Source organism: Luteibacter sp. P1_D3, from assembly GCF_056406135.1.
In genome coordinates, this window is record NZ_JBFUAT010000039.1 from 1 (window position 1) to 40,513 (window position 40,513).

Here is a 40,513-nt window from a genome sequence, read left to right on the forward strand (position 1 = left end):
TCCTTGCCATCCTTGTCTTTGTCCTTGGCGTCCTTGGCGTCGCTGTCGTCGCTGTCGCCGTCCTTCTTGGCCTCGTCCTTGCCTTCGGCTTCGCCCTCATCGCCCGGCTTGCCGTCTTTACGGTCGTCGTCACGCTCGCCGCGCGGCGATTCGTCCCCATACTTGTGCAGGTACTTGTAGCGATACTTGAAAGGCAACGGCGCGGTGCCGGCTTCACCTTCGTCGCGTGGCTCGTCGTTTTCTGTGGTCATCGCGGGGAGTCCTTGCCGGCGTTGCCAGCCGGAAGAGCAGGAGCATCGTCGGCGTAGTAACCGCCGCCGAGTGCGTGGATAAGGGAGAGGTTCGCCGAGAGCATCTGGCTGGTGAGTTGCAGGCGCGCATCGCGCTGCTGGTCAAGCTGCATATCGGCGTTGAGCCAGGTACGGTCGTCGATAAGGCCCTTGGATCGGCGATCCGCCGCCTTGGTCCGTTGTGCCGCGCTCGCCTCGTACTGCCTGTCGACCTGCACGCGCTGATCGTCCAGCATCTGCAAGGTGGTGACACCCTGGGYGATCTGCCCGGCAGCCTGTACGACAGCGCCGTCGTACTGGGCTACCGCGCTGTCCAGCTGGGCCTGCGCGCTCTCGAACTGGGCACGCAGGCGGCCGCCGCTGAAGAGGGGCAATTGGATCGACGGGCCAATGTTGCCAAGCGAAAGGTCCGTGCGCGTGCCAGAACCGAGGTCGGGGTAAGTGCGAAGGAAGGCGCCCAGCGCCATCAGACTCACATCGGGGTAATAGGCCTTGCGTGCCTGATCGATGTTTTTCGACGAGGCCTCGATCTGCCAGCGCGCCGCGGTGATGTCGGGGCGGCGCGCCAGGAGGCCGAGCCGCGCGTCGGCGGGCAGGCTCGCGTCGGGCGTCGGCAAGGCTGATGGCGTCAGCGTGCCGAGATCCCTGGGCGAGACGCCGGCCAGGGCCGCCAACTGGACGACATCCAGGCTCGACGCACCCTCCAGCTGGGCGACGGCACGTCGCTGCTGCGCAAGCTGGCCGTCGGCCTGGTCGAGGTTGGTCGGATCGTCCAGCCCGCCGTGGACACGAAGCTCGACCAGTTCGCGGTAATCGGCCGAGCTGTGGGCGGCATGTTGCGCCACCGCCAGCCGGGCCTGCTGTGCCTGCCAGTCGTAGTACGTGTTGACCACGTTGTACTGCAACGACGTCGCGGCCGACGCACGCTCGGCCTCGGCGGCGCGTGCCTGTCCGACGGCGGCGGACACGGCATCCTTCTGCTTGCCCCACAGATCGATGTCCCAGGTGGCCAGAGCGCCAGCCGCACCGCTGTTGCTCCAGCTGCTGCCAGGATTGAGCTGGAATCGTTGCGCGCTGCCCGCCGCGCCGGGGACCTCACCCTTGACCGCCACATCGCTGTAACCGTGGTTTCCGCTGACGAGGCCACGCACCTGAGGGTTCAGCTCGGCCCTGGCGGAATCGACGGCACGCATGGCGGCGCGATAGCGGGCCTCCGCCTGCTCCATATCCGGCGAGCCACGCATCGCGAGGTCGACGATGTGATCCAGCTGCGGATCGCTGTAGCGCTTCCACCACTCCGGTTGCGGCCAGCCGGCTTGCGTCGTTGGCAAGCCGGCGATCGGTACGTCTTCGCGCGGAGCGAAGGAAGGTGGCCGCACGGCCGGCGCGCAAGCGCCCATAAGCAGGGCGGCACCGAGAACCGCAAGACGGCGTCCGTCACGTCGACGACGGAACCGGGGGGATGAAGACGCCATGGCATTCCGAATGAGGATTTCTTACGACAGGGAAAAATATCAGTGCAGCGCGTGCGCACCGCGTGATGGCGCCTGCCAGCGGCTAAGCTATGCCCCGCCCCCCCGTCCGGAATGCTTAGCCAGTGAACGACCTGATCAGCGCCATCCTCCTCGGCATCGTCGAAGGGATCACCGAATTCCTGCCCATCTCCAGCACCGGCCACCTGCTCATCGCGGAACGCTGGCTAGGCGCACGGTCGGATCTGTTCAACGTGGCGATCCAGGCCGGCGCGATCCTCGCGGTGACCTTCATTTACTGGCGAACACTCTGGAGCATGGTCCAGAACTGGCGCCGCCCGGAAACCCGCGACTACGTCATGAAGTTGGCGGTCGCCTTCCTGATAACGGCTGCGCTCGGCCTGGTCGTGACGAAACTCGGATTCAAGCTGCCGGAGACGATCACGCCGATCGCCTGGGCACTGATCGCCGGCGGCATCTGGATGATCGTGGCCGAGAAGGTCGCGATGAACCGGCCCGATCAGGTCGCCATCTCGTGGCGCGTGGCCATCCTCGTCGGCCTGGCGCAAATTATTGCGGGCATCTTCCCGGGTACGTCGCGTTCCGCCTCGACCATTTTCGTGGCCATGCTCGCGGGTACCAGCAATCGCGCGGCCGCCACCGAGTTTGCCTTCCTGGTCGGCATTCCGACCATGTACGCGGCCACGGGCTACGAGCTGCTGAAGACCTTCAAGCACGGCGGTGCGGCGGGTGAAGACTGGACCGGTCTCGCCGTTGCTTTCGTCGTCTCCACGATCGTCGCGTTCGTCGCGGTGAAGTGGTTGCTCGGCTATATCCGTTCGCACAAGTTCACAGCGTTCGCCGTGTATCGCATCATCCTCGGTATCGCCCTGCTGCTCCTGCTTCCCGCAGGCGGCTGAGTCACCGACGATGACCACCCGCTATCGGCTGCTCGATCTTACGATCGACCTGTCTCGCCAGCGGGTCGAACGCGGTGACGTCGTGCTCGACGTCACCGGTCTCAGCTTCCAGCTGCTGGCCTGTCTCGTTGAACGCGGCGATCGGGTCGTCGGCTTCGACGAGCTGATGGCGGTCGTCTGGGCGCCTGCCTTGGTGAACGAGGAAACCGTGACCCAGCGCGTGCGCCTGCTTCGCCAGGCGATCGGCGACGACGCGCGACAGCCCCGCTACATACGCACGGTGCGTGGGCGTGGGTACCAACTGGGCGCACTGCCTGAAAGCATGGCGGCGGACGCCGGGCGACGACGGCATTCGGTCTGGCCGGCACTGGCCGCGGTCGGCGTGCTGGCGGCGGTGGCGCTGGGCGCTGGCTTTCTCGGCCATGAGCAAAAGCCGGTGCCTACCGCCCAGCAGGAGTTGCTGCAGCGCGCGCACTGGTACGCAGCCATGGGCCAGCGCGACAACAACGAACGCGCCCTGGCGCTTTACGACCGGGCCTTGCACGAAGCACCCGACGATGCCGATGCACTGACTGGCGCGAGCCGCACGCGGTCGGCGCGCACCTGTCTTTACAACACCGGTGCGGATGACGCCCGCGATGCCTTGCGGCTGGCAAGCCGTGCGACCGCGTTGCGACCCGACCTTGCCGTCGCGTGGTCCGCGCTCGGCTACGCCCACGATTGCCTTGGTGACATTTCAGGAGCGATTGCCGGCTATGAACATGCCGTGCAGCTCGACCCCGCCGACGACGCCAGCCGCTCGTCGGCTGCTTATCTGTATCAGGAGCAGGGCCGCCTCGCCGATGCCCTGCGTTCCAATCTCGACATGCGCCGCGACCCGGGACGCGTGCGCTTCCGCGATGTGCAGGTCGCGCGCGAGTACGAGCTGCTCGGCTTCAGTGCCGAAGCGGAAGTCCGCTTTCGACGCGTTTTCGAACTGACGCCCGACAGTGTCTTCTCGAACATCGCCTGGCCCGCCTTTCTTTTCGCGCACGGCCGCTTCGACGAAGCACGCGCGGCGGTGGCGCAGGCACGAACACGCGGCACCCCGCGAGCCGAACTCGCCCAGCTCGATGGCGAGCTCGCCCTTCGGCGTAACGATCGCGTCGCTGCCGCCAACGCGTTCGCTGAGGCCCATGCGCTACGCCCGGATTCGCGACTGGCGACGACGCTTACCACGGTGTACGGCGCCACTCCGGCAAGCACAGCGTGGCTCACGCAGCGGATCGCCGACACGCGCGCCAGCCTTATCGACGATCCCTGGCCGGCGAGCCGCATGGAGCTTGCGGTACTGCTAGAGGCCATTGGCGACAAACGGGGAGCACTTGCCGCCCTATCCGACGCCGTCGACAAGGGCTGGCGCGACGCTGGCTACCTCCGCGCCTCGCCGTTGTTTGCCGCCATCGCGAGCGACCCCGCGTTCGATGCCGTGCTGGCAGCGATCGATCGTCGCGTGGCAGCGGAGCGGGAACGTGTTCTTTCCGCCCCATGGTGTCCGCCGGAGTTGAAGGTACGGCAGCCCACCGACGCCGAGCGTCAGCGAGACAGGGACTTGAGGATGTAATCGCGGAAGATGGCTTGCGATTGCGGATGGGCGAAACTCTTGTTGTAGGCCTTGCTGGTGATCACGGTCACCAGGCCACGCTCGTGCAGCACGAAGACGTAGTTGCCGCCGTTACCGCTCATCGCCCACACCTTCGTGTCGACGCCATCGATCGGGAAGCGGAATTGCCACCACAGGTAACCGTAATCGGCGTCATCGCGGGCCTGGGCGTGCGGGCTCAGCATCGCCGCTACCCAGGCCTTCGGCAACACCTGCTGGCCGTGCCACCGGCCGCCATCGGCAATCAGCGAGCCGATCTTCGCGAGGTCGCGCGATCGGTACCGCGTACCGCCACCGCCCATGCCGACGCCCTCGCTCGAGGTGTTCCATGTCACCTGGGTGATCCCCAGGGGTTGCTCCAGTACCTCGCGGGCGAATCGGGCCAACGGCATCTTCGTCGCCCGCTCGACCACCGCTCCGGCAAGAAAGGCACCCGCCGTGCAATACGAGAACGTGCGGCCATACGGTGAGTCCTTGGGCCGGGCCACCCACGGCGCGTAACCGCGAATCGGGATGTTCAGGGCGAAGTCCAGCCACCGCTCGGAGACGTACATGCGCTCCTCGTTGCCCGCGGAGAACTGATTATCGTCGTCGCATTCGAGGATGGAACTCATGGTGATGAGGTCCTCCAGGGTGATCGCCGCCCGGCGCGGGTCCGGGTGATCCACCGGGATCTCCGGGAAGAACGCATAGACGGGTGCCTTCACATCGCGGATCGCGCCGCGCTGGATAGCGGCGCCAACGAGCATGGCCGTGAGGCTCTTGCTGGCCGACCGGACATCGTTGAGCAGGTCGGCCGAGCCGTCGTTGAAGTAGTGCTCGTAGACGAGGCGGCCATGGTCGACCACGAGCACGCTGGTGATCTGCTTGAAGCTGCCGTCGGCCACCTTGTCATCGAGACTGCCGAGCGTGGCGGTGTCCCAGCCGAGCTGGGCCGCGTCGGCGACGGGCCAGCCATCGGTGGTGGCGCGGGGCGGCTGGTACGAAGTCGCCGCCACCGGCAGGGCGACGACGAGGATCAGGGCAACGAGGGCAAGGCGCATGTCGAGGGCTCCATGGGAAGAGCCCCGAGTGGACCTTCAGGCGCCCTGAAGTGCCTGAAGTCCGGGTGAAGTTTTATGAAGCCGGGTTACGCCACCGCCGCGATGGGCGCCGGGCCGAGCTTGCGAATCCGGTCCAGCTCGGCCATCTGCGCCTGCACGATCTGGCACTGCGGCGTGCTGGTGCGCTGGAACAGCTCGCTGGTCCACTCGATGAAGGCCTGTACGCGGGCCGATAGATGACGCTTCTGCGGGTAGACGATCCAGAGGTTGGAGCCGGTCGAGATCGTGTCGGTCATGATGATCTCGAGCAGGCCCTTGTCCAGCGCGCTCGCGGCGAGGCAATGCGGCGCCTGGATGACACCCAGTCCAGCGATGGCGGCCTGGATCACCGACTCGCCGTCATTGATCATCATGTGTGCATCGACATCGACGGACACGCGGCCACTCGGGGAGTCGAACTGCCACTGCGACGGCTTGCCGGTGCTCGGGTGGACGAAATTCACCGTGCGGTGCGTCTTGAGGTCTTCGATGGTGGTCGGCACGCCATGGCGCGCGAGATAGGCGGGCGAAGCACAGAGGACGTTGCTGAAATGGCCGATCTTGCGGGCGATCAGGCTGGAATCGGCCAGTTCACCCATGCGGATGGCGCAATCGAAACCTTCCTCGTTCAGGTCGAACGGGAAGTCGCACATCGTCAGTTCGAGGCGGATATCGGGAAACTTCGCCTCGAATTCGGCGAGGTTCGGAATGATCGCCGCGCGCCCCACGGCGGACGACGCCGCCACCCTCAACTTGCCTGCGGGCTTGGTTTTCGCGTAGCCCAGGGCCTCGGTGGCCTCGGTGAGATCGGCGAGGATCTCCTTGCAACGTGCGTAGAACGCGGAGCCATCGTCGGTCAAACGCAATGATCGTGTCGAACGGAAAAACAGTCTCGCCCCCAGGCTTTCCTCGAGGCGGGAAATCGCCCGACTGACACCCGACGGCGTCATCTCTAGATGCTGCGCCGCGGAAGAAAAGCTCTTGGCCTCAACCACGCGGACAAAAACGCTGATAGCGGAAAAGTCTTCCATCGCCGACTCCGGGGATCTTCATTCGTGACTGTGAATCACAGGCGCGATGATTGTAGACCCATTTAAGCCTTGACGAGCAAGACCTAGATTACGCCCCCTGAGACGGACCGGCTTGATCTCAACCAAGGTTGAGGTTGCATCCTGCGCCGCCGCACGACTTTCCCGCCTACTCATCAAGCTCTCAGGACCTCGTCATGAAGAAGAAACTCCTATTCGGTTCGTCCGCACTCGCTGTCGCGATCGCCTCGGCGCTCGTCCTCGGTGCCGGCGGCTCGCCGACCCACGCCGCCGAACCGGCCGCCGCCAAGCCGGCTCCCGAGGTCACCGTGGCGCAGGTCCTGCTGCGCCCCGTCTCGGATGCCAATGCCTTCACCGGCCGCATCCAGGCCGTGGACACGATCCAGATCAAGCCCCGTGTCAGCGGTTACGTCGACACCGTGCATTTCCGTGAGGGCGCGACGGTAAAGAAGGGCGATCTGCTCTTCACCATCGATCCCCGCCCCTATCGCGCCGAGAGCGATCGTCTTGCCGCCAACCTCGCCCAGGCCAAGGCCGAGGCGAAGAACGCCGACGCCAATGCCGCGCGCGGCAGCAAGCTCGTCCAGCAGCACGCCGTCTCGCAGGAAGAAGCCGATCGCCTCGATACCGCCGCGGCCAGCGCCAAGGCGCAGGTGGCCTCGGTGCAGGCGGCGCTGGATAACGCCCGCCTCAATCTCTCCTTCACCGAAGTCCGCGCGCCGGTCGACGGCAAGGTCAGCAACGCGCAGATCACCGCGGGCAACCTGGTGACCCCGACCGACACGCTGACCAGCGTCGTCACCGTCGATCCGATGTACGTCTACTTCGATGTGGACGAGCAGACCTTCCTCAAGCTCGACCGCCTGCGCCGTGCGAATGGGCATGCACCGGACGTCGAGATGGGCCTGGCCGACGAACAGGGCTACCCGCATGTCGGCAAGATCGACTTCGTCGACAACCAGATCCGCGCCGGTGCGGGGACAATCCGTCTGCGCGCCGTGTTCCCGAACACCGACGGCGCCTATACCGCCGGCCTGTTCGCGCGCGTGGAACTGCGTAGCGGCAACACCCAGCCGCGCGCGCTGATCGACGATAAGGCTGTCGGCACCGACCTCGGCAACAAGTTCGTCTATGTCGTCGGCAAGGACAAGAAGGTCGAGTACCGCCGCGTCTCCACCGGTGCCCTGGTGGATGGCCTGCGCGTGGTCGACTCCGGCCTCAGCGCCGAGGACGTCGTCGTCGTAAACGGCCTGCAGCGCGTGCGCCCCGGCGTAGAAGTAAATGCAAAGCGCGTGGCGATGGCCTCGCTGGTGCCGGAGAGCGCGCGTAACGTCGCCGCCGCCCGTCCTGCGGGCGTCGACAGCGTGGCGCAGAACCAGGACTGATCCTCATGAAAATCGCGCAATATTTCGTTGAACGCCCCATCCTGGCGGGCGTGCTGTCGGTGCTGTTCCTGATCGCGGGCGGTATCGCCGTGTTCAAGCTGCCGATCAGCGAATACCCGGAGGTCGTCCCCCCGACCGTCGTGGTGAAGGCGAGCTATCCCGGCGCCAACCCGAAGGTCATCGCCGAAACCGTCGCCACGCCGCTCGAAGAGCAGATCAACGGCGTGGAAGGCATGCTCTACACCTCCTCGCAGTCGACCAGCGACGGCCAGATGACCCTCACGGTCACCTTCGCCCTCGGGACCGACCTCGACAACGCCCAGGTTCAGACGCAGAACCGTGTTTCGCAGGCACTGCCGCGCTTGCCTGAAGAAGTGCAGCGTCTCGGCGTCACGACGACCAAGAGCTCGCCCGACCTGACCATGGTCGTGCATCTTACCTCGCCGGATAGCCGTTACGACATGCTCTACCTGTCGAACTACGCCCGTACACGCATCAAGGATCAGCTCGCCCGTCTCGACGGCGTGGGTGACGTCCAGCTGTTCGGCGCCGGTGAATACAGCATGCGCGTGTGGATGAACCCGGAGAAGCTGGCGATCCGCAACCTGACCACGGGTGACGTGATCAAGGCGGTCCGCGAGCAGAACATCGAAGTCGCCGCCGGTGCGCTCAACGCGCCCCCGGGGCCGAACTCGAACGCCTTCCAGGTCAACATCAACACGCAGGGCCGCCTCGTCACCGAGGATGACTTCCTCAACATCATCGTGCGCAGCGACCCGACAGGTTCGGTCACCCACCTGCGCGACGTCGCACGCGTGGAACTGGGCTCGAACAACTACGCCCTGCGTAGCCTGCTGAACAACCGCGAAGCCGTGGCGATCCCGATCTTCCAGCGTCCCGGTTCGAACGCCATTGCGATTTCGGATGAAGTGCGCGCCGAGATGGCCACGCTGAAGAAGGACTTCCCGCAAGGCGTCGACTACACCATCGTCTACGATCCGACCGTGTTCGTTCGCGGCTCGATCGAAGCCGTGGTGCATACGCTGTTCGAGGCGATCATCCTCGTCGTGCTCGTCGTGATCCTGTTCCTGCAGACCTGGCGCGCGTCGATCATCCCGCTCGTCGCCGTACCGGTATCGTTGATCGGTACGTTCGCCGTGATGTATCTGGTCGGCTTCTCGCTCAACGCGTTGTCGCTGTTCGGACTGGTGCTGGCGATCGGTATCGTCGTCGACGATGCGATCGTGGTCGTGGAGAACGTCGAGCGACACATCGAGCACGGGCTCGATCCGAAGATGGCCACGCGCCAGGCCATGACCGAAGTCACCGGACCCATCGTCGCGACGGCACTCGTGCTGTGCGCCGTGTTTGTCCCCGCCGCGTTCATCAGCGGCCTGACCGGCCAGTTCTATCGCCAGTTCGCCCTGACCATCGCCATCTCGACGGTGATCTCCGCATTCAACTCGCTGACGCTCAGCCCCGCGCTCGCTGCCTTGCTGTTGAAGGGCCGCGACGAGCCGAAGGACAAGCTCACGGTCATGATGGACCGCGGCCTCGGCTGGATCTTCCGTCCGTTCAACCGTACGTTCGAGCGCGCTTCGAACGGTTATGTCGGTGGCGTCAAGAAGATCCTCCGTTTCGCAGTGGTGATGCTGGTGCTCTACGCCGGTCTCGTCGGCCTCGGTGTACTCGGCTTCGCCCGGACCCCGACCGGCTTCGTGCCGCCACAGGACAAGCAGTACCTCGTCGCCTTCGCGCAGCTGCCGGATGCGGCATCGCTCGATCGCACCGAAACCGTGATCCGCGAAATGGGTGACATCGCCCTGAAGGATCCGGGTGCCGCGAGTGCCGTGCAGTTCCCCGGCCTGTCGATCAACGGCTTCACCAACAGCACCAACTCGGGCATCGTCTTCGTGACGCTGAAGCCGTTCGAGGAACGTCGCGACAAGGACCTCTCGGCCGACGCCATCGTCGCGCGCCTCAATGCCAAGTTCGCCTCGATCCAGGGTGCCTACATCGCGATCTTCCCGCCGCCGCCGGTCAACGGCCTCGGCACGATCGGCGGCTTCCGCGTCCAGCTCGAAGATCGTGGCGACCTCGGTTTCGACGAGCTCTACAAGCAGACCCAGGGCATCATCGGAGCCAGCCAGAAGACGCCGGAACTCGCGCATCTGTTCAGCAGCTTCCAGGTGAACGTGCCGCAGTTCGACGCCGATATCGATCGTGAGAAGGCGAAGTCCGAAGGCATCGACCTGGGCGACGTGTTCCAGACCATGCAGGCGTACCTCGGTTCGCTCTACGTGAACGACTTCAACCGCTTCGGCCGCACCTATCAGGTGAACGTGTCCGCCGAGCCGTCGTTTCGCCACGAACCGTCCGATGTCGTGGGCCTCAAGACCCGCAATGCCGCCGGCGACCTGGTGCCGCTGGGCTCGTTCCTGACGATGCGCCAGACCAACGGTCCGGATCGCGTGCAGCATTACAACGGCTATCCCACTGCCGAGATCAACGGCGGCGCGGCTCCGGGTTACAGCACGGGCCAGGCGCAGGATGCGATGGAGAAGCTGCTCAGCACGAGCCTGCCGAACGGCATGAGCTACGAGTGGACCGAGCTGACCTACCAGCAGATCCTCGCCGGCAACACCGCGGTACTGGTGTTCCCGCTGTCGGTGCTGCTCGTGTTCCTGGTGCTTGCCTCGCTGTACGAGAGCCTTAGCCTGCCGCTGGCCGTCATCCTGATCGTGCCGATGGTGCTGCTGTCTGCCATTGCCGGTGTCATCGTGACTGGCGGGGACAACAACATCTTCACCCAGATCGGTTTGATCGTGCTGGTGGGCCTTGCCTGCAAGAACGCCATCCTGATCGTCGAGTTCGCTCGCGAAGCGGAAATCGAAGGCATGAACCGTGTGGACGCCGTGCTCGAAGCGGCCCGCCTGCGACTGCGTCCGATCCTGATGACCTCGTTCGCCTTCATCATGGGCGTGGTGCCGCTGGTGACCTCGCACGGTGCAGGTGCCGAGATGCGTCATGCGATGGGCGTGGCGGTGTTTGCCGGCATGCTCGGCGTCACCTTCTTCGGCCTGATCTTCACCCCGCTCTTCTATGTGCTGATCCGCGGCTGGAACGAGCGCCAGGCAGCGAACCGTGCGGCACGCCGCGAACGTCGCCTGCTCGAACACGCGGCCCGGGAGTCGTGATCATGAAAATCGTATTCCGTACTACGGCACTTTTCGCGGCCCTCGTCCTCGCCGGTTGTGCGAGCGTGGGGCCCGACTACCACGCACCGAAGGAAGCACCGGTCACGCTGCAAGGCGTCGACCCGGCGCAGCAGACCAACGAAGCGTTCCAGGCGCAGTGGTGGAAGCAGTTCGGTGACCCGACGCTGGACAGCCTGATCGTCCGCGCGGCGAAGGGCAGCCCGGACCTGAGGATCGCAGTTGCCCGCCTGAAGCAGGCGCGCGCCGCCCTCGGCACCGCGAAGTCACAGCAGATTCCGGATGTCGAGACCGGCGTGGATTATTCGCGTGCACGGGAACAGCAGCCAGGCTTCACCGACCAGCGCCAGACGATCACGTCGTATCAGGCAGGCTTCGACGCCTCGTGGGAACTCGACCTGTTCGGCGGCATCCGTCGTTCGGTCGAGGCCGCGCGTGCCGATGCCGGCGCCGGCGAGGCGTCGCTGCAGGATGCGCAGGTCACCTTGTTTGCCGAGGTCGCTCGCAACTACTTTGACCTGCGCGGCACGCAGCTGCGTATCGACGTGGCCAAGCGCGACATCACCAACCAGCAGGACTCGCTGAAGGTGATCAATGCGCGCGTGGAGGTCGGCACCGGGGCGGAGCAGGATCTCGCCTCCGCGAAGGCTCGCCTTGCCTCGGTCGAGGCGCAGTTGCCGGTGCTCGAAACCCAAGCCCAGGCCGACCAGTTCCGCATCGCGGTGCTGCTTGGCGAGCGCCCGGGCGAGCTCGACATCGACCTCTCGCCGGCCACGTTCAAGCCGATCGACGTCAGCCTCGCCATCGGTGGTGCCGACGAAGTGCTGCAACGCCGTCCGGACATCCGCATCGCCGAGCGCGAGCTCGCCGCCGCCAATGCACGTATCGGTGTGGCCAAGGCCGACTACTTCCCGCATATCACCCTGGGTGGTTTCGTCGGTTTCCTTGCCGGTCGCAGCAATGACTTTGGCGGTGCGGATTCGCGGGCATGGCAACTCGCCCCGAGCATCTCCTGGTCGGGCCTGAACGTACAGCGCGTGGCGTCCGGCGTGAGAGGCGCGCGGGCGCGCGCCGAGGAAGCCCAGGCGAATTACGACCGTACCGTGCTCAGCGCACTGGAAGATGTCGATAACTCGCTCGTCGGCTTCAACCAGCAGCGCATTCGCGTCGAGAAGCTCGTGGTGCAGGCGAAGGAAAGCCGGCGCGCCGCCGAACTGGCCAAGCTTCGCTACGACGCTGGCCGCACCGACTACCTCGAACTGCTCGATGCGGAACGTACCCAGCTCTCGGCCGAAGACCAGCTCGCGGAAGCCGAGGCCGGTATCAATACACGTGCCGTGTCGCTGTACAAAGCGCTCGGTGGTGGCTGGCAGGCCTGCGGAAACAACGCGTGTAGCGAGGTTGCGAAAGCCCCATGAGCGCCGCGAAGGTTCATCGCCTGCCCGTGCAGACGAAGCGATCGAACCCGACCGCCGTTGAACCGCCGCTCAGCCAGCGTATCGCGCTGGTGAGCGGCGCTAATCGGGGTATCGGACTTGAGGTCTCCAAGCAACTCGCATCGCTCGGTGTCACCGTGTTCATGGGCATGCGTCAGCCGGGGAAGGGCGAGAAGGCCCTGAAGGCCGTGCGTGACATGGGGGGCGACGCCTACGCGATAAAGCTCGATGTCACGCGCACCGCGGACATCGAGGCTGCCATCGCCAATATCGACGGTCGTTTCGGGCGGCTCGACATCCTCGTGAACAACGCGGGGGGCTACTTCGACCACGACGCGCGCGTCTCCAAGCCGGACCTCGAAGCGATTCGAGGTGCGTTCGATACCAACCTGCTCGGCGCGTGGTGTCTGACGGCGGCCGCCCTGCCGTTGATGCGTCGCCATGGCTATGGCCGTGTCGTCAATGTTTCAAGCGAGTGCGCGGTAAGCAATATGTGTGGCGAAACCGCACCGGCGTACCGCATATCGAAGGCAGCGCTCAATGCCTATACGCAGGTCGCCGCGCGCGAGCTTGAAGGCAGCGGGATCCTCGTGAACGCCGTTTGTCCGGGCTGGACGGCCACGGCGCTCGGCGGCAGTGGTGGACGACCCGTGGCCGAAGGCGCCGAAGGTATCGTCTGGGCTGCGCTTCTCTCCGAGCGTGAGGCTGCCAACGGCGGCTTTTTTCGAGATCGGTTGAAGCTTTCCTGGTAGATATGACACTGGCTACGACCATTTTGCGCATGTGCGCAAAATGGTCCACCGGGCGTCATTGACGGCCTTGTCCTGCATCATCCCTCGTCGGCCTTCATTCGCTTCGCCTTCTCTCGCTCAAGCTGCGGGATGCTCTTCTGAGGTACCGGCAATGCCTCGGGCATGGTTCCGCCGAGCTCACGTATCGTTGCACGCACACGCTGACCGACGGCGTGGTGCATCTTGTTTGCCTGTGCCTTCGTACCTACGAGCTCCTTGCGAAGCTTCTCCTCTGTCTGCGTAGACCGGAACAGGTTGGCAGCCAATTCGATACTGCCCATGTGGTCAAGTATCTCTGCGTGCCTGCACCGCAAAGTAGATTTGTCCCCTGCGCAACAACCGTCTTCGCGTGACCCCCGTTCTGGACAATCAGATAGCACGCGTAGCGTCGAGCCGATCGATCCCGCCAGAGACATGCCTTGGTAGACAGCGCGACGTTCGCGAGTAAAAGCAGGACAGACGATCGGCACGGCGAGACACGTCGCCGCAAGCGCCTCGGTGACTGACTGGATACTCCGCTGCGTGGTGGAGTCGAACCTGCGGCAGTGATGAGTTTCACGCAGTCCAGCATCGGAACTGCGAGCAAGGCGCCGGAGTTGATGGCGGTGCTGAGAAGCGATTATGGGCGCGGATTCGGCAGCCGAAACGTCAACTTCTTAATTCGGATCAGCACCGACCCAAGTCAGACCTTAATTTTTCCGCGCCGACGACGATATTTTCGTGTAAACCGGGATCACGCGACACCCGAACCGAGGAGACAAGGAAGTGAATCCATACGACACCTTGGCATCATCACTTAGAAGCTTGGTCTTAGCACGCCACGATATAGACGACTGCATCGTGAAACGAACCGAACGTATCGATCGAACAGAATACAGTGTGTTCTACGTTTCACGATTCCTCGTCGTACAGAGCGAACTAGATCGACTCGCTGCTGCGACTGTCGATCCCTCGATTCGATTGACGTTCACACAGATCTCATCATTACCCACGGGTAGCGCGAGCCACGTGGACGCCATCTTGTCGCACATTCCTCACGTCGACTCCGTCACTGCGAAAGAATGGGAGTCCGTTCTTCATGGGATAACTGGTCAGATCTGCAGCGTCGCCTTGGAAGAAGTGACTGAAAAACCTCGCACGGGAAAAATCACGTATCGCGACAATGCCAGTCACACATTAGTCCATGAGGCCGCCGACAATGTATCGGTCAGCCATCGTCCGGCTATCACCGAGGCGGAGCCAAAGAACGACGCTGACGGGTACATGATGCCATCCTCGATCGGTGACCTGATAAGGAAGTCCGTTGCATCCTTTCCGAGACAAACGTGTGTTTTTACCCAGCAAGATGGAACACGATCGACACAAACATATGCCGAGCTTTATGCAACAGCACTCCGGACTGTCGGCCTCGTCCGATCCAAGGAAGTACACGCTGGCGATACGGTGATCATACTCAACGACGACATTGAAAACTTCGTAGTAGCGATATGGGCGTGCTTTCTCGGAGGGTATGTGGCACTGCCGCTGCCTGCCCTTGGGACAACCGATGACGCCGAGGCTGCAACTCGGCGTTTTATATCGATCCGGTCATCACTGGATCGCGTTGCTGTCCTGGGATCGAGAGTCGCGTGTTGTCGCGTTCAACAAGTTGCGGATGTGGGAGAAAGTGAGACGGTCTTAATCCACCAGGAGGATGCCGATTCTTCAAGATCCGTCGATCCCTATGATTCCGGAGAGGACCCTGTCGCCCTGATGTTGACGACTTCGGGTAGTACCGGCACACCAAAAATTGTCACACTTCGACATAGCGCGATCATTGCAGAGGTATGTGGATGCATCCTGCGCTTTGGCACTTCAGAAAGAGACGTGTTCTTTCACTGGATGCCTATGGAGCATGGTGCAAGCATCGCGATGATGCATGTTCAGGCTCTCTATTCCGGGGCCAAGCAGGTTCTCGTGCCGACGCAGCGGATACTCGCTGATCCCCTCCTTTGGTTGGACGAGATGAGTCAGCTCAAAGCGAGCGTTACCTGGGCGCCGCAATTTGCCTATTCGATGCTATTGGACCGCCTGGAACAGCCCGTCCAACGGAAGATCCGATCCTGGGATCTACAATGCATGAGGCTCATGTTCAATGGCGGTGAGGCTATCGTACCGAGAAGTATGACTCGCGTGCTCGCGAGGCTTCAGGATTTCGGTCTTCCCCCAGACGCCATGTGCCCAGCCTGGGGAATGTCGGAGACGGCCTCGGGGATCATCTTCATGCCATTTCAAGTCACGGATTACGCGGAGAGCGACGTATTCGCCTGCGTGGGCAGGCCAATTGCGGGGACTCGCTGCAGGATCGTCGATGATAACGACATTGTCGTAAGCGAGAGCAAGCCGGGGCACCTTCAGGTAAAAGGTCCAACGGTAACGAGCGGCTATCTGTACAACGCAATAGCCAACGGTGAAAGTTTCACGCTGGATGGCTGGTTCAGAACCGGCGACCTGGGGTTCATCACAGGCGGATCGCTAACTATCACCGGCAGAAGTAAAGACACCATCATCGTCAACGGAAACAATTTTTATTCTCACGATCTGGAGTCGATCGTTGAGGAGCTACCCTTCATTGAGCCGTCGTTCACAGCTGCCTGTGCGATTCGTCCACCTGGCGCTGCAAGTGACAGGCTGGCAATCTTCTGCAGTATAAGAGGCGACACACCGACGGACCTTGCGAGGGATGGCATCCGGAATCACCTCTATGTCAATGCCCGCGTGTCACCAACGTGGATCGAGTTCGTAGCGCCCTCGGATGTTCCAAAGACGGATCTTGGGAAAATACGACGCGCCGAACTCGCAGCTCGCTACAAAGGCGCTCTCATCCCCACTCAGCCAGGAATCGGCTCCTCCATATCGACGTTTCCAGCCTGGCATTACACCGAGAAATGGCGAGCCGGCAGTTTCCTCTCCCCTCCTGCGATGCCCGAAAGCGTCTTGATTCTCGAAGGCGGAGAGTCGTGCGTCGCAAGCTCCCTGGCCCGATCGCTTGCAAGCGCAGGCGTCGCGGTCCGGACAGAACGTGTCGCCCCAAATGAGCTCAGCGATTATCGATCCTGCTTTGCATCCATCTTCGCAGACGTCCGCGCGAAGATGCCGACGCTTGTTGTGTATTACGACGTTTCGGATGGTCGCGACGAGCTTACTGGATCGGACACCTACGGCCGCTATCTCGATCGCTGTGCCTGGATCTCCGCTTTCGCTCGCGGATTTAGCGAGGCACTTCCACGCATCCGCCTGGTGGTCGCTCTCTCGCGATCCGAGGCTGTAACTGCTGGCGATCGCATACAGATGGATCGCGTGGCATTCCGTGATCTTCTAAGGGTCGCATCGATCGAGCACCCCGGCTTTTCGTTTTCCTGTATTGACGTAGAGCGTGATGATGAAAGTGGCGCGCAACATGTTCTGGCCGAGCTGACGCATTTCAGCGCTGAGCGTCGAGTCGCATGGAGAGATCAGGTTCGATATTTGCCTCGGCTTATCCCTACATGGAGTTCACAGTACGCCGGTGAATTCCCTCATCCTTTTCGTGATGGCGGCACGTACATCCTTACCGGTGGCCTGGGCGGAATCGGCTCGACGCTATCGCTATATCTCACATCGACGTATCAAGCCCGGATAGCGGTGATCGGCCGACGATCTTTCGCTGAGATCGAAGCAGACGAAAGGTCAGTTGATGTACTCACCGAACTCTCTCGCAGGGTGGGCTTTACCTATGTGTCGGCGGACGTTGCAAATGGGGCCGAGCTCACAGGAGCCCTTGATGAACTGGAGAAGCAAGGGTTCGGATCTGTCGACGCTATCTTCCATATGGCAGGACATTTCGAGACAGAGGAGCTGACCGAACTGACGCGCGACGACTTCGATCAATCGGCCAGAGCGAAGGTATTAGGAGCACTTCACCTCACGGCGTGGGCACGCCTCAGGGGTTCTCCCGTCATATTATTCTCGTCGGCCATGGCCTATAGCGGCGCCGCAAGGTGCGGCGCGTACTGTTCTGCGAACGGCGCGATGGATGCCATTGCGAGAACAGAGATGGAGCATGGTGGGATATGCAAAAGCTATGGCTTTGGAATCTGGTCTGAAAAAGGGATGGCGGCCCGACTGGGAACCACCGCGTCACGCCTGCTTCTGGATTACCCGCCAATGGTGTGGGCGCAAGCTCTCGCGAGTCTGCAGGCGGCAATGACGTGTCCGGATCCCTGGATGCTTATCGGCGTAAATGCTCGAGGACCGGAACTTCGTCGACACGTCGGTTTCGACACACAACCCGTCATTGAATGCGTTGCGTGTGTTACAGACAAGGCGCTGCACGAGAGACTCGCTCAGATTATGGATCGAGTATGCATACTGGGAAGCTCGAAGATCCCAGTGCCGTGTTCGATTCGATACGTTTCCCGGCACGCCACTGCCTCCGACCCTGCGTTTTCCCATGCACTTGCTGCGATATCAAACATCTGGCATCGCATTTTGATGACGGAGACCGCCGATCACAACACCGATTTCTTCACCGCTGGTGGAGACTCGATACGCTGGACACAGCTCCATCACGCGCTGGAGGAGCACTTCCACGTGTCGATCAACTGGTCGGATGCGCTTGCCTGTAGGACGATGACCAGACAGGCGTCTCTCGTCCTCAATGCCGTGGCAGGGTTGCCCGCCGACCCTCAAGATGGACACCAGGACTTTGGGTACCAGGGAAACCGCGTTTCGTTCAGGATTATCGGGACGCTTGGCGTCGGCTCGACCCCCAAATTGATTGTACCTGCCGCGTTCCAGGGCATGTATGGCGTGCCGCACTTCGAGAACCTTTTGAGTCACGATGGAGCGGTCGTTGTTGTCGAACTTCCGGGTTTCGAGGATTCGCTCGCAGCCGCGCCTGATGCCGGCCCTTTGTTTCTGATGGCATGCCTGGGCGCCTTACTGGACCACCTCAATCTCTCTAAGGTGGATTTGATCGGTGTGTCGATGGGATGCATACCGTCGTATATGCTCGCTTGCGAGAGACCGGACGCAATCCATCGTCTTGTATTGATCGGCTTTGGCGCGGAGATCTCAGATGAGACGATGAGAGAATTCGAACGCGGACGCCACTGGCTCGACGAAGGCGATACCTTTGCGTATGCCGGACACCTCGTCGCCTTGGCTTCCTGCAACGATCCGATGGTTTATATACATAACAGGGATGAGGTTCGGAACATATGCCTTCAGCGCCTTCAGCGGCTCGGGCTCGACGCGTTCTGGGCTTTTAGAGAACCGCGGCGCTCGTTGCAACCACGACTTTATTCTGATGGCAAGGCATTCCCTGGGCCGACATTGGTGATCACCGGTGAACACGACGCACTTTCGCCAATCGACGCCGTGCATATATGCGCGTCAAGTTTGCCGAACGCAATTCTGGCGACCGTGAAGGGCAGCGATCACTTGGTGATAATGCAGCGTACCGAACAACTTGCCGAGGCACTGATAGCCTTTCTGGATGATCGCAACCTGGATGGACTGCCGTGTCTCAATGAAATCGAATCCATTCGAAGATGATTTATCCCCCGCCGGCGACACGTTCCTTAGCGCGAGATCATATGCGCGAACCATTCCCACCCGCGCAACTTGGCAGTGATGAGCTTCACGCAGGTCAGCATCGGCACGGCGAGCAAGGCGCCGGGAATGCCCCAGATCCAGCCCCAGACGAGGAGCCACAGCAGGATGGCGACGGGGCTCAAACGCGAGCGACGCCCCTGCAACATGGGCGTCAGCAAGTTGCCTTCGATGGCCGTGATGCCGGCGAAGGTCGCCGCTGGCAGGAGCGCGGGGCCGAGCTCCTGGAAGTGCAGTACGCCGACGACGGAGAGAATCGTCGTGGTCGTAATCGCCCCGACATACGGAATGAAGTTGGCGATCGCGGCGACCGAGCCCCACAGCAGCGGATCCGGCACACCGTAGAGGTAAAGCATGCCTGCCGTCACCAGGCCGAGCGTGACGTTGATCGCCGCCGTCAGTAGCAGGTAACTCGACACTTCGGTCTGGATGCTTCGCACGATACTGACCGTGTGTCGCTTGTACGCGAACGTGGGCGATATCTCGACCGCTCGCCGGAGGATCTCATCACCGTAGACGAGGAAGAAGAACACCAGCAACGCCACGGTCAGCACGCTGGCCAGCACCTTCGGCGCACCGGCGACGATGTCCCACGCAGTGAAGTTGAAGTCGTTTGCCGCCTGCGGCGCGTTGCGCGCGACCGTCCCGCCGACCAGAGTCTGCGTGGCACGGCTGGCAGCCTCGATCTGCTGCGTCATCGGCTTGATCTTCGGCGCGAAGGTACGCATCGCCGCCGGAGCCTCGTGGAACCAGTTCAGCGCAGGCGTCGACAAGGTCGCCACCGCAGAGACCAGCCCCAGCCCGAGCAGCAACATGACGGTCACCGCCGCGAACCAGCGTGGCAGGCGGATGCGCGCGGCAGCGACCACGATGGGATTCAGCGCCAGCCCGATGAAGGCGGCAAGCACCAGCGGAACGAGGAGCGATTTGCCGATGGCGACCGTGTAGACCGTCGCGAGCAAGATCATCCCGGTCAGGGAAATGCGAATGGCGCGGAGGTGACGCGATATGCGACGCGTGCTACGGCTGCTGCCCGGCTTACGGCGCGAGCGTGCGAGAGCGAGCGACGACACGGCAACACCCGGCGAGGCTGCTTCCGGCGCCGGCGTAGGTAACGGGCTGGGGAAGTCGCTCACGCGACTTCATCAGCCACGTCGGCCGTGGCATCCGCAGCATCGCCGGCAAAGTCGCCGAGGAAGCTGCCGGCAGCCATGGATATCACCTTGCCGATGATATCCGCGGTGCCGCCGGCCACGAGGCCACTCACTCCAGGAACCGCGAGCGGATTGACCTTGATGCTACTGAGGAGCACACCGGAACCTGCGGCAATGCCGAGCACTGTCAACGGGTATTCGTAACCCCGGGCGATCAATGCCGCCGCCGGTTGCACGGTGGCTTCCCGTGCGAGAGCGACTTCCGCGCGGGCCTTGGCGACTTTCGCCATGCTGTTGAAAATCCCCATCGTCAGCTCTCCACCTTCAGCTCGCCTTCGGCCTTGCCCTGCCTCGCCGCTTCGCGGGCAAGGCTCGCCAACTCAGCCCGCGAGGCAGGAAGGGTAAGCCAGTGCATGGCGCGACGAAATACCAGAATGGCAACGACAAGGAGGATCAGCTGCAACCCTGCGAGTGCGGTGAGTGCCCATGCCCATGAACCGAACCACTGAGCGAGACCCCAACCAGCCAGGGCCAGCAAGGTGAATCCAAGCGCCACAGCGAAGACAATCGCAGCCAGCCCCATGAACAGCATCACGGTCACGCCACTCCGGGCCAGCCCGAGCTCGGCGGCGGCAAGACGCAGCTGAGCGCCAAACAGGCTCTTCAGACCGACGCCCAGCCTGCGCACATCGTCGAACCACGCAGGCATCGTCACGCCGCCCAGCTTGGGCGCATCGGCCCCTGCCGTCGGTTCGTCCGCCCTACTCTGCCCCGAGGGACCGTCTTCCAACATGCGTCTAGCCCCCGGGGAGAAGTGAATCAGCTACGCAGGATACGACCGGCGAGCCAGCCGGCAGCGATCGCCATCGCGATGGACTGTACCGGCTTCTCACGAACATAGTCGCGCGCGGTATCGAGCCAATCGTTCGCGGTGTCGACGGCTTCGCCGTAGGCTTCCTTGCCGCGAAGCTTCGCCTCTTCCGCCTTCTCAGCCGCGCGCGTCGCGCCATAGGCGGCCTTGTCGGTGGCGTTGTGCAACGAAGATTCCACCTTGTCCGCCGCGCGATCCACGACATCCTTGGTGCGGTCGACGGCGTCGGACGTGGCCTGCTTCACTCGCTCGGCGCTGGCGTCGATACGTTCGGCAGCCGTTACGGTGTTCGCCGCAGCGGTTGCGGCATTGGCGACATGGTCGGCGGGCTTGTTCATAACGAAGTTCTCCGGAAGCGGGGTAGGACAAGTTAGGACAGGATGAGTGAGGTAAAGGTCATCGTTGCCACGGTGTCGCAGGCAGTGCAATGGCGCGGCCGCACTATCGCGCGACCACGCGCAGACCGGAACTGAGGCGGTGGCGTCCGCCGCCGGGAGGTCCCTTGCGGCGACAAGGACACCGCGCCAGCCCATGAGGGCTAGACGCTACGACCGCGGAAGAACGAAATGATGGCCAGGATCAGGAAGATGACGAAGAGAATCTTCGCGATGCCGGCGGCCGTGCCCGCTATACCGCCGAAACCGAAAACCGCGGCAATGATCGCGATGACGAGAAAGACGAGGGCATAGTGCAGCATGGTCGGGTACTCCAGTGAAGGGATGGCGCGGTACCCATTTAGGCCCGGCCCCCGCGCATGCCGCGTGAAGTTATGCTCCGTGACTCAAACGTCGTTCAGCCTCACGCTTCACCTCGCCGTCACGCCTTCACTTTGGGATTGAGCGAGTAAGTGCCGGTAATGACCGCTTCGTCCACCACGTGCCCCTTGATGACGTCGCGCAACTCGGCCAGCGAGAACCCGTTTTCGAGCGGCACCGTGTCGACATCCAGCGCATAGACGTGGAAATGGTAGTGATGGGCAATGGAGTCGTTCCAGGGCGGACAAGGGCCGTCATACCCGTGGTAATGACCTTCCATGTCGCGATCGCCCTTGAACCAGCCCGTGTAGCTGTTGAGGCCCTGGACCGAGCCCGGCGGGCCGACCGGATCCTTCTTGCCGCGGGCTACGATGCCTTCGCCGCAGGCGCCTTCACCCAGTTCCCGGCATTCCAGAGGGATGTTGGCCATCAACCAGTGCACGAACTCCACACGCGGCAAGGCGCGTGGTACTTCACGCCCTTCCACGTTGACGTCGTCCGGCTTGGACGGCACGTCCGTATCGATCACGGCGATGGCGAACGACTTCGCCGTCGCCGGCACCTCGGTCCAGGCCAGGTGCGGCGTAACGTTCCCCGCCGGTTTGATGGGCTCGCCGATCTCCATGAAGGCGTACGTGGCCGGGATGGGCTTGCCGTTCTCGATGCTGTCGCTCTTCAGGCGCATGGGGATCTCCTCGTTGGGTTTCAGCGGGCGATCGCGTTGAAACGGGCCGCGATGTAGTCGTCCGTAAAGCTGGTCATGCTGAAATCGCGTATGAAGCCGCAATGGCCGCCGTAGCTTGCGATATCGAGCTCGATATTCGGCGGCAGGCGCAGGGCATGGAACGCGCCGATCGGAATGACCGGGTCGTCGCTCGAGGTCAGGATGGTGGCCGGAACGTGCATGTTCATCAGCCGGTCGCCGGCGATCGAGTAGCCGTCGAGATAGGCCTCGAGTGAACCGAAGTCCGTGTGACGCAGGACCAGGGAGGCCGTGAGCTCACGCATGTTCTGCTTGAGCTCGTTGAGCTCGAAGTACGTCTGCTGTGGGAACGCCTCCTGCTTGAGGCGGAGCGACCGGCGCCATTTCTGCATGAAATAGGCGTGGTAGATCCACGGCGCTTCCTTCTCGAGCGAGAACAGGCCCTCGGCCGGATCCACGATGGGGCAGACCGCGAGGACATAGTCCAGCGGCACGCCCTGCGACGGCGCCAGCATGGCCGCGCGCAGCGCGAAATTCCCGCCGAGCGAAAACCCCGCCACGCCGATCGTCTTCGCCGGGAACATCCGGGCGATCTCGCCGAGGGCGGTGACCACTTCGTCGATCCGGCAGGAGTGGAACAGCGCCTCGTTCAGCCCATGACTGTCGCCGTGATCGCGAAAGTTGAGGCGGAATACATCCCAGCCATCCTCGAGGAGACGGCTACCTGTCTGCAGCACGTAGGTCGAGTCGACGCTACCCTCCCAGCCGTGGAACAGGATCGCCAGTCCGCGTGACTCGCGGCCGGTGGCCTGGGCCGTGTAACGACCACTCAGCCGATCGCCCTTGCCCACGTCGACGAGCACTTCCCGCGCGTCCACTTGCACCTGGTGTGCCCGTTTGGGCAGCAACCGACGGCGGACGCCGCTGGAGGAAAGCATGGTCTGGATGTGCCCGCTGCGCAGCGGCCACGGCGGCAGGAAGTCTGAGCCTTTAGGCAGACTCATGCGGGCGTATCGGTGTCCAGGGCCAGCGCGATGCGCTCGCGCGATGCCTCGGCCATCCGCCGGCGGCCATCGGCCGATACCGGCACGGGCTCGAGGAAGTGCACTTCGACGTCCAGCGGGGCCTCGCCCAGCAGGCGGATGACATTGCCCATGAAGGTCTCGTTTTCACGGAATCCGGCGTCGATCACCCGGCGGCCCTGGCGGGCGAAGCGCAACGCAACCGGCTGGACCGGCACCTCGGCATCGAGCGCGGCCTGGAAGATGCGGGCATGGAAGACACGAAGGATGCCGTTGTGGCCGGTACCGCCCTCGGGAAACACCGCCACCGCACGTCCCTCGTGGAGGCGCTCGACCATCACCGCCATCACCGAGGCCAGCGAATGGTTGCTGCCGCGCCGGTGGAAGATCGTGCCGCCACGCGCGGCCATCCAGCCCACCAGCGGCCAGCCGGCGATCTCGGCCTTGGCGACGAAGCAGGCGGCACGTTGCGAATGCACCACGGTGATATCGAGCCAGGAGGTGTGATTGGCCACGAAGAGGACCGGGTCAGCCAGCGGCGTGCCAAAGCGGCGGCTGCGGAAGCCGAAGATGCGAAGCAGCAGGACCGACCACAGCCGGATCGCGCGGTGGGCGAACGGCTCGCGACCGTTCTTCATCACGCCGCCGGCCCAACTGAGGACGAAGGTGCAGATCAGGATGGCGAACACGATGTGCAGCAACACCAGCGGGACTCGCCATAGATAGCGAAGCGGACGCATGCGGTCGCGGGAGCTCAGGTTGGCGGTGGTGGCTTCCATCAAGAACACAAGATTAACGATGGCTGGGCCGTGCCGCTAGAGGAAGTTGTCTTTGTTCTTAAGAGACGCGGGCTTGCGATCCGCTAGACCACCACGTTACCGAGCGGCAAGGCCGTCGAAGCCTTGACCGTGCGCAGGACAAAGCTCGTATTCACGTCGGCGACGCCAGCTGCGTTGAGGAGGCGGTCGAGCAGAAAGCGTGAGAATCCTTCGAGGTCCGCGACGTAGACCTGGAGCAGATAGTCCATGTCACCCGTCAGGGCGTAGCAGGACACCACCTCGTCCCACTCGGCAACGCGCTCGGTGAACTGGTCGATCGCCTCGGCCTCGTGCCGGGAAAGCTGCACCCGGACGAAGGCCTGGAGCCCCAGGCCGAGCGACCGCGGTTCCAGGCGGGCGCCGTAACCGGCGATCACGCCATCGGCCTCGAGCTTTTGCATGCGACGCAGGCAGGCCGAGGGCGAGAGGTTGATCTCCGCCGCCAGTTCGGCATTGGTGATCCGGCCGTGGGTCTGCAGGGTTGCCAGGATACGGAGATCCGTGCGGTCCAACGTCGCTTGCATGTTTATTTCGCCATTGACCTGCGTGGAGACATATTGTTGCACTAGACGCCCTTTGACGCGCAATAACACAAGCCTATTGCGGCCATTCCCGGCTAAGCTGGTTTTCCGATAACCCGCAGCAGCCCCAAGGAGGCCCGCCATGGACACCCCCCGTCGCGTCGAACACCAGCAGACCGACCGTGGCTACGTGCCCGTCTACGCGACAGGCACCGTGGAGCAGCCTTGGGAGAGCTATTCGAAAACGGACCACGAGGTCTGGGACACGCTTTACAAGCGCCAACGCGAGCTGCTGCCGGCTTACGCCTGCCAGGAATTCCTCGACGGCGTTGAGCGCTTCGGTCTGGGCGATGGCGGCATCCCGCGGTTCTCCGACCTGAACAAGGTGCTGGGGGACGCCACCGGCTGGGAAGTCGTGGCCGTGGAAGGGCTGTTGCCTGACGAGGTCTTTTTCGACCACCTGGCCAACCGCCGTTTTCCGGTCAGCTGGTGGATCCGCAAGCCGGATCAGCTCGACTACCTGTCCGAGCCGGACCTGTTCCACGACCTGTTCGGTCACGTGCCGCTGCTGCTCAACCCCGTGTTCGCCGATTACATGCAGGCGTACGGCAAGGGCGGCATGAAGGCACACGCGATCGGCCCCGRAGCCCTGATGAACCTGACACGCCTGTACTGGTACACGGTGGAGTTCGGCCTGATCCGCACGGACAAGGGCCTGCGCATCTACGGAGCGGGCATCGTCAGCTCGAAGGGTGAGTCCATCTACTCGATCGATTCCGCGGCGCCAAACCGCATCGGCTTCGACCTGGAGCGTGTAATGAACACCCGCTACAGGATCGATACCTTCCAGCAGACCTACTTCGTCATCGACGATTTCGCCCAGTTGTTCGACGCCACGGGTCCGGACTTCACGCCGATCTACGGCAAGCTCGCCGATAGCTCGGCGGTGGCGGCCAGCGACGTTCTTCCCGGCGACCACGTCTTCCACCGCGGCACCCGTGAGGGCTTCGCTTCAGGCGCAGACAACTGAATCTCAACGATGGCCTAACGAATGGGCCTCTACGATGGACTTACTTTCCGCTGAACAGGGTGTGTCCATCGTGGTCGTCTTCGATATTCCGTTCGAGTCCGTGGGTCCGGGTCTCTGGCTGTTGCAGAAGAACGAAGCGGAATATGGTGAATTCTGTTCGAGGGACGACGCGCTGGAATGTGCCCTCAGCGAAGCGCGCCGTATCCAGCGCCTCGATGCGCTCTCCGACATCGTGCTGAACATCGAAGGAAATGATGGGCGCTGGCGCGCCTTCGACACGTCGATCCGGCCTTACGCGAGCCGTAGCCGCACTATCTGATTCAGATGCTTTGATTTCCCTGGCGGGCGGGTGGGTCGATGACTCGCCCGCCCGTTTCTTTTGCGCAAAATAAAACCCCGGCAGCCAGGGGAGGAGCTGCCGGGGTCGGTGTCGGGTCCAGGCTATCAGGGGAAATAGCGGGACCCGGGACAGAAGGACCAATGGAAACCGGTCGTCTGACAACAGGTCGCCTCTCGGCGATCACAGACTTAGATAAGGGCGATCGCGTGAAGTTCCCGCATTAGGGGGTGGTCGCGTTTGGCTTGCGTTTATCTTCAGCAGCCATCGCGTGCTCCGCGAGCCACGGCTTCACCTGCGCAACCCACAGGGCATAACCCTTCGCCGTCATATGTAACCCATCTTCGATGAACAGATCCGGCTTCGGCTGGCCCTGCGCGTTGAGCATTGCCGGCACGACATCGAGGAAGGCGACGTTCTTCTGGGTCATCGCCCACTCGCGGATGAGCTTGTCCGCCCGCAGGATGTTCGGCAATAGCGCGACGCGCGCGACGCTCGGCTTGATCGCAATGAAGGCGATCGGCAGAGCAGGCTGCGTTTGGCGCACCTTGGCGACGAAGGCGGCGAAGTCATCGCGCACCTGTTCCGGCGTGTCGCCACCCTGTAGATCGTTGTCACCGGCGTACATCACCAGAGCCGCTGGACGATACGGCGCCACGATGCGATCCGCGAAGGACGTGGCATCGTCGAGGTCGGAACCGCCGAAGCCACGATTGATCACACGATACCCAGGAAAATCAGTGGCTAGCGTCTTCCAGAAGCGGATCGACGAGCTGCCGATGAAGAGCACCGCGCTGCCTGGTGGGGGATTGGCCTTGTCCGCGGCTTCGAAGGCCTGGATGTCGGCGTTCCATTTGTCGTGGTCGGCATCCTTCGCAAGGACACCGAAGGAAAAAACGAAAAGGATGAGGAAGATCGTCAGACGTGTCATCGGAAACACCGTAACCGCTTACGGTCGGCGAGGTAACCCCTGGCGCTCGACGGGTGTCACCTTCAGCACCGCTTCGACGCGCACGCCGTTCCAGCGATAGATGAGGTGCTCGGCCTGTACGCAAGGCGCGACCAGATCGGGATAGAACACGGCGACGCATTCCCCTCCCTCGTGCCGTGCGCTGTCGTAGACGATGCCGTTGGAACCCTCGTCGCGCAGCTGACGGGCCAATTTCACACTGGCAGTGTACGAATCGGGGTCATGCACCGCCGGCCAGCCGCCGCGAATGTCGTGCAGCTTCCCGGCGATGGCTGTCTTGTAGCAGCGCACCTGGACGTCGGTAGGCGGCTCGTTTGTGGCCGCGAGGAAGGCCTCCCGGTGGAAGACAGTTTCCTCGATGGCCGTGGCGATGCTGTGCGCGGCGTAGAACGCGCCCCAGTGGCCATCGGAAAAGCGACTGCCCTCGGGCGGGACGTGCGCGAAGGCGGCCATGATCGGCGTCGTACCGGGCCCCGAAACGCGTCGGCCTGGCGGCACTAGGCTCAGGGCGCCGATTTCATCCCGCAGACGCGGATTGGTCAGCGACTCGATCGCCATGACCGCATCGATGTCCTTCGGATCGGCAATCCGGTCGAACAGGCCGACCGGCGGAAACCGGCTGGGAACGATGCGGTAAGCCTGGGTCCAGCGGATGCGGCGAAGTGGGGGTGGCGGCAAGCTCCCATCATCACGCGAGCGGCTCCTGCCTGAGGGCGGGGCGCTCACCCGTTCCAACCGCGCTGGGCGTCCAGGTACTGACGGACGACGTAGAGATCGGCGACGTTGCCCGAAAGCATGCGATCCAGGGCGGGACGGCCTCCGAACAGGGAGGCGTCGTTGGGCTTACGTAGCCAGGCATCGGCCTGTGCCGGATCGGGAAAGAGGATCTGCAGGTCCTTCCAGATACCCAGCAGGTAGCTGATTCGCTCGATGACATCGCGGGATGGCGTGCCGTCCTGCTGTTTTTTCCACTTGAAATACGTGGACTCGGGCGGGTCGCCGAGCAGGGTACGCTGCTCGTTGACCCGGAGCTTCCACCGTTCGGCGAGGGCGAAGAAGGCCCGCAGCGCGGGACCTCCGAGGTCGCCGGTGGGTGTGGGTTCGGCGTGGATGACTGAATGCATCGCTGCTCTACCTGTGGAGTTATTTGGCAATATACCTCATAGGTAGACTCCAGTCACGGAAAAATCGGTGGATATGTGCTCCTTGTGGGAGCCAGAGCTCCTCTGGGGTGGGGGAGCTTGCGGCTAAGCCGATTCGTTGGCTTTTCGCCGCTGAAGCGGCTCCTGCATTTCCTTATTTCTTGGAGGCGATCCAGGCGTCGACGTGCTGCTCGAGGACCGGCAGCGGTACCGAGCCCAGAGCGAGGACCGTGTCGTGGAAGGCGCGAAGGTCGAACTTCTCGCCCAACTGCGTTTCGGCGCGCTCGCGCAGCTCGCGGATCTTCAGGTAGCCCAGTTCATAGGAGAGCGCCTGCCCGGGCCAGCTGATGTACCGATCCACTTCGTTGGCGATCTCGCGCTGGCTGAGGGCCGTGTTCTGCGTGAGGTAGTCGATCGCCTGCTGGCGGGTCCAGCCCAGGTGATGGATGCCGGTGTCGACAACGAGACGGCAGGCGCGCCACATCTGGTAGGTGAGGTAGCCGAAGTGTTCGTAGGGCGTGTGGTAGATCCCCATTTCTTCGCCGAGGTACTCGGAGTAAAGCGCCCAACCCTCACCGTAGGCCGAGATGTAGCCGTCACGACGGAACGGCGGCAGCCCGTCCTGCTCGGCGGAAAGGCCCAGCTGCAAGGCATGACCCGGCATCGACTCATGCAGGGTCAGCGCGGGCATGTTGAAGAGGGGGCGCGACGGCAGGTCGTAGGTATTGACCAGATAGACGTCCGCACCGCCGCGGCCGGAGGTGTAATACGGCGCGATGTCCGCCGGAACGGGCTCGATCGCAAAACGCTGGCGGGGCAGGAGGCCGAAGTACTTGCCCAACTTGCCGTCCACCTGCTTGGCGACCCACGCCGTGCGCATGAGCAACTCGTCGGGGGTCTTCGCGTAAAACTGGGGATCGGTGCGCAGGAATTGCAGGAACGCCGGGAAGTCCCCCTTGAAACCGGTGTCCTTCATCGTCCCGAGCATGGCCTCATGGATCTTCGCCACCTCGCGCAGGCCGATCGCATGGATCTCGTCGGGCGAAAGGTCCAGCGTGGTGTACTCGCGGATCTGCTGGCGGTAGTACGCCTTGCCGTCCGGCAGCGATTCCGCGGCCAGCGTGGGTCGCGCCTTCGGCAYGTACTCGGTGCGGAAGAAGGTCAACAGCTTGCCGTAGGCAGGAATCACGCCCTGGGCGATCGCGCTGCGTGCGTCGGCGCGAAGCGCCTCGGCATCCTTGGCCGGCAAGGACTTGGGCAGGGTCTTGAACGGCTTGTAGAGCGCACTGTCTTCCGGGTTCTTCAGCTCGGCCACGGCGGCGATCGAGACGTCGCGGCCATCGAGCACGTCACGCGGCACGGTGAAGCCACGCGCCAGCCCGAGGCGCATGTTGGCGATCTCCTGATCCATGTAAGCCGGAATCTGCCGCACACGCTCGATGTAGTGCCGGTAGTCCTCGCGCGTGCGCAGGTCGTCGCCATGGAGCACATAGCCCACATCGGACCAGAACGCCGAATCGCTGTTGAATGGCATCTGCCACTGCTCGAAGCGCTGTGCGGCCGCGAGATTGAAGATCTGCTCGTGGTACACCGCGTAGTCCACGCGAACCGTGCCGCTGAGCGTGCGTGGATCGATGCGATCGAGCTGCGCCAGCACGTCGTTCCAGTAGGCCAGGCGCCGGGCCTGGCTGGCCGCATCCACCGTATCCAGGCGGCCGTCGCCAGGCTGCGCTTCACCCGAGGTGAGGATGCCGGCCTGCCCGTTACGCCAGCTCCATTCCTTCGTATAGATGCCCTTGAAGGCCTCGTCCGGCGACGCGGTGGGCGTGGCGGCGTGGGCGGTAGCGGCGAACATACCGGCGAAGGCGATGGCGCGGATCCAGGGAGACATGCAGGAGACCGTTGACGGGGAAACCCCGATCATCGCATTCCCGAGTCATTCCAGTCCCGCGTAGTGCCCTCGCATGGTGTCGAGGTAGGCCTTCAGGTCGCGCCCCGGCTGATCGGTAAACGTCTGGCCCTCGTCGCGGCATCCCTCGATGCGATCGGGCCGGAAATTGCGGAACGCCTGTCGATGCCGGCACCAGGTGCCCAGCGTCCACGCGCCGCCCCAGAAGGAGAGGCAGAGCGGCTCCACTTCGCGCGTGGAAGTACGCCCCTCGGCATCGCGGTAATCCAGGCACAGTACGCAATGCCCGACGATGGCCGCGTGCAGGCGATCGAGCATGACCGCGACCTCGTTCTGGAACGGGTCACGCCAGATCGGTGCGAAGATCCTCGATTGCGCCGATCGCTCGCGAAGATCGGGCGGCAGCACCGCCTCGATCTTGATCAGGGCGGACTGCGCCTCGCGCGCCAACCGCTCACCCGCGAACGCGCGGACGAACCGGGTGCCGGCCACGAGCGCTTCGAGTTCGTCGGCCGAGAACATCAGCGGTGGGATGTCCGAGCCCTTGCGCAGGACGTAGCCGACACCGGCCTCCCCTTCGATCGGGACACCGGAGAGCTGCAGGTCGGCGACATCGCGATAGACGGTACGTAACGAGACTTCGAGCGTGCTGGCCAGCTGGCGGGCAGGCAAGGCCGTGCGTCGCCCCCGGAGAGCGTTGATGATGAGGAACAGGCGGTCGGCGCGGCGCATACCCGAATCATCGCCTCCCGCGCGGCGCGCGGGAAGCGATGCATGTCATGGCAGCGCATATCCACTCGCTCACGCGACCGCGAGGGTCTGCGCGCGAGCCAGTGCGGCGTCCTGCCCGGTGGCGCGGCAGATGGCCGGCCGGGCCATCAGGCGGGCCACGTAAGCCTCGAACACATCGCGACGCGGCACGATGCCGAAGCGCATGGTCCAGTCCAGGGCGCTGGCCCAGAGGATGTCCGCGGCGGTGAACCGGTCGCCGAACATCCAGGGACCCGTAGCCAGCTGGGTCTCGAGCATGTCCATGACCGTATCGAAGTCGCCGTAGGGGCAGGTCGAGGTCGGCGCCGGCTCGTGTTTCATGAAGCGGTCCATCACCGCCGGCTCGAAGCAGGAGCCGTAGAAGGACAGCCAGCGCAGGTACGGCCCGCGCAACGGATCGCCAAGGCCAGGCGCGAGACCCGCTTCGGGGAACAGGTCGGCGAGGTAGGTGAAGATCGCCGGCCGTTCGGTGACCAGGCCGCCCAGGTGCTCGATGGCCGGCACCTTGCCCATGGGATTGACCTTCAGGTAGGCCGGCTGGCGCTGCTCGCCCTCGACCAGGTTCATCACATGGATGTCGTACTGCGCGCCCAGCTCCTCGAGCAACATCAGGGTGCTCCCCGAACGGCTGTTGGGCGCGTGGTGGAACTTGATCCGACTGGCATTCATGCGTGTGATTCCCTGGTGGTCTTGGTGGCGATCTTCGAAGCCGGCCTGGCAGGCGCCGAGCCGTTACGTGGCAGGGACGGCCGTACGTCGTCGGACGCGAACCGGTACTGTCCGTCCATCAACAGCCCCCGGCGCCCGAGCGGCGCATAGAGCACGGCGACACGATCGAGAAAGCGATTCATGCGACTTCCCTCTCCGTTGCTTCGGCAGAGGGACAGTCTGCGCGGGGGCTACTGACAGCGTTCTGTCAGCAGCCCTCTGGCGCCGTTCACCCGGCACCCGGACAATGGGTGGTTTCGCGCCTGAGTCCGCCCCGATGACGAAACCGATTTCCTTGATCCAGTTCCTGATCGAAGAGAAGCGCGAGGGGCATATCAACGCCCAGCTCAGCCTCCTCATCGAAGTGGTGGCGCGCGCCTGCAAGCGCATCTCCGTCGCGACCGGCAAGGGCGCCCTCGGCGGCGTGCTCGGCAATGCCGGCTCGGACAACGTGCAGGGCGAGGCCCAGAAGAAGCTGGACGTCATTTCCAACGAGATCCTGCTCGAGGCCAACGCCTGGGGCGGCCACCTCGCCGCCTGCGCCTCGGAAGAGATGGAAGATCCGCAGCCCATCCCCGATGCGTATCCGAAGGGCAACTACCTGCTTCTCTTCGATCCGCTCGACGGCTCGTCGAACATCGACGTGAACGTGTCGGTCGGCACGATCTTCTCGGTCCTGCGCTGCCCGGATGGCGTCACCGAACCGAAGACGGAAGACTTCCTCCAGCCCGGCACCGATCAGGCCGCGGCCGGCTACGTGGTCTACGGTCCGAGTACCGTCCTGGTGCTGACCTTCGGCCACGGCGTGCACGAGTTCACCCTCGATCGCGAGCACGGCAGCTTCGTGCTGACGCGCCGGGGCATCACCATTCCCGACGAGACGGCCGAGTTCGCCATCAACATGTCGAACCAGCGCCACTGGGAAGCCCCGATGCAGCGCTATATCGGCGAGCTGCTTGCCGGTTCGACCGGCCCGCGCGGACGCGACTTCAACATGCGTTGGGTCGCCTCGATGGTGGCCGACGTGCATCGCATCATCACCCGCGGCGGCGTCTTCATCTATCCGCTGGACGCCAAGATCACCGCCAAGGGTGGCACCGGCAAGCTGCGCCTGATGTATGAAGCCAATCCCATGGCCTTCATCGTCGAGCAGGCTGGCGGCGCCGCCACCACGGGCCGCGAGCCGATCATGAGCCTGCAGCCGACCGCCCTGCACCAGCGCGTGCCGGTCTTCCTCGGCTCGAAGCACGAGATCGAGATCGCCACCCGGTATCACGTCGAAGCCGACGACACCCGCGACTGAACCACGGGCCGGGCGGCACCTCGTCGCCCGGCTTCCGCCATTTACCTGTCATTGGTGCGCCGCGCCGGTGCCCGATGATCCGCCAGCCCTCTCTCGGTCCGCCCCCATGACGCTTCGCGCCCGCACCTGGCTTCCGCTGGTTCTTACCACCCTGCTTTGCGGCTGCTTCGGCGGCACGAAGCCGGATACCCGTCCGGACAACGCCGTCCCCGTATTGGCCGCCAAGCCGCGCATCGGCCTGGCCTTGGGTGGCGGCGCGGCGAAAGGCTTCGCTCATATCGGCGTGATCAAGATGCTGGAAGCCAGCGGCATCCATGTGGACGTGGTCTCCGGCACCAGTGCCGGCAGCGTGGTGGGCGTCCTCTACGCCAGCGGCATGGATGCCTTCCAGTTGCAGGAAACGGCCTTCTCGCTGGATGAAGGCAAGATTCGCGACGTTCGCTTCTTCTCCGGCGGCATGGTGCAGGGCCAGAAGCTTCAGGACTACGTCAACGACTTGCTGAAGAACACCCCGATCGAGAAGCTGCACACGCCGTTTGCCGCAGTGGCCACGGAACTGGAAACCGGCGAGAGGGCGATCTTCGTCCGCGGCAACGCTGGCCAGGCGGTACGCGCGTCGAGCAGCATTCCCGGCGTCTTCGAGCCAGTCGAGATCAACGGCAAGCACTTCGTCGACGGTGGCGTGGTCAGTCCCGTGCCGGTCGATGCCGCGCGCCAGCTCGGTGCGGACATCGTCATCGCCGTCGACATCTCGGCCCGCCCCGACGGCAGCAATCCTGCCGGCATGGTCGGCATCGTCGGCCAGTCGATCACCATCATGGGTCGCAAGCTGGCCGAGCAGGAACTTGGTCGCGCGGACATCGTGATCCGGCCGAAGGTCGGCCAGATCGGACCGACCGACTTCGACCAGAAAAACGTGGCCATCCTCGAGGGCGAGCGCGCCGCGCTCACCGCCATTCCGGCGATCAAGGCGAAGCTAGCGGAGAAGACGGCCGCCATGGGCAAGCCGCCGGTCCCCGCACACTGATCGAGGGGCGTTACAGCTCGCGTCGCTTGGCCACGTCGTCCGCGGTAACCGTGCCTTGCTTGCCACCGAAGTGCCCGATCACGAAGTTGGCCAGCGCGGCCACTTCGGGATCGCTGTAACCGTGCCCGAAAGCGGGCATGTAGACATCCGTTTCGCCGATGCGCATGGTCACCCCGTGCAGGATCGCCTGCGTGACATTCAGACCCTTCGGATCGTTGACGCCACGCGTACCGGCCAGACCGGCATAAGGCGTCTGTTGGCCCGCGCCGTTCCACTGATGACAGCTGGCACAGGCGCCTTCGAACAGGCGCCGGCCCTCCGCGTTCGCGCTTTCCACGTCACCCCCTGGCGCGACGGCGGTGGACGCCACCATGGCCTTCGGTGCCGGATCGACCGCGATCGGATCCTCGCCCTCGCGAGCCGGGACGGTGCGTAACCAGGTCACCAGCGCCGCCGTGTCTTCGGGTTTGAGGAACTGCAGGCTATGTGCGACGGCTTCGCCCATCGGACCCATGGCTGAAGCGTGTCCTTCGGCATGCCCCGTACGCAGGTACTGAGTCAGCGCTTCGTCACTCCATTTGCCGACGCCGTGCGTTGGGTCCGAGGTGATGTTCCAGGCACGCCAACCCTGCAGCTCCGCCCCCGCCAGTGCCTCGCCGTGCTTCAGGCCGAAGCCCAGGTTGCGTGGCGTGTGGCATTCCGCGCAGTGACCAAGCGGACCGGCGAGGTAGGCGCCTGCGTTCCACTCGGGGGTCTTTGATGGATCGTTCGGGAAGCGCTGGCTGCGGAAGAACGCGGCGTTCCAGAAACCCATCGCCCAGCGCTGGTTGAAGGGAAAGCCGAGATCGTTTGGCCGCTCCGGCTGATTCACCTTGGGCAGCGTGAACAGGTAGGCCTTGATCGCCAGCACGTCTGCACGGCTGAGCTGGGTGTACGCCGTGTACGGGAAAGCCGGATAGAGGTGCTTGCCGTCCTTGCGCACGCCCTCGCGCACGGCACGCACGAAGTCGTCGTCGCTCCAGCTACCGATGCCGGTCTCGACATCGGCGGTGATATTGGAGGAGTAGATGGTACCGAACGGCAACTTGAATGGCAGGCCGCCGGCAAAGGGTTTACCGGTCTCCGGAACGGTATGGCAGGCGATGCAGTCGGCCGCGCGTGCCAGGTATTCGCCACGCACCACCGGATCGGCATTCGAAGGCGCACCGGCGATCACGGGTGACGTACCGTCGGCCGAGTCGGTTCGATTGAGGGCGAAGTACGCCACCGTGCCGATGATCAGAAGCAGCACGACGAGGATGAGGAAGCGCTTCATGCGACGTCTCCCTTTCCGGTCCCGATATCGGCGACGTGTTTGAGGGCCTCGGCCGATTCCACCAGCGACGTGCGCGTCACCGGAAGCTCGCTGAGGCGCACGCCGGTGGCGGCGTAGATCGCATTGGCGAGCGCGGGCGCCGCGATGGCCGTGCCGACCTCACCGAGCCCACCCGGCGACTCGCTGCTGTTCACGGTGTACACCTCCATCACCGGCGCTTCGTTGATACGCAATGTGCGGTAATCGTGGAAGTTGCTCTGCTCGATCATGCCGTCCTTGAGCGTGATGCCGTTGAACATCGCCGCACTCAGTCCGAACAACAGGCCACCCTGCACCTGGGCCTGGATGGAGCTCGGGTTGATGGCGATGCCGACGTCGACCGCGACCACCGCGCGACGCAGACGCACCACACCCTGCGCGGTGACTTCGACCTCGACGATGGCGCAGACATGGCTGCCGAACGGCGACGCCACCGCGATGCCGCGGCCGACCCGGGCAGGCAACGGCTGCCGGCCCCAGCCGATCTTCTCCGCGGCGAGATCCAGCACGCCGAGCGGTCGCGAGCCCGGCTTCATCAGCGAGCGTCGGTAGGCAAGTGGATCTTTTCCGGCGGTTTGCGCCAGATGATCGATGAAGCTCTCGACGATAAACAGGTTGTGGGTGGGCCCGACACCACGCCACCAGCCGACGACGAGACCGGGCGGCATCTCGTGACGCACCCATTCCACGAGCACGTTATCCATGTCGTAGGGCAGGTCCGCCGCCGATTCGATGGCGTCGCTGTCCATGCCGTCCTTGCCCATGGCCGCCGGCAACCAGCGCCCGAGCACGGTACCGCTGGTAATGCGGTGCTTCCACGACGTCGGCTTGCCGTCGTCGTCGAGGGTGGCCGAGATGCGATCGAAGTAGAGCGGGCGCACGCGGTCGTGACGGATGTCCTCCTCGCGACTCCAGATCACTTTCAGCGGATACGCCACCTGTTTGGCGAAGGCGACCGCCTGCTCGACCTGGTCGGTTTCCAGGCGCCGGCCGAAGCCACCGCCGAGGTATTGGTTGTTGACCGTCACCGCCTCCAGCGGAATGCCACAGATGCGTGCGGCCTCCTTCTGCACACGCGTAGGCACCTGGGTCCCCGTCCAGACCTCGCACTTGCCCGGGGTGACGTGCACCGTGGCGTTGAGCGGTTCCATCGGCGCATGCGCCAGCATCGGCGAGACGAAGGTCATCTCGACGGCCTTGCCGCCGGCCGCCGCCTCGCCTTTCGGTTTGCGGCCGATAAGTGCCGGGCCTGTGCGCGAGCTTTCCTGCAGCGCGCCGACCAGGGTGGCGGTATCCAGGTGCGCGTTGACACCCTTCCGCCATTCGATCGCCAGCGCGTCGAGGCCACGATGGGCCGCCCAGTAGTGCTCGCCGACCACGGCGACCGCGTTGTCGAGTTTGACGACGTCGACGACACCGGGAATCGCACGCGCCTTCGTGTCGTCGACGCTGCCAAGCGTGCCGGCCAGTTCGGGACTCGTGCGCACCGCCGCGTATTTCATGCCCGGCACTTTCACGTCGATGCCGAACTGCGTGCCGCCATTGACCTTGTCGGGTGAATCCACACGGCGCAACGGCTTGCCGATGACGGTAAAATCCTTGGGATCCTTCAGCGTGACGGTTGCCGGCTGCGGCAACTTACCCGCCGCTTCCGCCACGGCACCGAAGCCGAGCGTGCGGCTGGAGGCAGCGTGGGTGATCGTGCCGCGCGACACCGAGCAGCTGGAGGGATCGACATGCCACTGTGCGGCGGCGGCGGCGACGAGCATCTCGCGGGCAACCGCACCCGCCTCGCGCAGCGATTGCCATTGCCCGCGCGTACTGGTCGAGCCGCCAGTGATCTGGCCGCCGCCCAGCAGGGCGATCCCGTACAGCGCATCGCTCGCGATCGAATGCTCGACCTTGATCTGGTCGAGCCCGACACCGAGCTCCTCCGCCAGCATCATCGAGATGCCGGTATAGATGGCCTGGCCCATTTCCGCGCTGGGCATCACCAGTCGCACGCTGCCGTCGGCATCGATGCGAATGAAGGCGTTCGGAGCGAAGGGTGGGTTGCCATCCGCTGCCGCGGCCGCTTCATCCGCCGCCTGCCGGCGTGGATTCATCTGGGCAACGGCAGGACCGAGACCAGCCGTCCAAAGGAAGGCAACGGCGAGCCCGCCGCCCGCCAGTTTCATCGCGGCACGTCGACCGCTGTCGACGTCGGTGTCGGGGGGCGTGCGCGTCTTCATGCGGCGCTCCCGTCGACGAGGACCTGGAGCCCCTGGGGCTGACCCGTCGCCGCCTGCTTGATGGCCTCACGGATGCGCACGTAGGTGCCGCAACGGCAGATGTTGCCGGCCATCGCGGTATCGATGTCCTGGTCGGTCGGGTTCGGCGTGCGCGCCAGCAGCGCCGTCGCGGACATGATCTGTCCCGACTGGCAGTAGCCACACTGCACGACGTCGACGGCCAACCAGGCCTGCTGCACCTTCGCCCCTTCGGGCGTCTGTCCGATCGCTTCGATGGTGGTCACGGCGCGGTCGCCGACGGCCGACACGGGTAGCTGGCAGGAACGGACGGGCTGCCCATCCAGGTGGACCGTACAGGCACCGCATTGCGCGATGCCACACCCGAACTTCGTGCCGGTCAGGCCGATCACATCGCGCAACACCCAAAGCAACGGCATATCCGGCGGGACGTCGGCCTGACGTTCCTCGCCATTCACGCGCAACGTAACCATAGATTTTCCTCGGCTGGTGGGGCGCGAGGGCCCCATTGGCTAACTCACAGGCAGGCTGTCAGGTTACGCCGAATATCGCGCTTCGGATGCGTGTGGAATCCACGTATTTGGACCGAATCACCGCCGTGGAACCGCCGGAACGGTCAACCCGCCTCGATCAATTCCAGCGCGGACTGACGACCCAGCGCCAGGATCTCGTCCGACAGGGCCGGCTCGGCCACGGCACGCGACAGCGACAACGAGCCGACCATCGAGGCGAACACCGCCATCGACAGCGTGCGGCGACGCTTGCCGCGGACGGTGTCCGGTAGCGTGCCGGCGATGACGTCGACCATCTCGCTGAAGCCTTCGGTGAAGGCGGCGCGGGTCTCGACGGGCCGACGGCCCATCTCGGCCGACAGGGCCGCGGCAACGCAGCCGGTCTCCGGATGGTCGCGGTGCTCCACCGACAGGTAACCGTTGACCAGCGCCCGATATCCCTCGCCGCGCGAGGCGGCGATGCGCGCGGCCATCCTCTCGGCGGCGCTGCTGGCGCCGTTGGCGACGCTCTCCCGGACGAGGTCTTCCTTCGACCCGAAATGGTTATAGAAACCACCCTGGGTCAGGCCGACATCGTTCATCAGGCTGACGACGCCGACCGCATCGATGCCGTCGGCACGAAAACGTTCGGAAGCGGCTTCGACGATCTTCTGTCGAGTCTGCTCCTTGTGACCTTTCTCATAACGCATGCTTACTTACTCCCATCGGGGACGTCGCCCCCTGCCCGTGCGCCGATTGTAACCAATCCTTGCGCGTTGAAATGTCGAGCGTCATGGTGCGGTGCGGCGAGCCGCGTAGTCGGCGAAATTCACAACTTTGGTGAAAGTGACGCCGCGCTTCAGTTCCCACGCAGACGGCCACGGGAAATCAGACATATCCGATATTCGCGGGCAAATGTCGCCGAATACTCTGGTCACGCGCTGCCATGGCGCAGCGTATCCAGAAGACATCGCCGCATGGAGGCCAACATGAAGATCCCGCACCACCGGGCGATCCGCCCTACCCTCGCGCTCGCCACACTCACCGCGCTTGCAGGACCCAGCGCCTCACTTGCGCTGGATTACGATCCGCACCGTACCTACACCGAAAACTGCGTCGTCACTTACAAGAACGACCGCTTCCGGGCCAAGTGGTGGGTGGAGGCCGGTCACACGCCTGCTGACGTCGATAGCGCCGCGAATCCCTGGGATACGCCGTGGGAACGCACCGGGCTGGGGTCACCGACCGGCTGCCCCGGCAGCGACCCGGTCGACCCGGGCAAGCCGGACCCTGGCCAGCCAGGCCGGGTGTTGCTGAGCAAGCTGCTCGCCGACGAAGCACGCTTCACCTCCGACCCGCTGATGGCCGCCGTGAGGGCATCCATCCGCACGCTGGACAACGTCAGCGTGGAAACCGTGGCGCCGGGGCGTTCGCACAACCCGGCCAACGTGCGGCGCGTCGAAGCGATCGTCGACGAGACGCGATTCGACTACCTGTTTCCGTTGCGCGCGCCGGAATACACCTACCGTGGATTCCTCCAGGCCATCGCCAAGTTCCCTGCCGTTTGCGACGACTACGAGCACGGTCGCGACGCCGATGCCATCTGCCGAAAGACGCTGGCGACGATGTTTGCCCACTTTGCCCAGGAGACCGGCGCTCATGAATCCTGGCGTCCGATCGAGGAGTACCGCCAGGCGCTCGCCTATGTGCGCGAAATGGGCTGGAACGAAGGCGCTCGGGACGGCTACAACGGCGAGTGCAAGGTAGACGGCTGGATCGCCGAGACGTGGCCGTGTGGCACGTACCCGGATGGCACGTTCAAGAGCTACTTCGGTCGTGGTGCCAAGCAACTCTCGTACAACTTCAACTACGGGCCCTTCTCCGAGGCGATGTATGGCGATGTGGGCGCGCTGCTGGATGCACCGGAGCGTGTGGCGGACACCTGGCTCAACCTCGCCAGCGCTACCTTCTTCTTCACCTACCCGCAGCCACCCAAGCCATCCATGCTGCATGTGATCGACGGCACCTGGCAGCCCAACGAAGCGGATCGTTCCGCGGGCCTGGTGCCGGGCTTCGGCGTGACGACGCAGATCATCAACGGTGGTGTGGAATGCGGAGGTACCGCCGAACACGCGCAGTCGGCCAATCGCATCACGTATTACCGCGCATTCGCCGCGACGCTGGGCGTGCCGGTCCCTGCGGATGAAGTGCTTGGCTGCAAGGGCATGAAGCAGTTCGCCGAGGGGGGTGCCGGGGCGCTTCCTATTTATTGGGAAAACAACTGGACCGAACAAGCCGGCTGCAAGCTGGTCGGCTACCAGACGCCATTTTCCGGGCTGAAGCCGGGAGACTATGTGGCGTGCGTGCGCAAGGCATTCCCACACGTCGAGATCGTCGACGACGTCAGAAAGTAAGCCAGCACCTGTAGGAGCCGATTCATCGGCGATCCCGCAGCAGCGGGC

General features: G+C 63.9%; 37 protein-coding genes and 1 pseudogene. 12 read left to right on the forward strand and 26 right to left on the reverse strand.

All coding sequences use genetic code 11. The features are described 5' to 3' along the window. Positions 1 to 251: hypothetical protein (locus tag AC1DYM_RS19510; protein WP_477341154.1), on the reverse strand; the 251-nt coding region annotated here is incomplete at its 3' end. After that, entirely contained in the window at positions 248 to 1,765 is a 1,518-nt protein-coding gene (locus AC1DYM_RS19515; protein WP_477341156.1) for an efflux transporter outer membrane subunit, read from the reverse strand. The genes AC1DYM_RS19510 and AC1DYM_RS19515, both read right to left, overlap by 4 nt. A 122-nt stretch (positions 1,766 to 1,887) precedes the next feature. Between AC1DYM_RS19515 and AC1DYM_RS19520 the strand changes: the two genes are divergently transcribed. Both AC1DYM_RS19520 and AC1DYM_RS19525 read left to right on the forward strand, forming a co-directional pair. Next, positions 1,888 to 2,682: an undecaprenyl-diphosphate phosphatase gene (locus tag AC1DYM_RS19520; protein WP_477341158.1), complete on the forward strand. Its 795-nt coding sequence runs from the start codon at positions 1,888 to 1,890 to the stop codon at positions 2,680 to 2,682. A gap of 10 nt (positions 2,683 to 2,692) precedes the next feature. Beyond that, positions 2,693 to 4,285, forward strand: coding sequence for a winged helix-turn-helix domain-containing protein (locus tag AC1DYM_RS19525; protein ID WP_477341160.1), 1,593 nt, complete (start codon positions 2,693 to 2,695; stop codon positions 4,283 to 4,285). Here the strand turns inward: AC1DYM_RS19525 and AC1DYM_RS19530 are convergent. Next, positions 4,258 to 5,367 (reverse strand): serine hydrolase domain-containing protein, encoded by a 1,110-nt coding sequence (locus AC1DYM_RS19530; RefSeq protein WP_477341162.1) that lies wholly within the window; start codon positions 5,365 to 5,367, stop codon positions 4,258 to 4,260. The two genes, AC1DYM_RS19525 and AC1DYM_RS19530, sit on opposite strands and share 28 nt — an antisense overlap. Before the next feature lie 86 nt (positions 5,368 to 5,453). After that, complete coding sequence (locus tag AC1DYM_RS19535) at positions 5,454 to 6,437, reverse strand: LysR family transcriptional regulator (RefSeq protein ID WP_046965764.1); 984 nt, start codon at positions 6,435 to 6,437, stop codon at positions 5,454 to 5,456. A 194-nt stretch (positions 6,438 to 6,631) separates the two neighbouring features. On the opposite strand from AC1DYM_RS19535, the gene AC1DYM_RS19540 reads away from it, so the two are divergent. The 4 genes from AC1DYM_RS19540 to AC1DYM_RS19555 are packed head-to-tail and all read left to right on the forward strand — an operon-like array spanning position 6,632 to position 13,243. Beyond that, on the forward strand, positions 6,632 to 7,840 hold the full coding sequence (locus tag AC1DYM_RS19540) for an efflux RND transporter periplasmic adaptor subunit (RefSeq protein ID WP_477341165.1): 1,209 nt from the start codon (positions 6,632 to 6,634) through the stop codon (positions 7,838 to 7,840). A gap of 5 nt (positions 7,841 to 7,845) precedes the next feature. Next, entirely contained in the window at positions 7,846 to 11,037 is a 3,192-nt protein-coding gene (locus AC1DYM_RS19545) for an efflux RND transporter permease subunit (protein ID WP_477341167.1), read from the forward strand. Positions 11,038 to 11,039: 2 nt separating this feature from the next. Continuing rightward, entirely contained in the window at positions 11,040 to 12,473 is a 1,434-nt protein-coding gene (locus AC1DYM_RS19550; RefSeq protein ID WP_477341169.1) for an efflux transporter outer membrane subunit, read from the forward strand. Next, positions 12,470 to 13,243 carry an SDR family NAD(P)-dependent oxidoreductase gene (locus AC1DYM_RS19555; RefSeq protein ID WP_477341171.1) on the forward strand — a complete coding sequence of 258 codons (774 nt, stop codon included), beginning with the start codon at positions 12,470 to 12,472 and terminating at the stop codon, positions 13,241 to 13,243. Before AC1DYM_RS19550 ends, AC1DYM_RS19555 begins: the two co-directional genes overlap by 4 nt. 77 nt (positions 13,244 to 13,320) lie before the next feature. Here the strand turns inward: AC1DYM_RS19555 and AC1DYM_RS19560 are convergent, their stop codons facing one another. After that, complete coding sequence (locus AC1DYM_RS19560) at positions 13,321 to 13,563, reverse strand: hypothetical protein (protein ID WP_477341173.1); 243 nt, start codon at positions 13,561 to 13,563, stop codon at positions 13,321 to 13,323. 129 nt (positions 13,564 to 13,692) lie between these two features. After that, a pseudogene (locus AC1DYM_RS19565) lies at positions 13,693 to 13,905 on the reverse strand (four-carbon acid sugar kinase family protein); the annotation flags it as partial. A 217-nt stretch (positions 13,906 to 14,122) separates the two neighbouring features. Here AC1DYM_RS19565 and AC1DYM_RS19570 point away from each other — a divergent pair. Further along, positions 14,123 to 18,859 carry an alpha/beta fold hydrolase gene (locus AC1DYM_RS19570; protein WP_477341174.1) on the forward strand — a complete coding sequence of 1,579 codons (4,737 nt, stop codon included), beginning with the start codon at positions 14,123 to 14,125 and terminating at the stop codon, positions 18,857 to 18,859. A 26-nt stretch (positions 18,860 to 18,885) separates the two neighbouring features. Here AC1DYM_RS19570 and AC1DYM_RS19575 read toward each other — a convergent pair whose 3' ends face one another. The 9 genes from AC1DYM_RS19575 to AC1DYM_RS19615 all read right to left on the reverse strand — a co-directional run bounded on the left by AC1DYM_RS19575 (position 18,886) and on the right by AC1DYM_RS19615 (position 24,763). Continuing rightward, on the reverse strand, positions 18,886 to 20,052 hold the full coding sequence (locus tag AC1DYM_RS19575; protein WP_477341176.1) for an AI-2E family transporter: 1,167 nt from the start codon (positions 20,050 to 20,052) through the stop codon (positions 18,886 to 18,888). Beyond that, complete coding sequence (locus AC1DYM_RS19580; protein WP_477341178.1) at positions 20,049 to 20,360, reverse strand: hypothetical protein; 312 nt, start codon at positions 20,358 to 20,360, stop codon at positions 20,049 to 20,051. Before AC1DYM_RS19580 ends, AC1DYM_RS19575 begins: the two co-directional genes overlap by 4 nt. A gap of 20 nt (positions 20,361 to 20,380) precedes the next feature. After that, positions 20,381 to 20,863, reverse strand: a complete 483-nt coding sequence (locus tag AC1DYM_RS19585; RefSeq protein ID WP_477341180.1) for a phage holin family protein — start codon at positions 20,861 to 20,863, stop codon at positions 20,381 to 20,383. A 26-nt stretch (positions 20,864 to 20,889) separates the two neighbouring features. Beyond that, the gene (locus AC1DYM_RS19590; protein ID WP_477341182.1) at positions 20,890 to 21,279 is read right to left on the reverse strand and encodes an ElaB/YgaM/YqjD family protein; all 390 of its coding nucleotides are present in this window, start codon (positions 21,277 to 21,279) and stop codon (positions 20,890 to 20,892) included. Positions 21,280 to 21,479: 200 nt separating this feature from the next. Then, entirely contained in the window at positions 21,480 to 21,638 is a 159-nt protein-coding gene (locus tag AC1DYM_RS19595; RefSeq protein ID WP_046965775.1) for a DUF1328 domain-containing protein, read from the reverse strand. 119 nt (positions 21,639 to 21,757) lie between these two features. After that, positions 21,758 to 22,381: a YbhB/YbcL family Raf kinase inhibitor-like protein gene (locus AC1DYM_RS19600; RefSeq protein WP_477341184.1), complete on the reverse strand. Its 624-nt coding sequence runs from the start codon at positions 22,379 to 22,381 to the stop codon at positions 21,758 to 21,760. A gap of 20 nt (positions 22,382 to 22,401) precedes the next feature. Further along, positions 22,402 to 23,403 carry a YheT family hydrolase gene (locus AC1DYM_RS19605; RefSeq protein ID WP_477341186.1) on the reverse strand — a complete coding sequence of 334 codons (1,002 nt, stop codon included), beginning with the start codon at positions 23,401 to 23,403 and terminating at the stop codon, positions 22,402 to 22,404. Then, positions 23,400 to 24,200, reverse strand: a complete 801-nt coding sequence (locus AC1DYM_RS19610) for a lysophospholipid acyltransferase family protein (RefSeq protein ID WP_477341188.1) — start codon at positions 24,198 to 24,200, stop codon at positions 23,400 to 23,402. Before AC1DYM_RS19610 ends, AC1DYM_RS19605 begins: the two co-directional genes overlap by 4 nt. An 83-nt stretch (positions 24,201 to 24,283) precedes the next feature. Then, on the reverse strand, positions 24,284 to 24,763 hold the full coding sequence (locus AC1DYM_RS19615) for an Lrp/AsnC family transcriptional regulator (RefSeq protein WP_477341190.1): 480 nt from the start codon (positions 24,761 to 24,763) through the stop codon (positions 24,284 to 24,286). Positions 24,764 to 24,902: 139 nt separating this feature from the next. Here AC1DYM_RS19615 and phhA point away from each other — a divergent pair, with 139 nt between their 5' ends. After that, entirely contained in the window at positions 24,903 to 25,790 is an 888-nt protein-coding gene (gene phhA, locus AC1DYM_RS19620) for a phenylalanine 4-monooxygenase (RefSeq protein WP_477341192.1), read from the forward strand. Positions 25,791 to 25,824: 34 nt separating this feature from the next. Continuing rightward, positions 25,825 to 26,109 (forward strand): hypothetical protein, encoded by a 285-nt coding sequence (locus AC1DYM_RS19625; protein ID WP_477341194.1) that lies wholly within the window; start codon positions 25,825 to 25,827, stop codon positions 26,107 to 26,109. A 241-nt stretch (positions 26,110 to 26,350) separates the two neighbouring features. Here AC1DYM_RS19625 and AC1DYM_RS19630 read toward each other — a convergent pair whose 3' ends face one another. The 7 genes from AC1DYM_RS19630 to AC1DYM_RS19660 form a co-directional block, all read right to left on the reverse strand. Further along, positions 26,351 to 27,058 (reverse strand): SGNH/GDSL hydrolase family protein, encoded by a 708-nt coding sequence (locus tag AC1DYM_RS19630; protein WP_477341196.1) that lies wholly within the window; start codon positions 27,056 to 27,058, stop codon positions 26,351 to 26,353. An 18-nt stretch (positions 27,059 to 27,076) separates the two neighbouring features. Then, entirely contained in the window at positions 27,077 to 27,775 is a 699-nt protein-coding gene (locus AC1DYM_RS19635) for an RES family NAD+ phosphorylase (protein ID WP_477341198.1), read from the reverse strand. Between the two features lie 44 nt (positions 27,776 to 27,819). After that, positions 27,820 to 28,221, reverse strand: a complete 402-nt coding sequence (locus AC1DYM_RS19640) for an MbcA/ParS/Xre antitoxin family protein (RefSeq protein ID WP_477341200.1) — start codon at positions 28,219 to 28,221, stop codon at positions 27,820 to 27,822. A gap of 172 nt (positions 28,222 to 28,393) precedes the next feature. Beyond that, positions 28,394 to 30,130 carry a DUF885 domain-containing protein gene (locus AC1DYM_RS19645; protein ID WP_477341202.1) on the reverse strand — a complete coding sequence of 579 codons (1,737 nt, stop codon included), beginning with the start codon at positions 30,128 to 30,130 and terminating at the stop codon, positions 28,394 to 28,396. Positions 30,131 to 30,175: 45 nt separating this feature from the next. Continuing rightward, on the reverse strand, positions 30,176 to 30,880 hold the full coding sequence (locus AC1DYM_RS19650; RefSeq protein ID WP_477341204.1) for a helix-turn-helix transcriptional regulator: 705 nt from the start codon (positions 30,878 to 30,880) through the stop codon (positions 30,176 to 30,178). A 69-nt stretch (positions 30,881 to 30,949) separates the two neighbouring features. After that, positions 30,950 to 31,588: a glutathione S-transferase family protein gene (locus tag AC1DYM_RS19655; RefSeq protein WP_477341206.1), complete on the reverse strand. Its 639-nt coding sequence runs from the start codon at positions 31,586 to 31,588 to the stop codon at positions 30,950 to 30,952. Continuing rightward, the gene (locus AC1DYM_RS19660) at positions 31,585 to 31,770 is read right to left on the reverse strand and encodes a hypothetical protein (protein ID WP_477341208.1); all 186 of its coding nucleotides are present in this window, start codon (positions 31,768 to 31,770) and stop codon (positions 31,585 to 31,587) included. The genes AC1DYM_RS19655 and AC1DYM_RS19660 overlap by 4 nt, the downstream gene beginning before the upstream one ends. Before the next feature lie 134 nt (positions 31,771 to 31,904). On the opposite strand from AC1DYM_RS19660, the gene AC1DYM_RS19665 reads away from it, so the two are divergent. Continuing rightward, entirely contained in the window at positions 31,905 to 32,930 is a 1,026-nt protein-coding gene (locus tag AC1DYM_RS19665) for a class 1 fructose-bisphosphatase (RefSeq protein WP_477341210.1), read from the forward strand. A 106-nt stretch (positions 32,931 to 33,036) separates the two neighbouring features. Beyond that, positions 33,037 to 33,957: a patatin-like phospholipase family protein gene (locus tag AC1DYM_RS19670; protein WP_477341212.1), complete on the forward strand. Its 921-nt coding sequence runs from the start codon at positions 33,037 to 33,039 to the stop codon at positions 33,955 to 33,957. 10 nt (positions 33,958 to 33,967) lie between these two features. Here the strand turns inward: AC1DYM_RS19670 and AC1DYM_RS19675 are convergent, their stop codons facing one another. From AC1DYM_RS19675 to AC1DYM_RS19690, 4 genes are all read right to left on the reverse strand, one after another. Continuing rightward, a complete protein-coding gene (locus tag AC1DYM_RS19675; protein WP_477341213.1) occupies positions 33,968 to 35,272 on the reverse strand; it encodes a c-type cytochrome in 1,305 nt (434 codons plus the stop codon). Continuing rightward, the gene (locus AC1DYM_RS19680; RefSeq protein ID WP_477341215.1) at positions 35,269 to 37,542 is read right to left on the reverse strand and encodes a xanthine dehydrogenase family protein molybdopterin-binding subunit; all 2,274 of its coding nucleotides are present in this window, start codon (positions 37,540 to 37,542) and stop codon (positions 35,269 to 35,271) included. Before AC1DYM_RS19680 ends, AC1DYM_RS19675 begins: the two co-directional genes overlap by 4 nt. Beyond that, entirely contained in the window at positions 37,539 to 38,033 is a 495-nt protein-coding gene (locus AC1DYM_RS19685; RefSeq protein WP_046965790.1) for a (2Fe-2S)-binding protein, read from the reverse strand. Before AC1DYM_RS19685 ends, AC1DYM_RS19680 begins: the two co-directional genes overlap by 4 nt. Positions 38,034 to 38,176: 143 nt before the next feature. Further along, on the reverse strand, positions 38,177 to 38,761 hold the full coding sequence (locus tag AC1DYM_RS19690; protein WP_477341218.1) for a TetR/AcrR family transcriptional regulator: 585 nt from the start codon (positions 38,759 to 38,761) through the stop codon (positions 38,177 to 38,179). Between the two features lie 279 nt (positions 38,762 to 39,040). On the opposite strand from AC1DYM_RS19690, the gene AC1DYM_RS19695 reads away from it, so the two are divergent. Then, positions 39,041 to 40,465, forward strand: a complete 1,425-nt coding sequence (locus AC1DYM_RS19695) for a chitinase (RefSeq protein WP_477341220.1) — start codon at positions 39,041 to 39,043, stop codon at positions 40,463 to 40,465. Positions 40,466 to 40,513: the final 48 nt, after the last annotated feature.

Excerpts from the sequence above, each read along its gene's own strand:
- AC1DYM_RS19525 (WP_477341160.1), top strand. The coding sequence starts at position 2,693 with ATGACCACCCGCTATCGGCTGCTCGATCTTACGATCGACCTGTCTCGC.
- AC1DYM_RS19530 (WP_477341162.1), bottom strand. The coding sequence starts at position 5,367 with ATGCGCCTTGCCCTCGTTGCCCTGATCCTCGTCGTCGCCCTGCCGGTG.
- AC1DYM_RS19535 (WP_046965764.1), bottom strand. The coding sequence starts at position 6,437 with ATGGAAGACTTTTCCGCTATCAGCGTTTTTGTCCGCGTGGTTGAGGCC.
- AC1DYM_RS19540 (WP_477341165.1), top strand. The coding sequence starts at position 6,632 with ATGAAGAAGAAACTCCTATTCGGTTCGTCCGCACTCGCTGTCGCGATC.
- AC1DYM_RS19545 (WP_477341167.1), top strand. The coding sequence starts at position 7,846 with ATGAAAATCGCGCAATATTTCGTTGAACGCCCCATCCTGGCGGGCGTG.
- AC1DYM_RS19550 (WP_477341169.1), top strand. The coding sequence starts at position 11,040 with ATGAAAATCGTATTCCGTACTACGGCACTTTTCGCGGCCCTCGTCCTC.
- AC1DYM_RS19555 (WP_477341171.1), top strand. The coding sequence starts at position 12,470 with ATGAGCGCCGCGAAGGTTCATCGCCTGCCCGTGCAGACGAAGCGATCG.
- AC1DYM_RS19560 (WP_477341173.1), bottom strand. The coding sequence starts at position 13,563 with ATGGGCAGTATCGAATTGGCTGCCAACCTGTTCCGGTCTACGCAGACA.
- AC1DYM_RS19580 (WP_477341178.1), bottom strand. The coding sequence starts at position 20,360 with ATGGCGAAAGTCGCCAAGGCCCGCGCGGAAGTCGCTCTCGCACGGGAA.
- AC1DYM_RS19585 (WP_477341180.1), bottom strand. The coding sequence starts at position 20,863 with ATGTTGGAAGACGGTCCCTCGGGGCAGAGTAGGGCGGACGAACCGACG.
- AC1DYM_RS19590 (WP_477341182.1), bottom strand. The coding sequence starts at position 21,279 with ATGAACAAGCCCGCCGACCATGTCGCCAATGCCGCAACCGCTGCGGCG.
- AC1DYM_RS19595 (WP_046965775.1), bottom strand. The coding sequence starts at position 21,638 with ATGCTGCACTATGCCCTCGTCTTTCTCGTCATCGCGATCATTGCCGCG.
- AC1DYM_RS19600 (WP_477341184.1), bottom strand. The coding sequence starts at position 22,381 with ATGCGCCTGAAGAGCGACAGCATCGAGAACGGCAAGCCCATCCCGGCC.
- AC1DYM_RS19605 (WP_477341186.1), bottom strand. The coding sequence starts at position 23,403 with ATGAGTCTGCCTAAAGGCTCAGACTTCCTGCCGCCGTGGCCGCTGCGC.
- AC1DYM_RS19610 (WP_477341188.1), bottom strand. The coding sequence starts at position 24,200 with ATGGAAGCCACCACCGCCAACCTGAGCTCCCGCGACCGCATGCGTCCG.
- AC1DYM_RS19615 (WP_477341190.1), bottom strand. The coding sequence starts at position 24,763 with ATGCAAGCGACGTTGGACCGCACGGATCTCCGTATCCTGGCAACCCTG.
- AC1DYM_RS19625 (WP_477341194.1), top strand. The coding sequence starts at position 25,825 with ATGGACTTACTTTCCGCTGAACAGGGTGTGTCCATCGTGGTCGTCTTC.
- AC1DYM_RS19630 (WP_477341196.1), bottom strand. The coding sequence starts at position 27,058 with ATGACACGTCTGACGATCTTCCTCATCCTTTTCGTTTTTTCCTTCGGT.
- AC1DYM_RS19640 (WP_477341200.1), bottom strand. The coding sequence starts at position 28,221 with ATGCATTCAGTCATCCACGCCGAACCCACACCCACCGGCGACCTCGGA.
- AC1DYM_RS19650 (WP_477341204.1), bottom strand. The coding sequence starts at position 30,880 with ATGCGCCGCGCCGACCGCCTGTTCCTCATCATCAACGCTCTCCGGGGG.
- AC1DYM_RS19655 (WP_477341206.1), bottom strand. The coding sequence starts at position 31,588 with ATGAATGCCAGTCGGATCAAGTTCCACCACGCGCCCAACAGCCGTTCG.
- AC1DYM_RS19660 (WP_477341208.1), bottom strand. The coding sequence starts at position 31,770 with ATGAATCGCTTTCTCGATCGTGTCGCCGTGCTCTATGCGCCGCTCGGG.
- AC1DYM_RS19665 (WP_477341210.1), top strand. The coding sequence starts at position 31,905 with ATGACGAAACCGATTTCCTTGATCCAGTTCCTGATCGAAGAGAAGCGC.
- AC1DYM_RS19670 (WP_477341212.1), top strand. The coding sequence starts at position 33,037 with ATGACGCTTCGCGCCCGCACCTGGCTTCCGCTGGTTCTTACCACCCTG.
- AC1DYM_RS19675 (WP_477341213.1), bottom strand. The coding sequence starts at position 35,272 with ATGAAGCGCTTCCTCATCCTCGTCGTGCTGCTTCTGATCATCGGCACG.
- AC1DYM_RS19680 (WP_477341215.1), bottom strand. The coding sequence starts at position 37,542 with ATGAAGACGCGCACGCCCCCCGACACCGACGTCGACAGCGGTCGACGT.
- AC1DYM_RS19685 (WP_046965790.1), bottom strand. The coding sequence starts at position 38,033 with ATGGTTACGTTGCGCGTGAATGGCGAGGAACGTCAGGCCGACGTCCCG.
- AC1DYM_RS19690 (WP_477341218.1), bottom strand. The coding sequence starts at position 38,761 with ATGCGTTATGAGAAAGGTCACAAGGAGCAGACTCGACAGAAGATCGTC.
- AC1DYM_RS19695 (WP_477341220.1), top strand. The coding sequence starts at position 39,041 with ATGAAGATCCCGCACCACCGGGCGATCCGCCCTACCCTCGCGCTCGCC.